The sequence below is a fragment of the Mesorhizobium sp. YM1C-6-2 genome, assembly GCF_003666685.1.
Lineage (GTDB): Bacteria > Pseudomonadota > Alphaproteobacteria > Rhizobiales > Rhizobiaceae > Mesorhizobium_K.
Genome location: NZ_RCIZ01000004.1, coordinates 394,994 through 449,872, shown reverse-complemented (window position 1 = coordinate 449,872; position 54,879 = coordinate 394,994). Strand labels below are relative to the sequence as shown.

The following is a 54,879-nucleotide window of genomic DNA, read 5'->3' as shown; positions in this document are numbered from 1 at the left end:
GCCAGTCCTACCATCTGGCCGGGGAAAACTCCTTCGCCGCCCCGGATCTGGTCAATGCGGGCGCCTATTCGGGCCTGGAGACCGACACGTCCGACTTCGTCGGCCTGATCGGCTTCGCCGCGCCCTTCGGCCTCTCGGCCTCGGCCAGCGCCCGCCTCGACGAACAGACGCTCGAAATGCGACGCGGCGAGCTCAAGGCCGGCTACACCGGCGACATCTTCGCCGTCTCGGCGAAATACGCCTTCATCCAGGAACAGCCGCTCTACGGTTTCGACGAGGATCGCCGCGAGGTTTCGCTCGGCGGCTCCATGCGTTTCCACGAGAACTGGCGGCTGTTCGGATCGGGCACCTACGATTTCGAGAAAAGCGTGATGGTGAAGGATGCGCTCGGCCTCGCCTATGACGACGAGTGCTTCACCTATCTGATGACCTTCGCCGAGGAGCGCGACCGCGATACGAGGGAAGTGACCCAGACCTTCGGGTTCAACGTGTCGTTCCGCACGCTCGGCGATTTCGGCTCCGGCACGAAGTCCTTCACCGATCTGTAATTGACGGGTAGGATCGTTCCGGAAGCCGGTTGTTGCTTTTCGCTTGGGCAACCCAGTGGTTCGGGATCGTGCCCGAAGGCCGGCCGGCGACATTCTTTCGCCGTATAGCGAAGGCATGGGACAACAAACGCCCGGAAGAAGAAAGCCGAGGACAGGAAGCCAACGAGATGTTTTTGATGAGGAAAGGCCTCACGTCAGCGGGCCTTGCGCTCATGATCGCAGCAGCAGCGCCGGCCGGCCTGGCGTTCATGCCCACGCCGGCAGCCGCCAGCGAGATCAAGGTCATCGTCAACAGGACCCCGATCACCACCTACGACATCCAGCGCCGCGCCGCCTTCATGAAGCTGCAGCGCCGCAAGGGGAACCTGAACGAGCAGGCCGAGCAGGAGATGATCGACCAGGCGCTGCGGCTGGCCGAGGCGCAGAGGCTCGGCATACGTATTACCGACGACCAGGTCGACGCCGCCTATAACAATTTTGCGAAGTCCAACAAGATGACCGTCAAGCAGCTCGACGGCATCATGTCCCAGACCGGCGTGACCAAGCCGCACTTCAAGGAATTCATCCGCGCTCAGATGAGCTGGAGCCAGGCGCTCGGCGCACGCGGGCGCGGCGGCAACCGCATGAGCGAGCAGGATGTGGTTCGACGCATGCTGCAGCAGGGCGGCGCCAAGCCGACAGCGACGGAGTACATGCTCCAGCAGGTGATCTTCGTCGTGCCGGCCAGCGAGCGCGGCAAGATGGCCCAGCGCAAACGCGAGGCGGAAGCCATGCGCGCGCGTTTCAACGGCTGCAACAGCACCCGCGAGTTCGCCAAGGGCCTGCTCGACGTGACGGTGAAGGATCTCGGGCGCAAGCTTGCTCCCGAGCTGCCGCCGGACTGGGCCGAGCAGATCAAGAACACCAAGGTCGGCGGCGCCACGAGCGTGCGCGAAACCCCCAATGGCGTCGAGTTCATCGGCATCTGCTCCAGTCGCGAGGTCTCCGACGACCGCGTCGCGAGGCTGACATTCCAGATGGAGGGCACCGGCGCCGCGGAGAACGAGGGGGGTGAGGAACTGAGCAAGAAATACACCGCCGAGTTGCGCGAGAAAGCCAAGATCGTCAAGCGCTGACGTCCATGCAGGGGGACGCCGGCGTTCGCGCAAGTCTGGATGGGCTGCCGCCGCTTCGCGACGTGATCGAGCGGCATGGGCTGCAGGCGAAGAAATCGCTCGGCCAGAATTTCCTGCTCGACCTCAATCTCACGAGCAAGGTGGCGCGCACCGCCGGCGACCTTTCGCAGACGACCGTCATCGAAGTAGGCCCCGGGCCGGGCGGGCTGACCCGCGCGCTTCTGATGAACGGCGCGCGGCGCGTTGTCGCCATCGAGCGGGACGAACGCTGCCTCGCGGCGCTCGCCGAAGTCTCCGCACACTATCCCGGCAGGCTCGAAGTCATCCCGGGCGATGCCCTCAAGACCGATTTCGCCGCGCTGGCCGATGGCGGGCCGGTGCGCATCGTCGCCAACCTGCCCTACAATATCGGCACGGAACTCCTCATCCGCTGGCTGACCGTGCCATCGTGGCCGCCCTTCTATGCGTCGATGACGCTCATGTTCCAGCGCGAGGTCGCCGAGCGGGTCGTGGCCGCGCCGGCGACGGCAAACTATGGCCGGCTCGGCGTGCTGGCCGGCTGGCGCACGCAGGCGAAGATCGCCTTCGACGTGCCGCCGCAGGCCTTCACGCCGCCGCCTAAAGTGACCTCGTCGGTGGTGCACCTCGTGCCGCGGGAAAGCCCCCTGCCCGCCGACGTGAAGAAGCTCGGCCGGGTCACGGAGGCGGCGTTCGGCCAGCGCCGCAAGATGCTCAGGCAGAGCCTCAAGAGCCTCGGCGGCGAACGGCTGCTGGAGGCGACTGATATAGACGGGACACGGCGCGCCGAGACGCTTTCCGTCGAGGAGTTCGTCCGGCTGGCGAACGCGATCTGAGGCGATCAGGCGGAAGCGCTCAGTTGAGCGTCTGGAAGCGGACCTCGCCGTCGTTCAGGAAACACGCCTTGTCGAACAGGCCGAGGTCCAGCGGGTTCGGCAGCCGGATGTCGTCCATGTCGGGGACGGGCTTTCTCGACGGATCGTAGGAGCGGTCGATCTGCGAGATGAAGACGAGGATCAGACCTCTCTCGCGGGCGAACGACTTCAGCTTGCGGACCTGACTGTCGAGCTCCGGGTTCTGGCGCTTCTGGTCGAGGAGCTGCAGATAATCCACGACTGCCACTGTGCCCTCGGACGCGCTTTCCAGCGAGGCGACGATGTAGTCGGCGCATATCGCATCGGAATTCTCGAAGACAAACAGCCGGTCGAACCGGGCCGGCTCCGCGCCGATCGCCCGAAAGCGGTCGAGGACGTTCTCCTGCGTGTATTCGAGAGTGAAGAAAGCGCCCTGGCGGCCAGCCTTCATGGCTTCCACCGCAAGCTCCAGACCGAACAGCGTCTTGCCGTGCCCCGGCCGCGCACCGACGAGCAGCAGATCGCCGGGCCGCAGATGCCGGAGCAGCGTGCGGGCCGGGCTTGCCGCCGCCATCCTGGCGGCGAGCAGGCTCCAATTGCCGAACCCTTCGCCAACTGCGATCCGGTCGAGTGCCGCGTGGTGGGAGATGCTCTCCTGGCGGGAGAGAAGCCTGGCCCGGCGCTTCAGGCGATAGACGGGAGCGGACAGTTTCATCAAAACCTCCTATGCGAGCCCAGTTCGCAATCCCTCCTCATGCGACGCTCGAACAGTCGGTTGAGACCGTGAAACCGGCCCTGCACGGATCATGCTTCCCCGGATGGAGGGAGGAGGCGCGGGCCGGCGCCTGATTCGCATTCTAGCCCGGCGCGGCGATGCCGCGAAAGATCACACCTTCTCGTCGAGCAGGCCGGAGACGAAGTCGAAGAGACCCGGGCGGCGGTCACGCCGCAGCCGCTCGCCGGTGACGATCGCCACCACTTCGGTGAAGGCGCGGTCGAGATCGTCGTTGATGACCACGAAGTCGTATTCGCCCCAATGCTCGATCTCCTCGCGCGCATTGAGCAGCCGCGTTTCGATCACCGATTCCTGGTCCTCGGCACGGCGCTTGAGGCGCGCTTTCAGCTCGGCCATGGAGGGCGGCAGGATGAAGATGGAGACGATGTCGCCGCGCATCTTCTCGCGCAGCTGCTTGGCGCCCTGCCAGTCGATGTCGAACAGCATGTCGCGGCCTTCGGCCATCGCCTTTTCGGCCGCAGCGCGCGGAGTGGCGTAGAAATTGCCGTGAACCTCGGCCCATTCGAGAAGCTCGTCATTGTCGCGCAGGCTCTCGAACTCCCGCTTGCTGCGGAAGTGATAGTGTCGGCCGTCTATCTCGCTGCCGCGCCGGGGCCTCGTCGTGACGCTGACCGACAGTTCAAAATCCTTGTCGCTCTCCAGGAGATTGCGCGCGATTGTCGACTTGCCGGCGCCCGAGGGCGACGACAGAACGAGCATCAGCCCCCGACGGCGAATGCGGGAACCGATATCGTTGACGGCCATCTGCTACTCCAGATTCTGGACCTGCTCGCGGAACTGATCGACGACCGCCTTCAGCTCCAGCCCGATGGCGGTCACTGTGGCGGCGTTCGACTTCGAGCAGAGAGTATTCGATTCGCGGTTAAATTCCTGTGCCAGGAAGTCGAGCTTGCGGCCGACGGCGCCGGCCGATCCAAGCAGGCTGCGCGCCGAGGCGACATGCGTCTTCAGCCGGTCGATCTCCTCGCGGATGTCGGCCTTGGTGGCGAGGAAGGCGGCCTCCATGTGCAGCCGGCTCTCGTCCAGATTCGCCGAGGCGTCCATCAGCAGGCGGACCTGCTCGGCGAGCTTCTGGCGGATCAGAGCGGGATCGCGCGACGGATCGGCCTCGGCTCTCAGCGTCAGCCCCTCGATAACGTCGACATGGCCGAGAAGCAGCGCCTTCAGCGCCTCGCCCTCGGCCCGGCGGGCGGTCTCCAGCCCGGCCAGCGCATCGTTGAACGCCGCAAGCAATGCGGCGTCGAACGCCGCGCGGAACTCCTCGTTCTCGATCGGCTCCGGCAGGTCGAGCACGCCGCGCAGGGACAACAGGCCGTCGGCACTGGCCGGCGCAACGCCGAACTGCTCCTGCAGGCGCTGCGCCAGACCCGCGACATCCTTCAGGAAGGCCTCGTTGACCACGGGCTGCGCCTGCTGCAGGCCGGCCTTGCCGAGGGTCAGCGTCGCTTGGAAATTGCCGCGGGCGAAACGCTTCTGCACGGCCTGGCGCACCGCCGGCTCCAGACGCTCGAAGCCCGGCGGCAGGCGGAGCCTGAGCTCGACGCTCTTGCCGTTGACCGACTTGACCTCCCAGGCGATGGAAACGCCGTCGTGATCGGCTGCGGCGCGTGAAAAACCGGTCATGCTTTGCAAAGTCATGATCTTTGCACGTCCCCCTGTCGCCTTTTCGCAATCCCCGGGAAACCGGTTGCCACTTTCCCGGAATTGCTCTTTCAGCCACTTCTCACGGCGGCCTTGTTTTGTCGAGCGTCCTGCGCCTCGGCGCAGGGCGAAGAGGACAGCCTACTGCGCGGTCGATGCGGGTGTGGCTTCGTTCTGGGCGGCCTTCGCCGCCTCCTCGCGCTGCTTCCTCTGGATGGCGCGCCAGCGGGCGACGTTCTCGTTGTGCTCCTCGAGCGTCGTGGCGAAGACATGGCCGCCGGTGCCGTCGGCGACGAAATAGAGATCCTTGGTCTTCGACGGATTGGCGACGGCTTCCAGCGACTCGCGGCCGGGATTGGCGATCGGCCCCGGCGGCAGCCCGTTGATGGTATAGGTGTTGTAGGGCGTCGGCTTGTCGATGTCGGACTGATAGATCGGGCGGTCGGCCGGCCTGCCCTTACCGCCGAAGAGGCCATAGAGAATGGTCGGGTCCGACTGCAGCCGCATGCCCTTGTTCAGCCGGTTGATGAAGACGGCCGCGACGCGCGAGCGCTCGTCGGAGACGGCGGTTTCCTTCTCGACGATCGAGGCCAGCGTCACGAACTCGTTGATGTCGGCAAGCGGCAGGCCGGAGACGCGGCGGTTCCAGATGGTCTCGACGAGGCGCTTCTGGTCGGCCAGCATCTTGTCGATGATCTGCTGGCGGGTGGCGCCGCGGGTGAAGCGCTGCGTGTCGGCGATGAGGCTGCCTTCCGGCGGCATCTCGGCCGGCATGTCGCCGGTCAGCGCCTCGTGCTCGGCGATGCGCTGGAACGCCTGCTCGACGGTCAGCCCTTCCGGGATGGTCAGCGACGCCAGCACCGACTTGCCGCTTTCCAGGAGCTCCATGATGTCGCGCATCGAAGCGCCGGCCTTGATCTCGTACTCGCCGGCCTTCAGCCCGGAATCACGATCATAGGCGCGCACGCCGAGCCGGAAGATGCGCGAGTCGCTGATCAGGCCTCGCCTTTCGAGTTGCTCGGCGATCTCGGCTACGCCCGTGTTCGGCCGAACCATGAAATTGGTCGTGGTCGTCGAGGGGCCAGGGCCGTCGAACTCGCGCTTGCCGATATAAAGCGCCAGTCCCACCACGATGACCGCCAGCATGGCGCCGGTGACGATGAAGTTCATGAAGACGACGATCTGGCTGCGCGAGGCACGCGAACGCTTCGGCGGCGGGGTGCCGAGTTCGGGCCGCAGAGCCTCGCTGGCCGTCTTCGGGACGATCGGCTGCGGCGGAAGGCTCCGTCGGCCGAATTCCCCATTGCTTGCCGGTTCGCTGCTCATGTCGCCTCAACTCTGTCTGTCGGATCGACTCTCCCCCGAGAGCGCAGGCCGAAGCCTAAGTCCGAATATGGCAAAAATCGCGGCGGCCGAGCGTACTCAGCCGTTATAACGCTGGAATACGAGCGAGGCGTTGGTGCCCCCGAAGCCGAAGGAGTTCGAAAGCGCGACGTCGATCTGGCGCTTGCGCGGCTTGTTGGGCACGAGGTCGATCGGCGTTTCGCGTTCGGGATTGTCGAGATTGATGGTCGGCGGCGCGATATTGTCGCGGATGGCCAGCAGCGAGAAGATCGCCTCGGCAGCACCTGCGGCGCCGAGCAGATGGCCGATCGACGACTTGGTCGAGGACATCGAGATCTTCGAGGCGGCATTGCCGGCGAGACGCTCGACGGCGCCGAGCTCGATCGTGTCGGCCATGGTCGAGGTGCCGTGCGCATTGATGTAGTCGATGTCGGCCGGCGTCAGCTTGGCGCGGTTGAGCGCCGCGGTCATGCAGCGGAACGCGCCGTCGCCGTCCTCGGAAGGGGCGGTGATGTGGTAGGCGTCGCCGGTCAGGCCGTAGCCCACCACCTCGGCATAAATCTTGGCGCCGCGCGCCTTGGCATGTTCCAGCTCTTCCAGAACGACGGCGCCGGCGCCCTCGCCCAGGACGAAGCCGTCGCGGTCGCGGTCATAGGGGCGCGACGCCTTCTCGGGCGTCTCGTTGCGTTCTGTGGACAGCGCGCGGCAGGCGGCAAAGCCGGCAACGCCGAGCGGCGTGATCGGCGCTTCGGCGCCGCCGGCGACCATCACATCGGCGTCGCCGAAGATGATCAGCCGCGCCGCGTCGCCGATCGCATGGGCGCCCGTCGAGCAGGCGGTGACGACCGCGTGGTTCGGGCCCTTGAGCCCATGGCGGATCGACACCTGGCCGGAGATCAGGTTGATGATGTTGGCCGGTACGAAGAACGGGCTGATGCGACGCGGCCCGCGTTCCTGCAGGATGATCGCGTTTTCGGCGATGCCTTCAAGCCCGCCGATGCCGGAGCCCATCAGGACGCCGGTGGCGCAGCGTTCCTGCTCGGTCTGCGGCTCCCAGCCGGAATCCTTCAGCGCCTCATCGGCCGCCGCGATTCCGTAGGTGATGAAGTCGGTGACCTTGCGCAGTTCCTTGGGCTCCAGCACGCTCTCGGGATTGAACGTGCCGTTGGAGCCGTCGCCGCGCGGAATCGAATGCGCGATCTTGGCGGCGTAGTCCGTGACGTCGAACTTGCTGATGCGGGTACAGGCGCTGCGCCCGCTCAGCAGCTCCTTCCAGCTGTGGTCGACGCCCGCCCCGAAGGGCGAGACGAGGCCCATGCCTGTGACGACGACACGCCGCATCGCTGGTGTCCCTGGACTGCCGGAAACGCAGGAATGCTCAGGCCGAAGCCTTGTCGATGTACTTCACGGCGTCGCCGACCGTCAGGATGGTCTCGGCGGCGTCGTCGGGAATCTCGACCCCGAATTCCTCTTCGAACGCCATGACGAGTTCGACCGTGTCGAGGCTGTCGGCGCCGAGGTCATCGATGAAGCTCGCCTGCTCGGTAACCTTCTCGGCATCGACGCCGAGATGTTCGACAACGATCTTCTTGACGCGCTCTGCGGTGTCACTCATTTGGGCATCCTCGCCTTATTGATGTCTGCCTTCGTTAGCCGCCGGAATGGCGCTAATCAAGCTCTAAAGATTGGCGCTCCCGGAACTCGGCGGGAGGCGCCGGGTCCCCGGAAAAACGCCGGGTCGGTGGCGCATTACACGAAAAAGCCCCGAGGTCCAAGGCGAAAAGCCGCCTGTGGACGAGCTTTCAGACCCTGGTTTTCGGGCCCCGGCCTCAGATCATCGCCATGCCGCCGTTGACGTGGATGGTCTGCCCCGTCACGTAGCCTGCCTCGTTGGAGGCGAGATAGGCGACGGCGGACGCCACCTCGGCGCTGGTGCCCATGCGCCTGGTGGGGATCGCCGCCATGATCGTCTCTTTCTGCTTGTCGTTCAGCTTGTCGGTCATCGCCGATTCGATGAAGCCGGGCGCCACGCAGTTGACGGTGATCGAGCGCGTGGCGATCTCCTGCGCCAGCGATTTCGAGAAGCCGATCATGCCGGCCTTGGAGGCGCAGTAATTGGTCTGGCCGGGATTGCCGGTAACGCCGACGACGGAGGTGATGTTGATGATGCGGCCGAAGCGGCGGCGCATCATCGGATGCGTCAGCTCGCGGGTCAGGCGGAAGACGGCCGTGAGATTGACCTCCAGGACCGAATCCCAGTCGTCGTCCGACATGCGCACGAAGAGACCGTCCCTGGTGATGCCGGCATTGTTGACCAGGATGTCGACGCCTTCGAGCTCAGCCTCGGCCTTCTGGCCCAGCGCCTTGACCTCGTCGCGATTCGTGAGGTTGGCGGGGAATATCTTCACCCTGTCGCCGAGCTTCGCGGCAAGGCCCTCGAGCTTCTCCACCTTGGTGCCGTGCAGGCCGACGATCGCGCCCTGGGCATGCAGCACCTCGGCGATCGCCTCGCCGATGCCGCCGGAAGCGCCTGTCACAAGTGCCTTGCGGCCGGTCAGTTCGAACATCTTTTTCTCCGATCCACGGTAGAGCACCCCCTTGGTAAGGGAGTGCTCCAGGAAATCCTAGCCCAGCGCCGCCAGCGCTGCCTCGACGTCTGCCGGCGCGCCGATCGCGGCGGTGGCGATGTCGCGGTTGATGCGGCGGGCAAGGCCCGAAAGCACCTTGCCGGCGCCCACTTCATAAAGCGCGGTGGCGCCATTGGCGCCGAACCATTCCACCGTCTCGCGCCAGCGGACGCGGCCGGTGACCTGCTCGACCAGCCGCCTGGCGATCTCGTCGGGATCGCTGAGCGGCGCGACCGCAACGTTCGACACGACGGGAACCGACGGCGCATTCCTGGCGACCTTCGACAGCGCCTCGCGCATGACGTCGGCCGCCGGGGCCATAAGCGCGGAATGGAACGGCGCGGAGACCTGCAGCATCAGCGCGCGCTTGGCGCCCTTGTCGGTGCAGAGTTTTGCGGCGCGCTCGACGGCCGCCTTTTCACCTGAAATCACAAGCTGGCCGCCGCCATTGTCGTTGGCGATCTGGCAGACCGAATCCTGGGCTGCCTCGGCGCAGGCCGCCGCCACGTCCGGCTCCTCGAGCCCGAGAATCGCAGCCATCGCGCCGACGCCCGCCGGCACGGCCGCCTGCATGGCGTTGCCGCGGATGCGCAGCAGCCGCGCCGCGTCGCCGACCGAGAACATGCCGGCCGCCGCGAGAGCCGAATATTCGCCGAGCGAATGGCCGGCGACCCAGGCGACCCTGTCCTTCAGGACAAAACCGCGCGATTCCAGCGCGCGGATCGCAGCCATCGACACCGCCATCAGCGCCGGCTGGGCGTTGGCGGTCAGCGTCAGCGTCTCCTCCGGGCCTTCCCAGATCAGTTTGGACAGTTTTTCCCCAAGCGCGTCGTCGACTTCCTCGAACACCTTCCGTGCCTCGGGAAACGTCTCGGCAAGGTCCTTGCCCATGCCGACGGCCTGGCTGCCCTGCCCCGGAAAGGTAAACGCGATCGCCATTCTGTAGGGTCCTTCTATCGTGACGACTGCCTGTGAAGCAGGCAGCTTGACCAAGTCAAGGGCAGTCGCAAGCCGTCCGGCAACCATCTGGCTGGAATAACGTCTGAAAAAATCGACGCCGGCTTCTCAATTCCGACACAGGGACTGGCTTTTTGTGAAGGAACCATGACAGGTGAATGACGTTCTATCGCGCATTGAGGATTTGAGTTGGCAAAGCAGAACGCAGTCATAACGCCTGCGGCGGAGGAAACCGGCGCTGGGCGATGGAAGCGCTGGCGCGAGCGGCGGACGCTCGAATGCGCCGGCTCGCTCCTTGTTTCGGTGGTCCTCTCCGCGGTCCTGGTCTTTCTGATCGAGCTGATCGCGCGCGGTTCGCTGCAGCAGACGCTCGATTTCTTCCAGCAGCCGTTCCGGCCGGGCTGGACGACCATCGTGCTGTTCACGCTTTTGCTCATCGGTTTCGACGCGCTGTTCGGCCGACGCCATAACGGCATATTGTTCATCGCGCCGCTTGCCCTGCTGCTTGCCGCAATCGGACACCAGAAATCGCTCTATCTCGGCGACCCGCTCTATCCCACCGACTTCCTCTATTCCCGCCAGATCATCGAACTGGCGCCGCTTCTGGTGCGCGAGCGGCCGATGACCGCCGCCTTCATCGTGGCGGGCGGCCTGGCGGCGATCATCCTGCATGTCGGGCTTTGGCGCTTCTGGCGCCGGCGCTTCCCGGCGATCCGCTGGAGGATGCGCGTGGCGAGGCTCGCCGTGGTGCTGCCGGCGCTCGCCTTCTTCGTCTCCATCATGGATTTCGCCACCTTCTCGTGGACCCGCGACCGGCTGCAGATCATCCCGATCATGTGGGACCAGAAGGAGAACTACGCGTCGAACGGCTTCGCCATCGCCTTTGCGCTCAACGTGCCGATGGCCAAGGTGAAGGCGCCGCCGAGCTACGAGGACGACGTGCTCGACGCCATCCTGCCGGGGCCGATCGGCATCTCGATGCCGGCGGACAAGCCCGACATCATCGTGGTGATGAGCGAATCCTTCTGGGATCCGACGCTGCTTCCCGACACCACCATCACACCGGACCCGATGCCGAACGTGCGCGCCATGCGCTCCGGCTCGATGTTCTCGCCGGAATTCGGCGGCATGACCGCCAATGTCGAGTTCGAGGCACTGACCGGCTTCTCCAACGCCTTCCTGCCCTATGGCAGCATCCCCTATCAGCAATATGTGCGCGGGCCGGTGCCCTCGCTGGCGAATTTCTTCCGGGCCGAAGGTTACGAGACGACCGCCATCCATCCCTTCGAGGGCTGGTTCTGGAACCGCGAGCACGTCTACAACTCGTTCGGCTTCGACCGCTTCCTCTCGGTCGAGAAGCTGCCGCCGATGGCGTGGCGCGGGCCACTGGTCTCGGACGAGGCGCTGACCGACGAGATCATCGAGCGCGCCGATGCGACCGAGCGGCCGTTCTTCACCTTCGCCGTCAGCCTGCAGGGGCACGGCCCCTATGAGCCGAACCGCTATTCGGACGCGAAGGTGACGGTGAATTCCGCCGCAACCTACCGGACGAACCAGTCGATCCGCTCCTACGCCGAGGGAATCGCCGACGCCGACCGCAATCTGAAACGGCTGATGGACTGGGCCGAGAAGCGCGACCGCCACACGGTCATCGTGTTCTTCGGCGACCACCTGCCGCCGCTGAACCAGGGCTATACGGAGACCGGCTTCCTCAAGGAGCCGGTGCCGGAGCGGCGGGAGCCGCCCGAGGCCCTCGCCCAGCACCGGGAGACGCCGCTCGTCGTCTGGTCGAACCGGACCGGGCCGATGAAGGATGTCGGCTCCATCAGCCCGGCGCTGATCCCGCTGAAGCTCTTCAAGGCCGCCGGCATCGAACATCCCTATTACACCGGCTTCCTCGGCCGCGTGGACGCGAGCTACGACGTCATCGAACGGCACGTGCTGATCTCGCCGAGGGGCGCGACGCCGGACTGGTCGCAGGAGAAGCGAATAGACCCGCTGATCAACGATTTCCGCCTGCTGCAATACGACGCGCTGTTCGGCAAGCAGCGGACGGTGAAGCGCTTCTTCCCGAACCTGCCCAAGCCGGCCGGGGTCTAGCGGCCAGCGGTCGCACAGACCGCCTACGGCTCATGTCGACCTGCTTCGGTCGTGCGGCAGGGGCGAGCCGCCCTGCCCCGTCGCTGGAGATATCCCCGCCCGACTTTCCGCGTCAGCCCACGCTCGGCATCGCCGATCCAGCCCCCGGCAGCCTGCCTCCCAGGGTCGCTCTTCTATCCGGAGTAATCCGGGCGGCGCTCGTGGGAGCTTACAGTAACCTCTACTCCGGCCGATTGACTCAAGGCCTGAAAGGATGTGGCTGATGACGTCCTGGCTGCGTGAAATGCAGCGGGCGAAGACAGACGTCGGGGGAGTTTCTTGATGAATTTCCTTCAGCGAATTCTGCTTACGACGGCCATGGCGGCAAGCGCGCTGGGTCTGTGGGCCGTCACCGCCAACGCGACGGAACGCGCGACGGTGACCGCCAGCGTCAACCTTCGCGCCGGTCCCGGGTCCAAATTCCAGTCCCTCGGCGTCGTGCCCTCCGGCGCCACGGTCACCGTATATTCCTGCCAGAGCGGATTCGCCTGGTGCAATGTCGCCCATGGCGGCAAGCGAGGGTATCTCGCCGGGCGGTACCTCACCTATGCCGTCCAAGGCGAATATTACCGGGACTCGCTCTACAGCGTAGGCATTTATCTCGGCCTGCCGATCTTCTGGGACGACTACCCGGTCTACAGGCCGCCGGGAAACAGGCCGCCCGACTACAGACCTCCGGGAACCCGTCCGCCCGGAAACAGGCCGCCGGGCTGGCGCCCACCCGGTCAACCGCCGCCCGGCGTTCGGCCACCGCGGCCCAGCCATCCGATCTATCACCCGCCGTCTTTCTCGCGCCCGTCGGTCGGCGGCGGCTTTGGTGGCGGAAGGGGCGGTTTTGGTGGCGGCGGCGGTCGAGGCGGCGGCCGCCGGTAAGTCTACCTAGGACAAGGAGCATGTCATGTTGATGCGAATGCTCGCTCGCTATGCGATCCTTCTGGCCTTGCTGCCGTCGCTCCTGTTCGCGGCGTCAACCGTGCAGGCCGACACGATGGACGCCGTCATCGACAGGGGAACGTTGCGGATTGGCATCGCGGAGGAGGATTTCCTGCCGTGGATCGGCCGCGACAAGGCGGGAAAGCTGCTTGGCTTCGAGGTCGACGTCGCCCACGATCTGGCTCGGGTATTGGGAGTGCGGCCCGAATTCGTCGAAACCCCGTTCGGCGATCTTCTCAACGGTCTGGTCGCCGGCCGCTTCGACGTCGTGATCTCGGCCTATAGCGTCACCGCCGAGCGGGCTCGCCTCGCGCTGTTTTCGGTACCCTACGGGCAGACCGACTACTATCTGCTTCTGGACAACAACAAGCTTCCCAAGAGTGCGTCCGAAGGCGACTACGATGTGGAAGGCTTCAAGATCGGCGTGATCGCGGACACGATCGGCGAGGCCATCTCGGCCCGTTCGTTCACCAAGGCCGAGATCGTTCCCTTTCCCGATGACGAGGCGTCGCGAGATGCGCTCTCCAAAGGCGAAGTCGGGGCTATCATCGCAGCGACCCCGATACCCAATTTCATGATGCTGGCCGAGCCGGACCGGTACGCGATCGGCAGCGAAGCGCTCTTCAGCAGTTCCGAGGCGGTCGCGGTACGTCCGGACTCGCTCCGTTTCGTCAACTTCATCGACGCATGGATCGAGGAGAACCAGGCCAACGGCCGCCTGCAAGCCGCGAGAGAATACTGGTTCGACACCCTCGAGTGGGAACAACGGCTTTCGAAAGGCGATGAACCGGCAGACCAGCCGGCTGAATAGAGTGCAGCAATCTAGAAGTCGTGCAGGCGTCCGTGCCGGTGGCCGCTGTCGGCCAAGGTCTCGATGACGCGGCATTCGGCGACCCTGCCACAGGCGCATTCCTCCACCATGCGCTGCAGTTCCGAGCGCAACGCGGTGAGGCTCGCTATGCGCTTCTCGACCTCGACGAGATGTGTCTTGGCGATCTGGTCGGCGGTCGCGCAGGACTGGTCGGGATCGTCCTGAAGCGAAACCAGCGTCCGGATCGCCTCGACCTCGAAGCCGAGCTCGCGCGAATGCCGGATGAAGGAAAGCCGCGCCACCGCAGCCTTGCCGTAGCGGCGCTGCTGCCCCTCGGTGCGGGGCGGCGCAGGCAGGAGGCCGATCTGCTCGTAATAGCGGATCGTCGGCACCTTCACCCCGGTGCGCCGCGCAAGTTCGCCGATCGACAAATCCATCGAAAAATCCTCTTGAAGCTCTAGTCACTATAGAGATTACGGTGACGACGTAAAAGGAGTCGTAATGTCCGATCATTGCTGCAACCACGGAACCGAAACCCGCTGCGAGCCCCCGCCGCTCGCGCTGTCCGCCTCGAAATCGCCACCTGCCGCCGCAACGGCTGACGCCTGCTGCGCCGGCGGCGTTCCGGTCTTCGACGGCATGGACCCGCGCTACAAGCGCGTGCTGTGGACGGTCATCGCCATCAACGGCGCGATGTTCCTGACCGAGATGATCGCGGGCGAACTCGCCGGATCGCAGGCGCTGAAGGCCGACGCGCTCGACTTCCTCGCCGACACCGTGACCTACGGGCTCAGCCTTGCGGTGATCGGTGCGAGCCTTTCCACGCGGGCGATGGCGGCGCTGTTCAAGGGGTTCTCGCTGTTCGTCATGGCGCTGTGGGTGTTGGGCTCGACCGTCTACCACACGCTCATCCTCGGCGTGCCGAGCGCCGGGATGATGGGGGCGATCGGTTTCCTCGCGCTTGCCGCCAACGTCGCCTCCGTCGGCCTGCTGATGCCCTACAAGGACGGCGACGCCAATGTGCGCTCGGTCTGGCTATGCTCGCGCAACGACGCTATCGGCAATATAGTGGTGATGGCCGCCGCGCTCGGCGTCTGGGGCACGTCGACGGCCTGGCCCGATCTCGCGGTCGCGGCGCTAATGGCCGGCATATTCCTCACCTCGTCGGTACAGATCCTCCGGCAGGCGTGGGCCGAATATCGCCACGGCAGGCGGCTTCATCCTGTCGCAGCCGAATGAGCGCAGGCCTCCAGCCCTTGCCAATTCCGCCCTTCCCTTGTATGGACCGCCGCAATCTGCCGGTCCTGCTGGGGGCTGAACGGAGGGTTGGAGGTTTTCCTCCTCAAGAAGCCAGAAGGTTTCGGCCTCCCGTGTCTCCGCTCTCGACCGTCTCGTAGATGCGCCTTTCTCTCCCGCCAAGCCGGGTTGGACAAGTCGCAGAGGCTTAGCCGCGGGAACCGGACAGGGACGTGAAACGAAAGGCAAAAAGCACAATGGCACTTTACGAGCATGTGTTCCTTGCCCGGCAGGATTTGTCGCAGCAGCAGGTCGATGCACTTGTCGAGCAGTACAAGGGCGTCATCAGCGAAAACGGCGGCAGCGTTGGCCGGGTCGAGAACTGGGGACTGAAGTCCCTCACCTACCGGGTCAACAAGAACCGGAAGGCTTACTACACCCTCATGGACCTCACCTGCCCGCCGGCGGCGCTGAAGGAGATGGAGCGCCAGATGGGCCTCTCCGAGGACGTGCTGCGCTTCATGACCATCAAGGTCGAGGCGCACGAGGAAGGCGTATCCGCCATGATGCAGAAGCGCGAGGAGCGTTCCGAGCGCGGCGATCGCGGTGGCTTCGGCGATCGCGGCCCGCGTTCGTTCGGCGACCGCGACCGTGGCGATCGCGGCCCGCGTTCGTTCGGCGACCGCGATGGCGGCGACCGTGGTCCGCGCCGTCCGCGCGAAGCTGCTGAAGGAGCTGCAGAATAATGGTCGACATCAACCAGATCCCGACCCGGCGTCCGTTCCACCGCCGCCGCAAGACCTGCCCGTTCTCCGGCGCCAACGCCCCGAAGATCGACTACAAGGACGTGCGTCTCCTGCAGCGCTACATCTCCGAGCGCGGCAAGATCGTGCCCTCCCGCATCACGGCGGTCAGCCAGAAGAAGCAGCGCGAGCTCGCCAAGGCGATCAAGCGCGCCCGTTTCCTGGCGCTCCTGCCCTACGTGGTGAAGTGAGACGAATTCCGGCGCGGGCCCAGGTCCGCGCCGGTCTCCTTCCGCGAACGGGCGCGGATGGATGAACATGAAATCCCGAGTTGGGCACTGCCCATGATCCTTGTCCGAAAGGTCCACGACTTTTCGGGGTCATGAGAGGCCCTAACTGCCGACCGGCAGGACAGCGAAAACGGACGCCATTCGTCCCGATTGCTCCCTGCCTTTCAGATCGCGCATGACCCCGGACAGCGACAGGCTTTCCGGACAGGCCTCATGCGAAGAAACAGATTCAACCGCTTGCGGTTCTGAAAGGACAAAACCATGGACGTCATTCTTCTCGAACGCATTTCCCGCCTCGGCCAGATGGGCGAGACCGTCAAGGTCAAGGACGGCTACGCCCGCAACTTCCTGCTGCCGCAGGGCAAGGCGCTGCGCGCCAACGAAGCCAACAAGAAGAAGTTCGAGGGCCAGCGCGCCCAGCTCGAGGCGAGGAACCTCGAGCGCAAGTCCGAAGCAGCCAAGATCGCCGAGACGCTCGACGGCAAGAGCTTCGTCGCCGTCCGCTCGGCCGGCGAAACCGGCCAGCTCTACGGCTCGGTCTCGACGCGCGACATCGCCGACCTGATCACCGCGGAAGGCTTCTCCGTCAACCGCAACCAGATCGAGCTCAACCAGCCGATCAAGACGATCGGCCTCACCAATGTGGCGATCGTGCTGCATCCTGAGGTCGAGGTGACCGTGACGCTCAACGTCGCCCGCTCGACGGAAGAAGCCGAGCGCCAGGCGCAAGGCGAGACGCTGACGACCGCCGAGGCGATCTACGGCGAGGACATCAACGAGAACGCCCGCCCCGATGCCTTCTTCGATCCGAACGCGGAAGAGGCGGCGGGCGAGGAAGCCTGATCGCCGAAAGCCTCTATCTTCTCAACGAAAGCCCGGGTTCGCCCGGGCTTTTTGTTATCCGGTTCAGACAGTTGGCCCGATGTCTGATGCGGCTTTTGTGCCAGAGGGAACTTTTCAAACCGCGACAAATTAGGCACAGTATCCATCCGTTCCTATTGGAGTGGGGTTTATTGCCGTGAATAGAATGTTGAACCGCGTCGTTTCGGGTCTGGTCCTTACCGGGAATCTCAGCATCACCGGTCCGGACGGCAAGAAGCATAGATTTGGCGACGGCACCGGCGACCCGGTGCATATCCACATCAAGACGACGCGGGCGGTGCGCGCGATCGCGCTCGACCCGATGCTTGCGGCTCCCGAATCCTATATGGACGGCGATGTCGACTTCCTCGAGGGCGACACGCTCGACCTGTTGCGCGTGGCCTTCCAGAACATGTCGCCGACGGGCATCGACGCCTTCTGGTCGAAGGCGATCGAAAGCACCCGCAATCTTTTCCGCCGCTTCCAGCAGGTCAACACGACCACCCGCTCCAAGCGCAACGTGCAGCGCCACTACGACCTGTCCGGCGACCTCTACAAGCTCTTCCTCGACAACGACATGCAGTATTCCTGCGCCTATTTCGAGCACCCCGACGTGTCGCTGGAAGAGGCGCAGGCGGCCAAGAAGCGCCACCTGGCAGCCAAGCTGCAGCCGAAGTCCGGCCAGACAGTGCTCGACATCGGCTCGGGCTGGGGCGGCCTCGGCCTCTATCTGGCCAAGACCTTCGACGTCGACGTTCTGGGCGTGACGCTGTCGACCGAGCAGCACGGCGTGTCGACCGAGCGCGCGCAGGCCGAAGGCCTCGAGAATCACGTGCATTTCGAGATCAAGGACTACCGCAACATCTCCGAACGCTTCGACCGCATCGTCTCGGTCGGCATGTTCGAGCATGTCGGCGTCAACCACTATCGCACCTTCTTCGACAAATGCGCGCAGTTGCTGAAGCCAGACGGCGTGATGGTGCTGCATTCGATCGGCCGCAGCGGACCGCCCTACGCGACCAGCGCCTTCATCCGCAAATACATCTTCCCGGGCGGCTACATCCCAGCTTTGTCGGAGGTGCTGCCGTCGATCGAGAAATCGGGGCTGGTGGTCAACGACATCGAGATCCTGCGCCTGCACTACGCCGACACGCTGAAGAACTGGCGCGCCCGCTTCCTCGCCAACCGCGACAAGGCCAAGGCGCTCTACGACGAGCGCTTCTGCCGCATGTGGGATTTCTATCTCGCCGGCTCCGAGGCCGCCTTCCGCTGGCAGGACCTGATGGTGTTCCAGATCCAGCTCACCCGCAAGAACGACACGCTGCCGGTGACGCGCGGCTACATCGAGAAGACCGAGAAAGCGCTGGCGCTGCACGGCACCGCGCATGAGTCGGAACTCACCGCCGACGCGGAGAAGGCCGACGCTTCGAAGCCGAAGAAGGCGCCGGCCAAGCGCAGCAAGGTCGACAAGAAGGCCTGAACACTATGCGCGGGCCGGCCGCTCGGCCCCATATGCTCCAACGCCGTCATCCTCGGGCTTGTCCCGAGGATCTGCGATACGGCGATCGGCCGCGATGACATCGAGACTGCAGTAGCCTACACCCTCAACCCGCAGCAGATTCTCGGGACAAGCCCGAGGATGACGGCAGAGTAACCGGGGACCTGCCATGACCATACCCGTCTTCATCGCGGCCGCCCTTGCCGAAATCGCCGGCTGCTTCGCCTTCTGGGCGTGGTGGCGGCTCGACAAGTCGGCGCTCTGGCTGGTGCCGGGCGTCGCCTCGCTCATCCTGTTCGCCTGGCTGCTGACATTTGCCGACACCAGCGCCGCCGGCCGCGCCTACGCCGCCTATGGCGGCATCTACATAACCGCCTCGCTCGCCTGGCTGTGGCTCGCCGAAGGCGTGCGGCCCGACCGCTGGGACCTGACCGGCGCCGCGATCTGCATCCTCGGCGCCTCGCTCATCCTGTTCGCGCCGCGCGCCGCCTGAGATGGAGCTGCCCTCCCCGCTCCGGCAGGCGGTCGACCGCTTCCTCGAAGGCATACCACTCGACGAGCTGCGCAGCGCGTCCGAGCGGCTCACCCGGCGCTACCGCAGCGAGACGCGCGACGGCCGACAGCATCTCGACGATGTCGCGGCGGTCCGGGCATATCTCGCGGCGCGGCTGCCCGCGACCTATGCGGCGGTGCGCGCCTGCATGGACCATGTCGCCGAAGCCGCGCCGGATTTCGAACCGAAGAGCCTGCTCGACATCGGCGCCGGCCCCGGCACAGTGCTCTGGGCGGCCGCCGACTGCTGGGACGGCATCGAGACGGCGACGATGATCGAGGCGAGTGCGGCCGTGCGCGGCGCCGGCCAGGCGCTTGCCGCGGAGACTGCGCTGCCGGCGTCCGCATGGCTCGCCGGCGACGCGACCGGACCGCTGCCGCCCGTCGAGGCGACCGATCTGGTTACGCTCTCCTACGTGCTCGACGAGCTTCAGCCCGCCGCGATCGGCCCGCTGGTCGAACGGCTGTGGGCGCTGACGTCAGGCCTGTTGCTGATCGTGGAACCCGGCACGCCGGCCGGGTGGTCGCGCATCCTCGCCGCGCGCGACCGGGTGATCGCGGCGGGCGCCCACATCCTCGCCCCCTGCCCGCACGAAAAACCGTGTCCGCTCGCCGCGCCGGACTGGTGCCATTTCTCGCGGCGGGTGGCGCGCACGCGGCTGCATCGCCTCACCAAGAGCGCCGACGTGCCGTGGGAGGACGAAAAGTTCATCTACCTGGCGGCGTCGCGCCTGCCCGCGACCGCCCGCGCACCCCGCATCTTGGCGCCGCCGCGCGCCGGAAAGGGCCGGATCGGGCTGAAACTCTGCCTGCCCAGTGGCGCAGCCAGCGAGGAGACCTTCAGCAAGCGCGACGGCGAACTTTTCCGGCGCATCCGCCGGCTCGACTGGGGCGACAGGCTGCCTGCCGAAGACTGAGCCGGTTGCCCGGGTCGCCGCGCAACCGGCTACCACTGGACCTGGAGCCCGACATTGCCTTCGAATTCGCGACGGCGGTCGCCGTCGACGTCGAAGCTGTAGTCGGCGGTGACGAAGCCGGAGAACTTGTCGGTGAATTTATGGGCGATGCCGCCGCCGAGCTCCAGCATGGTTCCTTCCGACTCGATGTCGATCGGATCGGCGTCGAACCACGTGGTGTCTTCCGTATCGAAGGAGTGCCAGAGATTGGCCTTCAGGTACGGCTTGAACTCGCCGGACGCCGTCTGGAAAGTACCCTGCAGGCGCGCGCCGATGCGGCCGGACAGGCCGTCGTCGGTGTCGAAGCGAACGGCCGACAGCGTGTCGTCCTGATCGTCGAAGGAGATGTCCTGCCAGACGAGCTGCGCCTGCGGCTCCAACGTCCATCCCTGGGAGATGGCGATCGGGACGCCACCCTCCAGCGACAGCGTCAGGGCGTCGCCGTCAGGATCGATGCCGATGCCGCGGTCGGTGCTGGCGTCGCCGCCGAACCATGTGCCCATGACGACCGCGTCGACATACCAGCCGCCGGCGCCGACATGGGTGAGATAGCCGCCGAAGCTGTAGCCGTCGAGGTTGAGGCTGCCGACCTCGATATCGGACTCGCCGAGCACGTTGCCCGCGACATCGCCGTCCAGCCCGGTATAGCCGGCCATCAGGCCGGCGACCGTGCTGCCGCCCGATGCGTTCTCCCAGCGCAGCATGTCGAGACCGGCCTGGATGCCACCGAGCGCGCCGTCCAGCGACGGCGACACCGTGCCCGCCCAGCTCTGGTCGAGGCTCTTGCCGAACACCCTGCCCCAGGCGGCGGAAAAATTCTCGCCGCCATGCAGGAAGGCCTGTTCGCCGCGCCGTTCATGGAAAGTGCCGAGCGTGGCGAGCGCCATGTCTCGGGCGACCGGCGGCAATGCCGAATAGACGGCGGTCTCCGGCCTGATCAACGGTATGCCGGGTTCGTCGGGATTCTGGAGGTCGATCAGCGTCGAGCGGAGATACCAGTTCTCCTCGCTGCCGTCGCTCACGCCACCCCTGAAGAGCAGATATTCGTAGGCGCCGAATGCCACCGGCGCGGCGAGGTCGAACGCGCCGGCAGCGGTCGTCGCGTTGACCGCCTCGACGACGAGGATGCCGTCGGCGCTGGTCTGGGCTCCGCCGCCGCCGAAATTCACGATCTCGAGACCGGTGTTGCCGGTCGCGCTGCCGTCCTGAATGATGAATTTGTCCGACGGCGCGCCGTCGCTTTCGAGCACCGTGTCGAGGCGGATGATGCCGCCGCTGCCGACATAATCGCCGACGACAGTGAACGTATCCGCAGCGCTCGCCGCGCCGTTCGTCAGATCGATGATGCCGGCATTGCCGAGCCTCGCGAGCTGACCATCTGTGAAAGCCCGCACCGCGGCGTTGACGCCATCGCCGGCAAGAAGCGTGCTCGATGCGTCGATCGACAGCTCGCCGGTCCCGGAGGAGGCGTCGCCGAGCACGAGATCGCCGTCGAGCGTGAGCTCCGAAGAAGCGGTGAGCTCGACCGCTTCCCAGTTGAGGTAACGCGACACGGTCGAGGCCTGCGTTCCCTCGAAGATCAGCCTGTCTTCGTTGGGAACGCCATCGACGAGGGTTCCACCGTCGATCACCTGGCCGCCGGTGAAACTGTCCTCGGTCAGGTCGGTGAGCCTCGCGGTGTCGCTGCCGAAGCCCATAAGAATGTTGCCGCCGATCGTCCCTCCACCCTGCCAGACGAAATTGTCCGCGCCCTGGCCGAAGCGGATGCCGCCGCCGATCGTGCCGCCGCTTACCTCGACGCGGTCATTGCCGTCGATGGCGTGATTGGCGGCGGTTTCGTTGAAGGTGACGATCTCGCCGCCGACCTCGCCGCCCATGATACGGATAATGTCGCCACCGCCGCCGCTGTTGCTGCCGGTGTTGATGAAGGTGCCGACCACGGCGGTACCGGATATTTCGATGAGATCGTTGTTCTGGCCGGCGATGATCGACTCTTCGATCTCGCCGCCGGACATGCGCATCTCGTTGTTACCTATCAGGAGGTCGACCGAGCCGATGCGGCCGCCGGTCATCGTCACGATATCGCCATCGGAGAATACGCCGATTATGTGCCCGCCGCTGATATTGGCGATATCCCGCTCGCCGCTCTGGTACAGCGCGCCGATCGTGCCGCCGGTCATGGTGAAATTGTCTTCACCGCCGCCCTGGCTGACAGCCCCGCTGATCGTTCCGCCGCTTATGAAAAAGGCGTCCCGGCCTCCTGCCTGGACGACACTGTTGTCGCTCGCGTCAACGCCATTGATCGCGCCACCGGTCATGATGAACTCGTCATCGCCCTCTCCCTGATCGACCAGGCCCTCGATGGTGCCGGCGTGCATGGTCACCGTGTCGGCGCCGCTGCCGAAGATGACGCTGCCGGTGATGGTTCCACCCGGGGCGTCCATGGTGAGGGAGTTGTCGCCGGCGGTATCCGTAATACCGGCGGCATTGCCGCTATCGCAGACATAGGCGCTGTTGCCAGGCGTAGGCGAGAGGTCGCAAGCTGCCTGAGCAGGCGCGGCTACCAACAGGGACGATACGGGATAAAGACAGCCAGCCGAGCCGGCGAGCAGCAACGCGCGAAAACGCATGGGGCCTCCTGCAATGCGCATGCAGCCTCGACGGCGCCCCAGTGAACCGCCCAGACCTATGTCCCCGCCCCTCACGCCGCATCTGGCCCTTAAGCAGGCGGGTGAAACTTTTCACAACCCAGCGTGGTGATCAACCCAGTCGATTGCAGCAAAGTTAAAGGACAGCGGAATGGCGGGGACGTGGAAAGCAAATGTCTTCTGGACACCGTACGGCGAGGCCACGCATAGTGCCCGCGTCATGTTTGGCGGCGCCAGGCGACATGCGAGGAGGTGAACATGCCCTTGGAGAATGAAAAGTCCAGTTTTCTGCTCAGCAAGCTCAGCGGCCTGGTTCTGATCGTCGTCGGCTTCCTGGTAGCGGCTTCCGGCTACCGGGCCGAATCGACCGGATATATCGTCGGCGGAATCGTCTTGCTGGCGATCGGGATCGCCATCCTTGCCCGCAAGGTGATCAACCGCAATCCTGCCGCCTGACGAGGCTCTGCCGAGCCTACCGGCTCCGCGCAGTTCGGCGGGTGGTGCCGCCTGCCCTGCTGTACACCGGCAGTGTCCGCTGGCTCCCCGCCAGCGAGGCCGTATCGCTGATATGGCAGATATTCTTGTTTTGTTCTCATAATCGCGCTAAAGTTCGAGCTTCGATTCGAGTCAATCCGGATTCGTCACCAGACCACCGATAGGCCGGCATGGCTGTGGACAGCGTGGAGAGTGGGATACGCCAGATCTAATTGAGGGCGGACAGGTTCTTCCACCGCCGACTCCTGATACGGCGAGGATCGGACAGGGATCGGGAAGACAATGGCAGAAGCAGCGCGAAAATTCGAAGTCGCGGAGACACCGCTCTATCGCGAGGCGCCCAACAACATCGAGGCCGAGCAGGCGCTGCTGGGCGCGATCCTGGTCAACAACGACGCCTTCTACCGCGTCTCGGACTTCCTGAAGTCGGGGCATTTCTACGAACCGCTGCACCGGAAGATCTTCGAGGTCTCGGCCGAGCTCATCCGCATGGGCAAGATGGCCAATCCGGTGACGATAAAGACCTTCCTGCCGGCCGACGAGAAGGTCGGCGACATGACCGTCGCGCACTATCTCGCGCGACTGGCGGCGGAAGCGGTCACCGTCATCAACGCCGCCGACTACGGCCGCGCCATCTACGACCTCGCGACGCGCCGCGCGCTGATCACTGTCGGCGAGGACATGGTCAACATCGCCTATGACGCGCCGGTCGACATGAGCCCGTCCGACCAGATCGAGGACGCCGAGCGCAGGCTCTTCGAGCTCGCCGAGACCGGCCGCTACGACGGCGGCTTCGAGAGCTTCACCGACGCCGTGAAGACCGCCGTCGACATGGCGAACGCCGCCTTCATGCGCGACGGGCACCTGTCGGGCATCGCGACGGGCTTGCGCGACCTCGACCGCCGCATGGGCGGCCTGCAGCCCTCCGACCTGATCGTGCTCGCCGGACGCCCCGGCATGGGCAAGACCTCGCTCGTCACCAACATCGCCTACAACATCGCGTCGGTCTACGAACCCGAGCAGCAGGCCGACGGCTCGTTCAAGGCCAAGAACGGCGGCGTCATCGGCTTCTTCTCGCTCGAAATGTCGTCGGAGCAGCTTGCCACCCGCATCATCTCGGAGCAGACCGAAATTCCCTCCTCCAAGATCAGGCGCGGCGAGATCACCGAGACGGATTTCGAAAAACTCGTCGCCTGCTCGCAGATGATGCAGAAGATACCGCTCTTTATCGACCAGACCGGCGGCATCTCGATCGCGCAGCTCGCGGCGCGTGCGCGACGGCTGAAGCGCCAGCGCGGCCTCGACGTCATCGTGATCGACTATATCCAGCTCATGCAGGGCAGCTCCGCGCGCGCCTCGCAGAACCGCGTGCAGGAAATCACCGAGATCACCACCGGGCTGAAGGCGCTCGGCAAGGAGCTCGGCGTGCCGATCATCGCGCTCTCCCAGCTCTCGCGTCAGGTCGAAAGCCGCGACGACAAGCGTCCGCAGCTCTCCGACCTGCGCGAATCCGGCTCGATCGAGCAGGACGCCGACGTGGTGATCTTCGTCTACCGCGAGGAGTACTATCTCAAGAACAAGGAGCCGAAGCCCGGCACCGACGAATACATCAAGTGGGAAGGCGAGATGAACGAGGCGCGCGGCAAGGCCGAGGTCATCATCGCCAAGCAGCGTCACGGACCGACCGGCACCGTCTCGCTTGCCTTTACCGGCGAATTCACCCGCTTCTCCGACCTCGCGGAGGAACACCATTTGCCGGAACGGTATGAGTAGGGCTTTCAAATCTTACGTAATTTACGTATGTTGCGGAATATACGTAAATTACGGAGGCTTGACATGAAATCCCCCGTGAAGGTGAGTTCGGCCGACTTCCAGCGACACTTCGGCCACTACCAAGACATGGCGATGACGCAGCCAGTTGTCGTGATGCGCAACGGACGGGAACGGACGGTGACGGTGTCGATCGAAGAATACCGGCGACTGAAGCGGCGTGATCGGGAAGTGCTGGGACTGGATGACTTCACGGAAGAAGACATTGCAGCCATCGAAGCCTCCGAACCGCCAGAAAGCGCGAAGGCCTTCGATCACGAGTTCGATAACTGACGCGTGGCAAGCCTTCCCAAGCCCACTGCCGGTCTGGTGATCCGTTACAGCTATTTGTGGCGGTCGGACTACCTGCGCGGGCTGGAAGAAGGCCAAAAAGACCGCCCTTGCGCGATTGTCCTTGTGGTGAAGGACGAATTGGCTGGTTCGAGGGTTACGGTTCTTCCTATTACGCATCTGCCTCCTTCCAGACCGGATGAGGCCGTCGAGATTCCAGCCGATACCAAGCATCGTCTTGGCCTGGACGAGGAAAGATCATGGGTAGTTTTGACTGAGGCAAATCGATTCTTGTGGCCGGGACCTGATATCCGGCGCGCTATTCCGGGCAAGCAGGACAGTTTCGCTTTTGGCGAGCTTCCCTATGGTTTGTTTGTGAAAATTAGAGCGGGATTTCTCCTAGCCGCCAGCGCCAAGAAGGCCGCTATGATTACCCGATCCGAGTAGCCCATGGCTAAGTCCCGTACCCAGTTCATCTGCCAGTCCTGCGGCAATGTCAGCTCGCGCTGGGCGGGCAAGTGCGATGCCTGCGGCGAGTGGAACACTATCGTCGAGGAGAACAATGCCGGCGGCATCGGCGGCGGGCCTCAGAGCCTGCGGTCGCCGCGCAAGGGCCGCGCCGTCGCGCTGACCTCGCTGGCGGGCGAGATCGAGGATGCGCCGCGCATCGCCTCGGGCATCGCCGAGCTCGACCGGGCAACCGGCGGCGGCTTCGTGCGGGGATCGGCGATCCTCGTCGGCGGCGACCCCGGCATCGGCAAGTCGACGCTCCTGATGCAGGCGGCGGCGGCTCTCGCCGGCAAGGGCCACCGTATCGTCTATGTCTCCGGCGAGGAGGCCGTCGCGCAGGTCAGGCTGCGCGCGCAGCGGCTGGGCGTCGCCGGCGCGCCGGTGGAACTCGCCGCCGAAACCAATGTCGAGGACATCCTGGCGACGCTCGCGGAAGGCAAGCGGCCCGACCTCGTCATCCTCGATTCCATCCAGACGCTGTGGACCGACCTCGCCGAATCGGCGCCCGGCACCGTCACCCAGGTGCGCGCGGCGGCGCAGACCGTCATCCGCTACGCCAAGTCGACGGGCGCGGCGGTGGTTCTCGTCGGCCATGTCACCAAGGAAGGCCAGATCGCCGGCCCGCGCGTCGTCGAGCACATGGTCGACGCCGTGCTCTATTTCGAGGGCGAAGGCGGCCACCATTTCCGCATCCTGCGGGCGGTGAAGAACCGTTTCGGGCCCACCGACGAGATCGGCGTCTTCGAGATGTCCGACAAGGGCCTGCGCGAGGTCTCCAATCCGTCGGAGCTCTTCCTCGGCGAGCGCCACGCCAAGGCGCCGGGAGCCGCCGTCTTCGCCGGCATGGAAGGCACGAGGCCGGTTCTTGTGGAAATCCAGGCGCTGGTCGCCCCTTCCCCGCTCGGCACGCCGCGCCGCGCCGTGGTCGGCTGGGACCAGCCGCGGCTCGCCATGGTGCTGGCCGTGCTGGAAGCCCATTGCGGCGTGCGTTTCGCCACCCACGACGTCTATCTGAACGTCGCCGGCGGCTACCGCATCTCCGAGCCGGCGGCCGATCTGGCGGTGGCCGCCGCGCTGGTGTCGTCGCTTACCGGTCTTGCCCTTCCCGCCGATTGCGTCTATTTCGGCGAAATCAGCCTTTCGGGCGCCATACGGCCGGTTGCACATGCACAACAACGGCTAAAGGAGGCCGAAAAGCTGGGGTTCGGGCAAGCGGTTCTACCGCAGGGGAGCGAGGAACCGTCAGGCTCGATGGCTGGCAAGTCCTTCCAGCCGGGGATGCTGACCGACCTCGTGATTCGTATAGCAGGGTCCAAGCGCGGCCGCGCCGACGATCCGGACTGATGCCAGTCATCCAAGGAGTGGGGCCGCACCATGCCGATTACGCTGCTTGACGGAATTCTCGTCGGCTTCACCCTCGTCTCGGCGATGCTCGCCATGGTTCGCGGCCTGTCGCGGGAAATCCTGTCGATCGCGTCCTGGATCGCGGCGGCGGCTGCCGCCTTCTTCCTCTATCCGCTCGTGCTGCCCTATGTGCAGCCCTATATCGACAACAAGCAGGTCGCGATGGTGGCGGCGGCCGGCGTCGTGTTCGTGGTCGCGCTGATCATCGTCACGCTGATCACGATGAAGATCGCCGACTGGATCATCGATTCGCGCATCGGCGCGCTCGACCGCACGCTCGGCTTCCTCTACGGCGCGGCGCGCGGCATCCTGGTCGTCGCTGTCGGCCTGCTGTTCTTCAACTGGCTGGTCGGGGTCAACACGCCCGCCTGGATCGCCAACGCCAAGTCGCGGCCGCTGCTGGAATCGATCGGCGCCACGCTGGAAGGCCTGCTTCCCGACGACCCCGAGAACTCGATCCTGAAGCGCCTGTCGCCCGGCGAACCCGAGGCCGAGCAGGGGGCACCGGCTGCGGACGCGCCCGCCACGCAGCAGGCTCCAGCCGAGACCGCGCCCAGCGAGATCGCGCCCGACGAGATCGTCCCCGACGAAGCGCCCATGGATGCGCCGGAGGAAGGCCCCGCCGACGTGCTGCCCGACGAGGCCCCGGACGAATCGGCGCCGCCAGCCGAATAAGGCCGGCAACCACGCCAGGCAGGCGGGTAATAAGGCTGTGATGACTGGTGGCGCGCGAGGCCGCGCTGCCTTATATGTCCGTTTTCTGACGAGAGAGCGCCCCATGGCAGATGCTTCCTTGCTGGCCGAGGCCGACGATCATTTTCATGACGAATGCGGCGTGTTCGGCATATTCGGACGGCAGGACGCCGCGGCGATCGTCACGCTCGGCCTGCATGCGCTGCAGCACCGCGGCCAGGAGGCGGCAGGCATCGTCTCCTATGACGGCTCGCAGTTTCACGTCGAACGCCATGTCGGCCTGATCGGCGACACCTTCACCAAGCCGGCGGTCATCGAAAGGCTGAAGGGCAGCCGCGCCATCGGCCACACCCGCTACGCCACCACCGGCGGCACCGGCCTGCGCAACGTGCAGCCGCTGTTCGCCGAACTCGCCGAGGGCGGCCTCGCCATCGCCCACAACGGCAATCTGACCAACGCCATGACGGTGCAGCGCTCGCTGCAGAAGCAGGGCGCGATCTTCTCCTCGACCTCCGACACCGAGACGCTCCTGCATCTCGTCGCCTTCAGCAAGGAGCGCGACATCAATTCGCGCTTCATCGACGCGGTGCGCCAGGTCGAGGGCGCCTTCTCACTGGTCGCGCTGACCTCCAAGAAGATGATCGGCTGCCGCGACCCGCTCGGCATCCGCCCGCTGGTGCTCGGCGACCTCGACGGCGCCTGGATCCTGGCCTCCGAGACCTGCGCGCTCGATATCATCGGGGCGCGCTTCGTGCGCGACCTGAAGCCCGGCGAGATGGTGATCATCACGCCCAAGGGCATCGAGAGCATCTTTCCGTTCGAGCCGCAGAAGCCGCGCTTCTGCATCTTCGAATATGTCTATTTCGCGAGGCCCGATTCCTCGGTCGAGGGCCGCAACGTCTATGACGTCAGGAAACGCATCGGCGCGGAACTGGCTATCGAGAACCCGGTCGAGGCGGACATCGTGGTGCCGGTTCCGGACTCCGGCACGCCGGCGGCCATCGGCTTCTCGCAGCAGGCCGACATCCCCTTCGAGCTCGGCATCATCCGCAACCACTATGTCGGCCGTACCTTCATCCAGCCGACCGATTCCATCCGCCACATGGGCGTCAAGCTGAAGCACAACGCCAACCGCCGCATGATCGAAGGCAAGCGCGTCGTGCTGGTCGACGATTCGATCGTGCGCGGCACCACCTCGCAGAAGATCGTGCAGATGGTGCGCGACGCCGGCGCCAAGGAGGTGCATATGCGCATCGCCTCGCCGCCGACCCGCTCCTCCTGCTTCTACGGCGTCGACACGCCGGAAACGTCCAAGCTCCTGGCATCGCGCATGTCGATCGAGGAGATGGCCGAGTTCATCCGCGTCGATTCGCTGGGCTTCCTGTCGATCGACGGGCTCTACCGCGCCGTCGGCGAGGCCCAGCGCAACGAGGAGCAGCCGCAGTTCTGCGACGCCTGCTTCACCACGCAGTATCCGACGAGGCTGCTCGATCACGAGGGTTCGGACAATGTCCGCACGCTCTCCGTCCTCGCGGCGGGCAGCCAGTAACGCTACGCAGCGACTTCTTCCCGCCAGATCAGGCCTTTGCGGACAGCCAGGACGCTGCCCGGACCGTGGACGGCTGCGTAGAGCAGCCCGGCCAGGAAGGTGAAGTGATCGACGAAGAAGCCGAACTCGGCCTGGTTTCCTTCCCAGTGCGAAGGGCCGTGGAAGGAAAAGGCGAGGAAGATCACGTAGATGCCGGCGAGCAGCGCCGCCTCCGAGAAGAAGGCGCCGGTCAGGAAGGCGAGCACCAGCGCCACCTCGAATATCGCCGCGAGCCAGGCAAGCAGCAGCGGAAAAGGAAAGCCGGCGGCGGCGATGTAGCCGGCCGTGTCAGGCATTCCGGCGAACTTGAACGCTGCCGCCATGGCGAAGGCGCCGGCAAAGATCAGCCTGGCGATCAGGATTGCCGCGGTTCTCATCGTCTGTCCTCCATCAAGGTGATTTGTTTGATGACGAATGGCGGACCGTCGTTTCGACATCGTCCTGCCGAAAATTCCGACCGCCGGAAAGAAAGGCCCGCGCCGGCGTCGGCAGGGTTTCGCCGGATGCAAATTCGTCCTATCTGGTGCGGCTTCAGGCACCGCCAGAACTGGATGAACGAATGACCACTGCCCCAGACCTCAGAATTCCTGACCTGACGGGCCGCATCGCGCTCGTTACGGGGGCGTCGCGCGGCATCGGCTATTTCATGGCCAGGCATCTGGCGGCGGCCGGCGCGCATGTCGTGGCGGTGGCGCGGACGGTCGGCGGGCTGGAGGAACTCGACGACGAGATCAAGGCCGAGCGCGCCAGATCAGGCAAGGGCGAGGTGACGCTGGTTCCGCTCGACATCACCGACATGCCCGGCATCGACCGGCTGGGCGGCGCCATCCACGATCGCTGGAAGAAGCTCGACATACTGGTCGCCAATGCCGGCATGCTCGGCGTCGTCTCGCCGATCGGCCATGTCGAGGCCAAGACCTTCGACAAGGTGATGACCGTCAACGTCACCAGCACGTGGCGGCTGATCCGCTCGGTCGACCCGCTGCTGCGTTTCTCCGATGCCGGTAGGGCCGTCGTCGTGACGTCCAGCATCGCCCATTCGGCGCGCGCCTTCTTCGCCCCCTACGCGGCATCCAAGGCCGCCGTCGAGGCGCTGGCGCGCTCCTGGGCGCAGGAGACGGAGAACCTGGCGCTCAGGGTCAACGCCTTCGATCCCGGCGGCACCCGCACCGCCATGCGCGCCCAGGCGTTTCCCGGCGAGAACCCCGAGGCGGTGCCGCATCCGTCCGAGGTCGCAGCCCACATCATGCGCCTGGTCGGCCCCGAAGTGACGGAAACCGGCAAGGTCTACCAGGTCAAGACCGGGCGCTTCCGCTCATACCGCCTGCCGGACTAGCGGCGCGCTTCATCCGGCTGCGGTGTTGCGCGTGCGCCTTCCTGCATAGGCCATCCCGACAACGAGCAGGATGAGGCTGGCGGCGCTGATCGCGTAGCCGAGCCGCTCGATGGGCAGCGCCGTCTTCGTTATCTCGACTTTGGCGCCGGCGGGAATATCGGCAGCGATCAGGCCCGTCGCCGGATCGCAGGCAATCGCGACGGGCGCGCCATCCGCCGTCACCGACAGGAACGGATAGTAGAACACCGGCAGCACGCCCGGCCCGCGCTCCGCAAGCGCGCGCTCGACTATGCGCGTCCACTTGCCCGTGGCGAGCTCGACGGGATCGGCGGGCGGTCCGCATGCCGGCAGATATTCGGGTGCATCGGCGGCAATCGCGATCATGGCGTTCTCGACGTCGATCGGCTTGACCAGCGAAGCCTCCGTTCCGAGAACGCCCCTGCCAAAGAGAAACGCGAAGAACGTGACGATCACGCACACGCCCACCATCGGCACGACGATGCGGGTTCCCTGCGGCCGGGCGTCGAGCACGAAGGCCAGCAGCATGCAGGCGCAAAGCTCGAACAGGACAAGGGCGCGCCAGGGAAACTGAATACGCTCCAGCATCGGCAACGACTGCCACAGCCGGCCGGACAAGGGCGTCATCAGGAAGACCAGGACGACCGCGGCGACGACCCACGGCGCGACGGCGCGGCCGCGCTGCGCGGCAATCATCGACACGGCGGCGGACATGACCACCCCGCACACAACGCCGAAAGCCAATGCCAGGAACGTCGCGAAACTTCCCGCGACGGTAAAAAGCAGGTTCCTTTCAGGCTGATGCACGCCCCAGTTGTCGGCCTGCACCATGTCCTGCAGGAACATCGCCGGCAGGACGTAGGCGGCGGCAAGCCCGCCCGCCAGCACGGCCGCCAAAGCCGACCGAAGGAGGACGGCAAAGGCCCTGCCCTGCCAGGCCGTCCACAGGCAGAAGCCGGTGAGGAACGGCGCGAAGATCAGCGCCGAGGGCAGATGCGAGACGAGAAGCCCGGCAAAGCCGGCGGCGAGGCCGAAGGTGTAGCGGGCGTCATCGCCAAGCCGATAGGCGCACAACAGGCAGAACGGAACCAGGAAGAATGCCGCCTGTTCCCCGATAGCCGCCCTTATCCATATGTCGGCGAAGAGGTGATAAGGCATCATCATGTAGACGATCGCCGCGGCAAGGGCCGCCCCCCGGCCGACAAACGCCCCGGCCAGAGCGAAAAAGGACAGGCCGGACAGCGCCAGCATCAGCCAACTGCCCAGCACGACGGCCAGCCGGGGGTCGACCAGAAGGTGAAACGGCGCGGTCAGGTAGAACGGCAACGGGCCGTAGAAATAGAACACCACGCTGCCGGCTCCCCGGCTGACGTCCGGCAGCCAGCGCGGATAGGGATCGCCGGCGAAGAGCTGCCCGGAGAAGCCTTGCGACCACACCACGTTGAGAATGCTGCTGTGGCCGACGATGTGCCCAGCCAGGAAGGCCGGCATCATCAAAAGGGTCGCCGCGACAACCACGACCGACACTGCGGAAAAGCGGCTCGCCGCCGCGCGCTGCAGCAGCCCATCAAAACCCGCGGTCGGGGGAATTGCGCTTTCGCTCATCCGCGCTCGATCTCTTCGATCAGCCCGGCGATCTCGCCGAGATGCGCTGCCTGCCGGAAGCGGGCTTCGCCTTGCGGCGCCTCGGCATGCTCGTAGGCCCAGGTCAGGTCGTGCGGGACGAAGATCCCCCAGCTTCCGGCGGCGATCGCCGGCAAGATGTCCGACTTCAGCGAATTGCCGACCATCAAGCTCCTGTGCGGTCCGTCGCCATGCCTGTCGAAGACGCGCTGATAGGTCGACCTGTTCTTGTCGCTGACGATCTCGACCGCCTCGAAGAGTTCGCCCAGGCCCGATTCCGCGATCTTGCGCTCCTGGTCGAAGAGGTCGCCCTTGGTGATCAGGACCAGCCGGTATCGTCCGGCAAGCGCCTCGAGCGTCTCGCGGGCGAAGGGCAGCGTCTCGACGGGATGTCTGGCCATCTCGCGTCCGGCCGCGAGGATCTCCTGGATCACCTGCGCAGGCGCCCTGCCTTCGGTCACCTCGATCGCCGTCTCGACCATGGAGAGCGTGAAGCTCTTGATGCCGAACCCATAGGCGCCGATGTTGCGCAGCATAACCTTGAGCAGCCGGTCGGGCAGTTGCTCCGGGTCGGCGTAATCCTTCAGCAATTCTATGAAATGCGCCTGCGTCGTCTGGTAGAACTGCTCGTTCTGCCACAGCGTGTCGTCGGCATCGAAGCCGATCGTCGTGAGGCGCGGCGCAGCCGGCATGGCGATTCCTCCTGGCTGACTTTTCTGCCCCCGCCAGCGCCCCATTTCAATGGCCGGACGCCCGGCCGCGATCCACCGCGGTTGACCCGGGTTGGACGGTTCGGGATAGAAGGTGAAAGTCTGCCGCGCTTTTGCCATCAGATGGGCGTGACATCACGAAACCTTCAGGCAACTTCAAGAGGAAGCTCATGTCCGCCATAGTCGCACTCGTCTGGTATCTCGTGGTCGCGGGTCCGCAGGGCGGGCTGACCACGATGCCCGGATATTTCGACACGCGCGAGGAATGCACCTCGGCGATAACCGAATACCAGAAGCAGCCCGCCCCGGCAGGCTGGTCGGCAAGCTGCGTGCCGAGCACGTCGCCCTATGGCGACGAAGGCGACGACGCCGGCGCGGACGAAGCGTCGCCGGAATGATCGCGAGGCGGTCGAGGTCCGGCTAGAGGGCGGTCACGCGCATCTTCTGGCCGCCGCGCCGGCGCATCGATGCGCCCCAGTCGAAGGCGAGCGGCAGCGGCTCGTCCAGTTCCAGCCGGCAGCGGCGGAGAATCTGCGCCAGCGCGATCTCCATTTCGATCCGGGCGAAACGCGCCCCGCCGCAGATCCTCGGCCCGGCCGAAAACGCCATGAAATGCGATCGCCGCCCGGCCCGGCCGGGCGCATCGGGATCGTGCCGCGCAAGCTGGAATTCGCGCGGCGCCTCCCAGCTCGCCGGGTTCTGGTGGAGGCCGATCACCGAGACCAGCACCCGGTCGCCGGCGGCGACGGCATGGCCGCCGACCGCGTCGGGACCTTCGGCAAAGCGCGACAGTATGGCCACCGGCGGAAACATCCTCAGCGTCTCGTCGATGAAGGGCCGCAGGCTCGGCACCCGTTCGAGGCCGTCCAGCCCCGGTTCGCCGTCGCCCAACGCGGAGTGGATCTCCTCGCGCAACGCGTCCTGGAAGGACGGAAGCGAGGCGAGAATCGACAGCGCCCAGCCGAGGGCGGCCGAGGTGGTGTCGGAGCCGGCGATCACCAGCGTCAGCAGTTCGCCGGCGAGATCGATCCGCTCCTCCTCCGGTTCGCCTGCGGTGCGGTCGGCGGCGGCGATCAGCGCCGACAAGGCGTCGTTCGCGGGTCCGGCAGCGCGCCGCCGCTCGACCATCGCTGCGATCGCCTGGCGGACCCGGCCTGACGCCGCCTGCGCCCCGGCCAGCATCCCGCCGTCGACGGCGGTCGGCACGCCGGGCAGGTCCCACGCCCGCGCGGCGGCATAACCGATGATCGGGCGGAGGTCGGCGGCAAAACCGTCGCCGAGCGCTGCGAGCGGCGTGGAGAACACGATCTCGGTCAACGCCGCCACAGCGGCCCGGTCGATGGCGCCGTCTACGGGGCCGGCAGCGGAACCGGTCGCGGCGAGTTCTTGGGCAAGGCCGGCGTAGAGGCGGGACACGATGCCAGCGGCGCGGGCCGCGTCGTGCGGGGCGATGAAGCTCTGGCTGACGCGCTGCGAACGGCGCCAGGCCTCGCCGTCGAGGGTCAGGCGGCTGCGGCCGAAGAATGGCGTGAAGGACGAGAAATTCTTCCGGTAGTTGGCGAGATTGCCGACGAGCACATGGGCGGCGACATCGGGGTCCTGGACGACGAGCACGCTTTCGTCGCCGACCGCGATGCGCTCGGTGGCGCCGGGCGCGCGCTGGGCAAGCGCATAGAGGAACGCGCAAGGGTCGTCGGCGATCGGAGGACGCGCGGCCGGCCGGAGGGGTGCGCCGGCAGGGATGGCAGCGCTTTTTGCGGCGGGACGTTCGGCCAAGGCGCCCTCGCCGGCACCCGTCACGTTCAGCACCTGGGATTTGCGGGCCGCGCGGGAGGCGTCCGCGTAGGAGCGCTTGAAGTACACCCTGAGCCCGGGATTGATCTCGCGGGCCGCCCGCATAAGCCCGAGCGTCAGCCCGGGATCGTCGACGGCGACGATGGTGAGGGCGACGGCGTCGGCGTCGCGGTCGGCCGGACGAAGCTCGCCGCCATCCTCGAGCCAGGCTTCAGCGACCGCCCTGGTGGTCGGCAGCCAGCCGGCATAGCCGACAAGCATTTCGCCATCAAAAGCCGCCACGTGCTCCCCCTTCAGTATCTGGCGGCGAATGGCGCGGATAAAGGGCCCCACCCGGTTCGTCGTGAACGGGGCGCGCCGGGAGAGGAAGTCAACCACCGCCCCGAACGACTCGAAATTGGCCGGCATGGCTCGAAACTTCGATTGGTCGTTCACGTGGCGCGGCCCGGATCCTGGAAGATGTCCGTTACTACAGCATCCATGAAGGGCCGCAAACCGCCCGAGCAAGTTCGGCGCGGCCCAGGGTCGCGTTGCTTGGCGAGAACTATGGTTCACCGCGGAAGTATGGCTGTTCGGCAACAATAGATGAAGAAATGTCCGGCATGCTTGCGCGGGGTCGAAAAACCAAGCACATTGCACCCCATTTCTGCGGTGGGTTCGATACTGATACTGCGGGGTCTATCGGATGTCCTTGAAATCCAAGTCATTGTTCGTGCTGCCGCTGATAGGGGCGGCACCGGCAGCCAATGCAGCCGACATGCCGGTCATGCCTCCGCCGGAGGTGAGCCCGCTCAACTATCTGTCGATCGAGGGCGGGCCGATCTGGATGGAGGGCGACCTCAGCGAAACGGGCGCGGACAAGTTCGGCGATTTCGACAATCAGGACGGGTTCTACGCGGCGATCACCTATCGGCGGTTCCTCAATCCCACCTGGGACTGGCAGATCACGGCAACCGGCACCTGGCTGGACGAGATCAGCGGCAGGGGCTTCGACGAAGAAGCCGGCGACGTCCGGTTCACATCGGACCTGGATTTCCAGACAATCGATCTCGATGCCGGCTACCATTTCAACGGCAACCCGCTGACGCGCTTCCTGTTCGGCATTCGCGCCCTCCATTCGAGGGACGAACTCAGTTATGAGGATTTCTTTGGCCCCATCACCTACAAGGCCGAGGGCTGGGCGTTCGGTCCGCGCGTCGGCTTCCAGTCGGAGACGATGCTCGGAAGCTCCCAGTTCGGTTTTGTCGCCGAAGCATCCGGCTCCATCCTGTTCGGCAGCTTCGACATCGAGACCCAAGCCAACGACGTAAGGACGGACAGTTCCCGTACGATCTACAACCTGGAAGGCCTCGCCGGCCTGTCTTGGCATGCCAACGACACCTGGACCTTCACGGCTGGCTACAGGCTCCAGCAGTGGTGGAACCTGAGGGAGGGAACGGCGGTTTCGGACCAGGGGTATACGCTCAGCGCCGACGAGGACCCGTTGCTGCACGGGCCCTTCCTGCGGGTGGCTACGACGTTCTGACGACTCCGGAAGCTCAAAAGAAAAGGCGCCCCGGTGGCGCCTTTCTTTTGAGCTGCGATGCCGCCGAGATCTGAAGGATGCCGCTTCAGAGCTTGGCCACCGGCCGCTCGGCATCGACGGCCACCGACAGTTCGGGCCGCGTGTTGAGGGTCTGGAAGACGACGCAGTAGCGCTCGGTGAGCTTGATCAGCGAATCGATGCGGTCCTGCGGCTCGTCCGTATCGAGATCGAAGTTGAGCCGGATGGCGCGAAAACCGACCGGCGCTTCCTTCGAGACGCCGAGCGTGCCGCGGAAATCGAGGTCGCCCTCGGCTTCGACCCTGGCGCCGTCCAGCCGGAACTCCAGCGCGGTCGCCACCGCCTTCAAGGTCACGCCCGCACAGGCGACCAGCGCCTCGAGCAGCATGTCGCCGGAGCAGAGCTCCATGCCGCTGCCGCCGGTCGCCGGATGCAGCCCCGCTTCGGCGATGGCGCGGCCGGTCTCGACCTTGCAGGCGATCTTCTGGTCGTCGATCGAACCCCTGGCGCGCAGCGTGATCAGCGCCTGTCCGGCGTCGTTGCGGTAGGCGTCCTTCAGCGGCGCCTGCATGGCCTTCAGCGTGGCGGAATCCATGAAAATCTCTCCCTGTCCGATACGGCCACACATATAGGCACTAACCGGCTGCGCGGAAACATGGGCCATATCGCGCCGTGAAATCACGCAATTGACGTGCGTTCTCGTTCCGCTACGTTCAGGCCGACGCGGCCGCCAAGAGCCGCGCGAGGATAGGGAGACGCGGCATGATCCTGTCCGGAGCGATCCTGCTCGGCCTGCTCGCCACCTGGCTGGCGCTCGCCGCGATCGAGGCATTCCGGCTCGGCGTCGGCTTCCGGCAGGCGTTCCTCTACGTGCCGTTCAAGCTCATCCACCGCATCGGCGATTCGCGAATCAAGACGGCCGGCAAGGCCGACGCGCCGGTCATCTACGCCGTCTGGCACCAGTCCAAGCTCGACCCGGCGCTGATGCTGTCGCTGCTGCCGGAACAGACGCTGCACATACTCGACGAGACGTCGTCGAAGTCGATGTGGCTGGAGCCGTGGCGCGAGCTTGCGCGCACCATCACCTTCAACGCCAAGCATGTCTTCGTCAGCCGGCGGCTGGTGCGGGTGCTCAAGGGCAAGGGGCGGCTCGCCGTCTACCTGCCCGACGATGTCGAGCCGGACACCAAATCCTTCCGGCTGTTCCGGGCGCTTGCCCGCATCGCCGTGCAGGCCGATGCGAAGGTCGTGCCGGTCTTCGTCGCCGGCGGGCGCTTCCTGCCCTCCTCGCTGACGCCGAAGCAGCGCGCGCCGCGCCGCTGGTTCAGGAAGCTGTCGATCGTCGCGCTGCCCCCGATGACGATCGCCGAACTGATCGAGCGCGCCGGCGGCCCGTCGAAGACCACCGCGTCGAACGCGCTGTTCGACCGCATGGCCGAAGCGCGGCTGGCGGGCGCCGATGTCGACCGCAGCCTGTTCCAGGCCGTGCGCGACGCCGCCGGCCAGTTCGGCGCGTCGATACCGATCGTCGAGGACGTGGTAACCGGCGCGCTGAGCTACCGGAAGCTGCTCACCGGCGCGCGCGTGCTCGGCCGCCGCTTCGCGGCGACAAGCAGGCCCGGCGAGGCGGTCGGAGTGCTGTTGCCCAACGCCAACGGCGTGGTGCTGGCGCTGCTCGGGCTCTCTTCGGGGGGCCGCATCGCTGCGATGATGAACTACACCGCCGGCCCGGCAAGCGTGACGGCTGCCGCGAAGGCCGCGGCGATCCGGACCGTCGTCTCCTCGAAAGCCTTCGTCGAGAAGGCAGGAATCGGCGATGTTGTCGAAGCGCTCGAAAGGGACGGCGCGAAACTCGTCTGGCTGGAGGACATACGCTCCAGCGTCGGCGCATTGGAGAAGCTTTCGGCAGCGCTTCTCTGGCGCATCCCGCTGGCCAGGCAGAATGCGGAGAAGCCTGCGGTCATCCTGTTCACCTCGGGCTCGGAGGGCCAGCCCAAGGCGGTCGTGCTGTCGAGCAGGAGCCTGCTCGCCAATGTCGCGCAGGCCGGGGCGCGCATCACCTTCTCGCCAACCGACAGGCTGCTCAACGTGCTGCCGGTCTTCCATTCCTTCGGGCTCACCGGTGGCACGGTGCTGCCGCTCGTCAACGGCGTGCCGCTGTTCCTCTACCCCTCCCCGCTGCACTACAAGATCATCCCGGAGATCGCGCGCAAGTTCCGGCCGACCGTCATGTTCGGCACCGACACTTTCCTGGCGGCCTATGCGCGCACGGCCAAGGACGGCGACTTCTCGAGCCTGCGCTTCGTCGTCGCCGGCGCTGAGGCGGTACGGCCGGACACCCGCAGGACCTGGCGCGAACGTTTCGGCGCGGAGATCGTCGAGGGCTACGGCCTGACCGAGGCCGCGCCCGTCGTGGCGGTCAACACCGCCTCGCACAACCGAGACGGCACGGTGGGCCGCATGCTGCCGGGCATGCGCATGCGCATCGAGTCGGTCGAAGGCATTTCCGAAGGCGGCAGGCTGTTTCTGTCGGGGCCGAACCTGATGCGCGGCTACATGACGGCGGACCGGCCGGGCGAGCTGCAGCCGCTCGACGGCGAATGGCTCGACACCGGCGACATCATCTCGGTCGACCGCGAAGGCTTCGTCACGATATCGGGGCGGGCCAAACGTTTCGCCAAGATCGCCGGCGAGATGATCTCGCTCGGCGCGGTCGAGATGCTGGTGAAGGCACTGTGGCCGGAGGGCAATCACGCCGCCGTGTCAGTGCCCGACAAGCGGCGCGGCGAGCGCATCGTGCTGGTCACCACCGCCGACGACGCCGACGCCGAGGCGCTGCGCCGCCACGGCAAGCAGGCCGGCGCCGCCGAGATCATGGTGCCGGACGGCATCGTCAAGGTTAAGGAGATCCCGATGCTGGGGTCAGGCAAGACTGACTATGTGTCGGCGCGCCGGATGGCGATGGAGAGTCTCGGGCTCGGGCTGGCGGCCTAGAGCAATTCCAGCAAAAGTGCGCAGCGGTTTTGCGTCCGGAATTGCGTAAAAACAAATAGAGCGGTTCCGCGCTTTTCGGAGAAAGTCGGAAACGCTCTAGGCTTTCGGCTCCGCGCTTTCGTCGGTCTCGATGTCGACGCCCGCTTCCGCGTCAGCGGCCTTTTCTTCCGCCGGCTTCGCTTCCTCGACCTGGGCGCGCTTGGCATAGGCGCGTGCCGACAGCGGCAGGAAGAGCAGGTAGGCGATGATGCCGGCCGACAGCGTGTGCCAGGGATAGCTGAACAGCAGAAGGAGCAGCAGAGCGACGGCGAGGATGAGCGGCATGACGCGATCGCGCCGCACCCTCAGCTTCTTGCCCGAATAGACCGGCAGCCGGCTGACCAGCAGGAAGGCCGCGAGCACGGTGAAGGCGCTGGCGGCGAAGGCGGTGATGCGGTCCGGCTGGTAGACGCCTATGAAGGCGAGATAGACCGGCAGCAGCACCAGCACGGCGCCGGCCGGCGCCGGCACGCCGACGAAATATTCCTCCTGCCAGGCGGGCCGCTCGAGATCCTCGTCGAGCACGTTGAAGCGCGCCAGCCTCAGGCCGCAGGCGATGGCGAAGAGCAGCGCCGCGATCCAGCCCGGCGAACCGGCTCGGTCGAGCAGGAAGGCATAGAGCACCAGCGCCGGCGCGACGCCGAAGTTCACGATGTCGGCCAGCGAATCCATCTGCGCGCCGAATTTCGACGTCGCCTTCATCATGCGCGCCAGCCGCCCGTCTATGCCGTCGAGGAAGGCGGCGAAGAGCACCATGGCGACCGCCGTCTCGAAGCGCCCCTCGAAGGCGAAACGGATGCCGGACAGGCCAGCGCAGATCGCCAGCACGGTGATCAGGTTGGGCAGCACCATGCGCAGCGGGATCTCGCGGATGCGCGGTCCACCCCGGCCGTGCGGAGGAAACGGTCGGAACACCATCAGTCGATGCGCACCAGCGGCGTCGCGGCGGGGCCGCCGAATTCGGCGATCACCGTCTCGCCGGCGACGGCCGTCTGGCCGACGGCAACGCGCGGCGTGGCGGTGGCCGGCAGGAAGACGTCGACGCGCGAGCCGAAACGGATGAGACCGAAACGCTCGCCAACGGCGATGTTGCCGCCGGCCTCCGCCCAGCAGACGATGCGGCGCGCCACCAGCCCGGCCACCTGCACCGCGGCGACGGTGCCGTTGGGGCTGTCGATGACGACGCCGTTGCGCTCGTTCTCCTCGCTCGCCTTGTCGAGCTCGGCGTTGAGGAATTTGCCGGGGCGATGCTCGATCTTGGTGATCCGCCCACGCACCGGCGCGCGGTTCACATGGCAGGAGAAGACGTTCATGAAAACCGATATGCGGGTCATTTCACCGGCGCCGAGGCCGAGTTCGCGCGGCGGGATGCCGGGGCCGACGGACGAGACGACGCCGTCGGCGGGGCTGATGACCAGCCGGTCGTCGGTCGGCGTGACGCGCACCGGATCGCGGAAGAAATAGGCGCACCACCCGGTCAGGATGAGGCAGATCCAGAACAGGTTGGTCGAAAACAGGCCGGCAAGCAGCGTCACCACGGCGAAGGCGCCGATGAAGGGATAGCCCTCCTTGTGAACCGGAACGAAGGCGTTCCTGACGGTGTCGACGAGGCTCATCGCTGGGGTGCATCGCGCCCGCCGGCGCGCTCCGTTTCGGCTTGCGCGCCTGATTAGCGGAAACCACTACCCCCCGCAACGCGACATTGGTCCCGGAAACGCTATTCGCCAGGCGCGACTTCCGGGGTCCGGCGGCGCACGATGACGCCGTCGGCGTCCTCCTCGCGGGCGATGCGCAGCCGCTCCTCGGCCTCGGAAGCCTCGCGCTGGCGGTCCCACATGGAGGCGTAGAGGCCGCGCTCCGCAAGCAGTTGGGCGTGTTTGCCGCGCTCGACGATGCGCCCGTCCTTGAGCACGATGATCTCGTCCGCCGACACGATCGTCGAGAGCCGGTGGGCGATCACGATGGTGGTTCGGCCCTTGCTCACAAGATCGAGAGCAGCCTTGATCTCCTGCTCGGTGTGCGAATCCAGCGCCGACGTCGCCTCGTCGAGGATGAGGATCGGCGGCGCCTTGAGGATGGTGCGGGCGATCGCCACGCGCTGCTTCTCGCCGCCCGACAATTTCAGGCCGCGCTCGCCGACCATCGTCTCATAGCCGTCAGGCAGGCGCGCGATGAAGCCGCCGATCTGGGCGAGGTCGGCCGCCCGCTTCACCTCGTCGGGCGCGGCGCTCGTGCGGCCGTAGCGTATGTTGTAGGCGATGGTGTCGTTGAAGAGCACGGTGTCCTGCGGCACCATGCCGATCGCGGCGCGCAGGCTCTCCTGCGTCACGTCGCGTATGTCCTGGCCGTCGATCAATATGTTGCCCGACACCACGTCGTAGAAGCGGAAGAGCAGCCGCGACACCGTCGACTTGCCGGCCCCCGAGGGGCCCACGATGGCGACCGTCTTGCCGGCAGGCACCTCGAAGCTGATGCCCTTCAGGATCTGGCGCTCCGGGTCGTAGGAGAAGTGCACGTCGCGGAACTCGACCCTACCGTCCGTCACGGCGATCGGCTCTGCATCCGGCCGGTCGACCACCTCGCGCCTGATGGCGAGCAGGTCGAACATGTTCTCGATGTCGGTCAGGCCCTGGCGGATCTCGCGGTAGATCATGCCGATGAAGTTGAGCGGCTGGGCAAGCTGCATCAGCATGGCGTTGACGAAGACGAAATCGCCGACGGTCTGCGTGCCCGCCATCACCTCGCGGGCGGACAGCCACATGATGGCGGTCATGCCGACGCCGAAGATCAGGCCCTGGCCGAAGTTCAGCCAGCCGATCGACACCCAGGTCATGGTCGCCGCCTTCTCGTAGCGCGCCATGGAGCGGTCGAAGCGCTCGGCCTCCATCTTCTCGTTGTTGAAATATTTGACCGTCTCGAAGTTGAGCAGCGAGTCGATCGCCTTGGTGTTGGCGTCGGTGTCGCTGTCGTTCATCTCGCGACGGATGCCGATGCGCCAGTCGCTGACCTTCACCGTGAACCAGACATAGAGCCAGACGGTGACGGCGATGACGGCGACATAGGTCCAGCCATAGGCGACCGCGAAGATGACGGCGGTCAGCGCAAATTCGAGCACGGTCGGCGCCATTGCGAGCATGGTGTAGCGCACGATCGTCTCGATGCCCTTGGTGCCGCGCTCGATGATGCGCGACAGGCCGCCGGTGCGACGCTCGAGATGGAAGCGCAGCGACAGCTCGTGCATGTGGACGAAGGTGCGGTAGGCAAGCTGGCGCACCGCATGCTGCCCTACCCGCGCGAACAGCGCGTCGCGCAACTGGTTGAAGCCGAGTTGCGTGATCCGCAGCACATTGTAGGCGATGACCAGCATCACCGGCGCGAGCAGGAAATCGGGCAGCGGCGGTGCGGACGTGGCATCGCCGGCCAGCGCATCGGTCGCCCATTTGAAGAAATAGGGCACGAGCACCAGCACGCCCTTGGCGATGAAGAGCAGCACGGTCGCATAGACCAGGCGCAGCTTCAGGTCGCGGCGGTCCGGCGGCCACATATAGGGCCAGAGGCTCGTCAGCGCGCTGAAGGTCGATCCGGAATCGCCGGAAACAGTTTGGGTGGCCAATGTGGCGTGCCTTTAATTCGTGCGGGTCAGCAGCAGGATTTGACGAGGCTTGCGACCGAGTCCGAGAGCGCCGCGAGCGCTTCCCGGTTGACGCTGTAACGGGAACGCGGTCGATCGGGCCGGTAACTAACCAGGCCCGCCTCCACGAGCACCTTCAGATGCTGCGAAATAGTGGATTGCGCAAGATCGAGCCTTTGCACGACGTCGCCGCAGCAGCAGGCATCATGGAGGGCAAGGTGTTGCAGGATTTCGATGCGGACGGGATGCGACAGCGCCGCGAAGCGCAAGGCAAGCTGCCGTCGCGCCGCATCCATGGTCGTGTCAGGCGAGAGCATGTTCATCGTTTATCGGCGATAAACGATGAAGCTCCTCAAAGCAAGCGCTTCTCTCAGTCGCCGGGGCGATCAGGCGGCCAGCGAGCCGCCTGCGACTGCGGACGCTGGCCGGCTCCGCCTTTCCTCGACGAGAACACCGCGACGCCGGGCCAGGGCACACAGCACATCGCGCGCTTCCGCTACGGAGGCATTGCCCTCCAGCGCGTCACGGCACGCGCCATAGGTCGCGTGAAACGCCTCGTCCCGGGACTGGGCCGGCTGTCCGTCCATGTAGCGGACAGCGTCCATGACGCCCTTGATTTCCAGCGGAAATCCCATTCCGACAAGGACGACAATCGGGGAAGCGAAGGCAGTGTCGAGCATGACCCGTTCCTTATGTGACTTCTTTTCGCGGATATACGGATGCCGAATGAACGGCGCTCCTGAACGCGGACGGCGGCCAAGCGTTCCCTCGAAACGGATCAAAAATTGCACCTGAAGCGGTGACGCAAAGGAAGGGTCCGGTTGCGCGCGGCGGGGACGATGCACGGAGCTTCTTGCGGCGGACGACAGAGCGGATTCGGCAGTGCGTTCGGACCGCGCAAATGCCTCGTCTTCGCCTCCCATTGCGGAAGCGACCGGCCGCCTACCGGATCGATTTTCAGCCGTTGAACTGCGCGCAGGCTTCTACTGCTGCGCCTCGGGCGGAGCCGCGTCCGGCTCGCCTTCCTTCGGCACCGTGGTCAGGCGGTCGCCGAGCGTCGTGTAGTCGGCGTCGGCCTTGCCGTCGTTGGATTTCTCCGGGACCTTGAAGACCTGGCCGGGCCAGATGCGATCCGGGTCCTCGATCTGCTTCTCGTTGGCCAGATAGATGGTCGAATAGCGGATGCCGCGGCCATAGACGCGCCGCGAGATGCGCCACAGCGTGTCGCCGCGCCTGATGATGACGGCGCTGTCGACCGACTGCAGCTTCGGGGCGAGCACTTCATCCACGCCCGCCGGCGGCGGCGCCGGCAATTCGCTCTCCGGCGCGGGTGCCGCGGCGACGTTCTTTTCGGCCTCGCCGGCCTCAGGCAGCGCGGGCTCGACAGCCGCCGGCGCATCGGAAGCGGACGCTGCGGGAGCCGCCGGCTTCGCGGCGGCAGGAGCCTCGGCAACGGCTGGCGGCGATGCGGGGGGCTCGGCTGCCGGCGGCGTGGTCGCCTCTGCGGTGGGAGCGGCAGGCTCCGGCTGTGCGGGAGCCGGCGTTGCAGGGCTCGAAGCAGCGGGCTGGTCGGCAGCCGGCGTCCCCGACGCAGGCGCTTCGGCCACGGCCGCAGGCGGTTCCGCGGCGGCGGGCGCACCTGGCTGGGCAGCCGGCGCTTCCGCCGAAGGCAGCGCCGCGCCATCTGCCGGCGGCGTCTCGGCGGCGGTCGCAGGAGCTTGGGCCGCAGCGGAATCAGGTGATGCCGTTGCTGGCGCGTCCGCGGCCGGCTGCTGTCCGGGCTCAGCCTCCGCGGCTGCGGGCGGCTGGGCGGCGGCCGGCGCAGGCGCTGCGGGCTGAGACTGCTGTGCGGCGGGCGTTTCCGCCTGTGGCTGGGCGGGCGGCGCGGCGGCGAGAGGCTGCCCGGCGGCGGGTGCGACCGCCGCGAGGGTCTCGCCGGGCTCGCGCTCGAACGGCACCGCCGCGCGGGCGGCCACCTTTACCCCGTCCGGCTCAAGCGCATCGACGCGGATGATGTAGTCGCCGACCGGCAGGTCGCGGTCAGCCTCGATCAGATAGCGGCCGTCAGGCGAGGCCTTGGCGTCGCCGAGCAGGATCTCGTTGGCGTAGCCGCGCACGGTGCGTCCGGGGTCGGCCGAGCCGGCGACGAATATCTTGCGGCCGTCGATCTCGACCGCCTCGACCCGGACGGTCGGGCCGGCAACCGGCGGCGCCGGCTTCGCGGCCGGCTCGGCCTGTGGCGGCAGCGCCGCCTGCATCTCGGTTTCCGGTTTCGGCTGGGCTGCGGGGACCTCAGCGGCGGGCGGCGTTTCCGCTGCGGGAGGCGCTTCGGCTGCCGGCGCAGTGGCGGCCGGCGGCGCGGCGGCTTCCGGCGTCTTCACTTCGGCAGCGGGAGCCTGCGGCTTCGGCAGCGTGATCATCTGCGAGGGTTTCCCCGGCTCCTCCACGAGGGCCAGCACCTGCCCTTCCGGCGTCTCGGGGATCGACACGACGGCCGTCTCGACCGACATGGCGACGACGTTATCGGGCGCTGTGGCGCGCAGCACGATCTGATAGTTGCCGGGCTTCAGCGGATCCTCGAGCACGACCGCGAAATCGCCGTCGGGACCGGCCTTCGTGCTGCCGATCACGTTGGAGCCGACCAGGAGATCGACATTCGCATCGGGGGCGGCCTTGCCGGCGATGACGAGCGAGCCGTTGCCCTCGACGCGCACGACGTCGAAGCTCGGCGGCACGACAGGCGGCTTGCCCGCGGGCTCGGGCGCGGCGGCGGTCGCCGGGGGCTCGGCCGGCGTGGCGGCTTCGGGTTCCGAGGGCGTCTCGGGAGAAGCCGCGGCCGGCGGCTCGGCGGCAGGCGTCTTGCCCGGCTCGGCCTGGCCGGTTTCCTGTCCCGCATCCGGCAGGGCGGCGATGGTCTCCTGCCGCTTCAGCAGCGGGTCGAAGGCGCCGGCGGCATAGGCGACAATGGCGGCAGCGGCGACGCCGCCCGCGAGGAAAAGCAATGCCTTATTCGTCGTTACCGCCATTACGTCCTGCCCCGAGGACCACCCGGCCTCTGTGTGCGGGTCTAACCTGTTTCGCCGGGAGCGACAAGAAAAGACCGGCAAGGGGTCTTGACCTGTCCCCCCGGGAAATCACCAATCAGCCGCATGAACACGATTCGATCCGTCTGCGTCTATTGCGGTTCTTCGCCGGGTAACGACGAACTCTACCTGAAGGCCGGCCATGTGCTCGGGCGCGCCATCGCGAATGCCGGCCTCGAACTGGTCTATGGCGGCGGCGGCAAGGGGATCATGGGGGCGGTCGCCGATGGCGCACTGCGCGCCGGCGGCAAGGTCACCGGCATCATCCCGCGTTTCCTGATGACCAAGGAAGCGACCCAGGCCGCGCTCCAGCGCCTCAATGAACTCGTCGTCACCGAGAACATGCATGAGCGCAAGCACATAATGTTCGAGAAATCGGACTCCTTTGTGGCGTTGCCGGGCGGCATCGGGACGGTCGAGGAGATCATCGAGATCATGACCTGGGCGCAGCTCGGCCATCACCGCAAGCCCATGGTCTTCGGCAATGTTGGGGGCTTCTGGAACCCGATGCTGGCGCTGCTCGACCACATGCGCGCCGAAGGCTTCATCCATACCGGCCATCTGGTCAATCCGCTGGTCGTCGACACGGCGGAGGCGATCGTGCCCGCCATCCTGACCGCCGGCGCGCGCGACGGCGTGCCGACCGAAGGCGTGCAGTCGGTCATCGACAAGATGTAGGCGCTAAGCGCCGCTTTCCCCGGCGCCGCGGCTTGACGCAGCGGCATCGGCGGACAATCCTGCCGGTCCAGGCTGATAGCCAAGGGAGCCGGCATGCTGACTTTCCTGAAGTGGCTTTTCTACCTCATCGCGGCGGTCGCCCTCATCATCGTGGGCGGATCGTTCCTGCTGCCGCCGCAGGCCGTGGTGACCCGCTCGATCGAGATCGCCGCACCGCCCGACAAGGTCTTCGCCGTCGTAGGCGACCTCAGGCGGTTCAACGAGTTCTCGCCCTGGGCCGACCTCGATCCCAACATCACATACACGTTCGAGGGACCGGAGAGCGGGCTCGGCCAGCAGATGAACTGGTCGTCGGAGCACGCCGACGTCGGCAAAGGCTCGCAAACGATCATCCGATACGAACCGCCGACCTTCGTCGAGACACAGCTCGACTTCGGCGTCCGCGGCAAGCCGGTCTCCAGTTTCGAACTGGTGCCGACAACCAGCGGCACCAGGGTCACCTGGGTCTTCAAGGCTGGACTCGAAGGCATCCCGGCAAAATGGTTCGGCCTGATGTTCGACCGCTGGATCGGCAACGACTACGAGAAGGGCCTCGCCAAGCTGAAGGCGGTCGCCGAAAGGCCCGCGCCCGAGCCACCGGCTGCCGAACAGCCGGTGCCCGAGCAGCCGGCGCCGACTGCACCGGAGGCCACCATGCCCGCGCCGGTCGAACCGGCGCCCGCGGCGCCGGAACAGCCTGCGCCGCAGGAGGCTCAGCCCGAACCGCCGCCGGCAACGCCCGAGCCTGCAACGCCGGAACCAGCTGCGCCGGAGCAGCCGGCGCAGTAGGGCCTGCTACCGGCCCACCGCCTCGGGGGCGAACTGCGCCAGGAACTCCTCGCTCGGCGGGATCGGCTTGATCACGTCGATCAGCACGCCGTTGGGATCCCTGGTGATGAAATGCCGCTGGCCGAACGGCTCGTCGCGCAGCGTCCGCAGGATCGGCAGGCCGGCTGCCTGCACCCGCGCATAAAGCGCATCCGGGTCCTCGACCTCGAAATTGATCAGGACCCCGCTGGCGCGGCCCCTGCCCTCCGGCGGGATCGTCTCGTGGTCGCCCTGCAGGATGGCGAGGTTGACGCTCTCGTCGTCGCCGGACTGCAGGTGCACGTACCAGTCGCTCTCGAAAAGCGGCTTGAAGCCGAAATGCTCGACATAGAAGGCGGCCGCCGGAGCAACGTCGTCGACCATCAGCACCGGGTAATAGCTCGTCGTTTTCATGGCTTTCCTTCCTCCTTCATTTAACATACAATCTGTATGTATCTTTTAATTAACATACAGGCTGCATGTATGCAAGAGACAAAAGAACGCCGCACCAACCGCGACCGGACGGAAGCCACGCGCCGCGATCTCATCGCGGCGGCACGAAAGCTGTTCACCGAAAAATCCTACGCCGAGACGAGCACACCGGAGATCGTGGCGGCCGCCGGCGTCACGCGCGGCGCGCTCTACCACCACTTCGCCGACAAGCAGGCGCTGTTCCAGGCGGTGGTCGAGCAGGAAGCCGCTGAGGTCGCGGCCGAGATCGAGAGCGCGTCACCGGCCTCCCTGCCCCCACGCGAAGCACTGCTCGCCGGCTCGGAGGCCTATCTCCAGGCCATGCGCACGCCAGGCCGCACCCGCCTGCTCCTGCTCGACGGGCCGGCGGTGCTCGGACGGGCCGGGATGGACGAGATCGACGCCAGGCACGGCAACAGGACGCTACGCGAAGGCCTTGTCGCGACGATGGATTCCGGTGCGATGAAGGCGCTCCCCGCCGACGCGCTGACGGGGCTGCTTGCCGCCATGTTCGATCGCGCAGCGCTTGCCATCGACGCCGGCGCTCCCGCCGGCGACTATCGGCTGACGCTGATCGCGCTTGTCGACGGGCTGATGACCGCCCGCTCCGGGTGACGCGGAACGACAGGCCCTACAACAGTTTGTGCCTCACGCCCGCTTTTGCAGCGCCTCCGGCAAGGTCGCGCAAACCTTCGGCAATTCCTGCTTGAAACGTTCGATCAGCCAGCTCGCCGCGGGCCCGGGCGGCGAGTCGGCGCGGTAGAAGGCGCGCAACTGGTAGGGCCGCTCCGGATAGGGCTCCAGGTCGAGCAAGGCGAGCCGCCCCGCCGCCACGTCGTCGAGGATCATCCAGGTCGGCAGACCGCCCCAGCCGAGCCCGGACAGGATCAGCTCGCGCTTGGTCGAGGTGTCGGTCATGCGCCACGTCCGGTAGGCGAAGACACCGAAATCCTTGCCTTTCGTCATCGTCGACACGTCGGAGATGACGAGCTGGATATGCTCGCGCACTTCCGAAAGCGGCACCCTGCCCTTGTAGGTCGCCAGCGGATGGCCGGGCGCGGCGACGGGCGTCATCGAGGCGGAGCCGATGCGCACCGCCACCAGTTCGTCGCCGACGGCGACCGGCTGGCCGCCAAAGCTCACATGAGCGCTGCGGCTCATCAACTGATCCCAGACGATGCCCAGCGTCCCGATGTTCAGCCTGAGGCCGACCGACGGAAATTCTGCTTCGAAGGCGGCGAGCACCTTGGTCAGCGCCGGCGCCGGCAAGGTGACGTCGACGGCGATGACCAGTTCCGCCTCGAGCCCCTGCTTCAACCCCTCCGTCCGGGCGCGGATGTCGTTCAGCACGCCGATCATGCGGTGCGCGTCGGCCAGTATCGCCTTGCCCTCGGTGGTCAGCGACGGCTCGCGCGTGCCTTCGCGCTCGAACAGCTTCAGCCCGAGCTGCGCTTCCAGATTGGCGATCGTGTAGCTGATCACCGATTGCGCCCGGTTGAGCTTGCGCCCGGCGGCCGAAAAGCTGCCGGTCTCGGCGACGGCAACCAGCACCTGCATCTGGTCGAGGGTGGGGTTGGGTTGCATGTCCTATCCACTCCATAGATGGATTGAATAGATAATATACCAGTTTTTCGAATGGATCGAAATGCCCACATTGGCTCCGACACATCAACCGCCCCACGGAGTTAAGCCAATGTCCTCCATCCTCCTCGTCACTTCCAGCCCACGCGGGGCTGCCTCCCACTCGACCCGCGTCGCCACCGAACTGGCCGCAAAACTGCGCGAAGCCAATCCCGGCTCCACGCTCGCGGTCAGGGACCTCGCCGCCAACCCGCTGCCGCATATAGACCCCGACTATTCGACCGGCATCTACACGCCCGCCGAGGCGCGGACCCAGCGCCAGGCCGAGGTCGTCGCAGTGTCCGACGCCGTCCTCGACGAACTGTTCGCGGCCGACACGGTCATCCTCGCCACCGGCTTCATCAACTTCAACATCTCCTCGACGCTGAAGTCCTGGATCGACCATATCGCCCGCTCGGGCCGGAGTTTCTCCTACGGCCAGAACGGCCCGAAGGGCCTGGTGACCGGCAAGAAGGTCTATATCGTGCTGGCGTCCGGCGGCGTCTATTCGGAGGGCGCGGCGGTGCAGATGGATCATGCCATTCCGTATCTTCGCTCCGTGCTGGCCTTCATGGGAATGACCGACGTCGAGGTCATCCGCGTGGAAGGCGTCGCCATGGGACCTGACGCCGTGGCTGCCGCGCTCGACAGGGCTACCGCCCGCATCGACACGCTGCTGTCCGTGAACGACATCGCAGCGGCCGCATACGCCGCTTGACGACACAAGGCAGGCGCCGACCGCGCCTGCCTTTACTCGTCCGCTAGCAGGCCATCGGCGGCAGCGCCACCATGCCGCGGAAGCTGTTCACCGCCTCGCGATCGCCGGAGATCGTCAGCACTCCCTCGCCTTCGGGATCGCCGGCCGAAAGTCCGTAGACGTAGCCGGCGATCTCGCCCGGTTCCCCTGTAAGCTCCGCGTCCACCGCCCCGCTCTCGCTGCGCTCGATCTCGATCCTGCCGTTCGACACGGCCAGCCTGAAACGGTCGCGCGGCGTCCTGAGGCCGAGCGTCAGATGTGCGCCGATCGCGCGCTCCGGCAGGAACATCGCCCGGAACGACAGCGCCATGCCGACCGCGCTCAAGGGCAAGGCCGGATCCTGCAGCGGCGAGCGCGCGCCCCAGCGGCCCAGCGCCAGGATCACCGGCTCGGCGTCCAGGCCCCATTGCGTGAGCTCGTAGACCTGCGCCGGCGCCGGCGGCGGCAGCTTGCGCCGTTGCAGGACGCCCGCCTCCTCCAGCCCTTCGAGCCGCTGGGTGAGCACATTGGCGCTTACCCCCGGCAGGCTCTCGCGCAGGTCGGAAAAGCGCCGCGGTCCCAGCATCAGCTCGCGCATGACGAGGAGCGCCCAGCGCTCGCCGATCAGGTCCAGCGCATGGGCCGTCCCGCAGGCGTCCTCATAGCTGCGCTTTCTGCTAGTTACTTTATCTAACTTCATGGTTGCAATTTATAACTCATCATGCCACGCTCCTCAAGACTTGGGGGCAAACCACGGAGGAGCACAACGATGAAAGTCCTGGCCAATATCGATTTCGGCGGCGACTGCCGCGAGGCCTTCACCGCCTATGCCCGCATTCTCGGCGGCGAAGTGCGCGCCATGGTCAGCCATCGCGACATGCCCGAAATGGCGGGCTCCGTCCCCGAAGATCACAAGGACCGCATCCTTCACGCCTGGATCGACATCGGCGACCAGGCGCTGATGGGACAGGACATGCAGGAATTCTCCGGCCGCACCGGCATGAGCGTCACCGTCACAGCCGACACGATCGAGGACGCGCGCCGCATCTTCGGCGATCTCGTCGACGGCGGGACTGCCGCCATCCCCTTCGGTCCCCAGCCCTGGTCCAAGGGTTTTGGGCTTCTCACCGACCGTTTCGGCGTGACCTGGGTGATCGACACGGCCGGCGAGCCCTGAGTGGCGCCGGGCCCTGTTACAAGGCCCCTCGATATCCACATGCCGGACCAGGCCCGACACCGGCAAAGCGTGTCAGGACTGGTTGAAAATGCGCTCGCCCTGCTCGTCGACGATCTGCTGGCCCTTGCGGATCGACACGTCGACGGCGTCGTCGAGCGCGGCGAAGCGGTCAGCGCGGACGAAACGGTGCTCCTTCATCACCCCGCCGATCTCCTTCGAGACCACGCCGCAGGTCTGGTACTGGCCGTCATTCTTGTAGGGCGTGGCGGCGATCGTGAAGCCCTTGTGCTCGATCTGTTTGGCAGGCGCGCCTTGGGCGGCTCCCTCATCCGAACCGCCGCCACCGAAAAGCCGTTTGAAAAATGACATCGAGCAACCCGCCTTCTGTTGTCTGTTCAAATTAGAGCGTTGCCGCTTCCGCGTCGAGATGCAGGCCGCGAGACTGCATTGGAAGCCGGGTCAATCGCTGAGGTGAAGAACGATCTCGCGGCGATGCGGCGCATCGCGGTGCTCGAAGAGGTAGATGCCCTGCCAGATACCGAGCGCCAGCCGGCCGGCCGTCACCGGGATCGAAATCGAGGTCGCCGTCAGCGCCGCCTTGATATGCGCCGGCATGTCGTCATTGCCTTCGATCCGGTGGACGAGATAGCGCATCGAAGGATCGTCGGCCGGCGGCGTCAGGCGACGGAAAAACGCATCGAGATCGCTCTTCACGTCGGGGTCGGCATTCTCCTGGATCAGCAGCGAGCAGGACGTGTGCTGCACGAAGACGGTGAGCAGCCCGATATCCACAGCGGCGCCGTTCACGAAGGCGTTCGCCTCGTTGGTGAATTCGTAGAGCCCCTGCCCTCTGGTCGAAACGACCAGTTTCTGCTGCTGCGCCATGCCTTGGATCAGCGCTCGGTCAGCGCCAGCCTTGCGCCCAGCATGACAAAGGCCGCCGCGAAGGTGCGCCGCATCCAGGCCATCACCGCAGGGCGGCTGACCACACGCTCGCGCATCGCCGCGGCGAACACGCCGTAGACAGCGAAGATGACGAAGGTCATCGCCATGAACACACCGGACAGCTCAAGCATGCTGGACAGCGGGCTCGGATCGCCGGGGGAGATGAACTGCGGCAGGAAGGCGACGAAGAAGATCGAGAGCTTCGGGTTGAGGATGTTCACCAGGACGCCGTCGACGACGATCTTGAGCGCCGAGCGCTGGTCGGTGCCCGGCTCGACCTTCAGCGCGCCGTTTTCGCGCAGCGACTGCCAGGCCATGTAGAGCAGATAGGCGACACCGAGATATTTCACGATCATGAAGGCGAGCGCGCTGGCGTGCAGCAGCGCGGCAAGCCCGGTGAGCGCCGCAATGAGGTGCGGCACGATTCCGAGCGTGCAGGCAAACGCCGCGAGCAGGCTCGCCCGCGCGCCGCGCGAAAGGCCCGCCGCCAGCGTGTAGACGACGCCGGTTCCCGGCGAGGCGACGATGATCAGCGTGGTGAGGAGGAACTCGATGCTCATCGGCCGAGCAAGCCACTGCTTCCGGCCCGCTGTCAAGCGAGCCGGAAGCATGCGGAATGCGTCTGCCGCCCTGCCGCCTCAGCGCGCGAACATGGTCTCCAGCGGCGTGCCGGCCTGGCCGGCAGGCCGCGAGACATGCAGTTCGGCGAGATACCAGCCGTCCTGCTCGGCCTCCACCGGCGACAGCCCGCGCTCCCGAAGATTGTCGAGCACCTGCGCATGCTCGGCCTCGGAGACGAAACGGCGCTGCGGAAACAGCGCGCCGTCGAGGCGTTCGGTGACGTAGCCGTGCCTCGCCATCATCTCCTCGACAGGCTCGTAGTCGAACATGCGCAGCACAAAATTCGCCATCCAGGGATCGCGCCCGGCCTCGACCAGCGGTTCCAGCGACGAGCTGGTGACATAGCCGACGCACCCAGTCGATATGATCAGGTCGGCGTTCTCGACGACGCGCAGGTCGGCGGCGGACGGCTCGCGGTTCTCCAGGTCGGCCGAGACGCCCGCATCCAGTATGCCGGCGTCGACGGCATAGGCGACTGCGTTCTGCGCGATGTCGAGGCCGACGATCGAGAGCTGGTCGTCGGCGCAATCGGCAAAGAGCGCGCGGTCGCGTTCGAGCATGACCGCCTGGTCGTCGGGAGCCTCTTGTGCGTAGAGCCGGTAGAGATCGTCGAGCGACATGTCGTGCTTGATGAGCGCGGCGTTGATGCCGTAGGAGCAGCCGACGTCGACGACCTTGGCCGCGGCCTCGCCATTCGCTTCCCGTTTCGCCTCCAGCAGGCGCTTGAAGAACGGCTTGGCGACCTCAGGCACGCAATAGCCGAGCTTCGACAAGGTGGAGAAATAGTCCCTCGGGTCCGGTCTGTTGTAGACGTGGTTCAGGTTCAACTTGCCGGTGTGGTCGTAGCTTGGCCCGGCGGCGGCCGAGGGTGACATAATCTCCATGGGCGGGATCCTCTGTCGGAAATGGGAAGGGATTTCGCGCGCCACGGCGCGAAAGGCGAAACTCCGTATTGGTTGGATGCGGCCCAGCATAAGTGGCCGGCCCACCGAAATAAACCCTTGATGTCGTTTTTATCGCAATCGGTCGTATTTAGGACAAGGCTGCGCTCCCGGAGGAAGGAGAAACATGCTTGCGAAGCCCGTACCTTTCGGCTTCTTTCCACGCTTGACGGCGGGCCTGCCGCAGACTCGCCTGAAGGGGGAAAATCAATGAGCAACAAGACGTTGAACAATCCGGCAGAAATTCCGGCCGAACTCGATCGATGGAACTGGGGAGCGTTTCTTCTCAACTGGATCTGGGGCATAGGCAACAGCACGTTCATCGCGCTGCTCACCCTCATCCCTGGGTTGAACATCATCATGATGATCGTGCTTGGGCTGAGGGGCAGCCGCTGGGCCTGGCGCAACCGCTACTGGAAGGACGCAGACCACTTCCGCAAGACCCAGCACAAATGGGCCATATACGGGATAATCATCTGGGTTGTCGTCATCATCGGCTCTGTGGGGACGTTTGCCAGCGTTCCCTACCTGCTGAAACGCAGCGAGGCTTACCAGATCAGCCTGCAGATGATCCGTGCCGATGACCGCGTCCGCGCCGCGCTCGGTGACCCCATCGAGACGGGCTTCTGGACTTTTGGAAAAGTCAACATAGAGGCAGGGGGCACGGGATCGGCCAACCTCGTCATCCCGGTCACCGGCAGCAAAGAATCCGGCAG

At 65.9% G+C, this 54,879-nt stretch carries 58 protein-coding genes (2 of these 58 only partly in view); 30 read left to right on the top strand and 28 right to left on the bottom strand.

The genetic code is table 11. The annotated features are described in order from the left end of the window. The 3 genes from D8676_RS14010 to rsmA all read left to right on the top strand — a co-directional run. On the top strand, positions 1-548 hold the 3' end of the coding sequence (locus tag D8676_RS14010; protein WP_245426797.1) for an LPS-assembly protein LptD. It extends 1,879 nt beyond the left edge of the window; the window shows 548 of its 2,427 coding nt (coding positions 1,880-2,427); its start codon lies off the left edge, out of view; it ends in the stop codon at positions 546-548. A gap of 167 nt (positions 549-715) precedes the next feature. Then, the gene (locus D8676_RS14005) at positions 716-1,663 is read left to right on the top strand and encodes a peptidylprolyl isomerase (protein WP_183097097.1); all 948 of its coding nucleotides are present in this window, start codon (positions 716-718) and stop codon (positions 1,661-1,663) included. Positions 1,664-1,668: 5 nt separating this feature from the next. After that, on the top strand, positions 1,669-2,517 hold the full coding sequence (rsmA, locus tag D8676_RS14000; protein WP_121581555.1) for a 16S rRNA (adenine(1518)-N(6)/adenine(1519)-N(6))-dimethyltransferase RsmA: 849 nt from the start codon (positions 1,669-1,671) through the stop codon (positions 2,515-2,517). 19 nt (positions 2,518-2,536) lie between these two features. Here rsmA and D8676_RS13995 read toward each other — a convergent pair whose 3' ends face one another. The 8 genes from D8676_RS13995 to fabD form a co-directional block, all read right to left on the bottom strand. Then, a complete protein-coding gene (locus D8676_RS13995; RefSeq protein WP_121581554.1) occupies positions 2,537-3,250 on the bottom strand; it encodes a DNA helicase in 714 nt (237 codons plus the stop codon). A gap of 171 nt (positions 3,251-3,421) precedes the next feature. Then, positions 3,422-4,075 (bottom strand): guanylate kinase, encoded by a 654-nt coding sequence (gmk, locus tag D8676_RS13990; protein WP_121581552.1) that lies wholly within the window; start codon positions 4,073-4,075, stop codon positions 3,422-3,424. 3 nt (positions 4,076-4,078) lie between these two features. Continuing rightward, positions 4,079-4,969, bottom strand: a complete 891-nt coding sequence (locus D8676_RS13985; RefSeq protein ID WP_121581550.1) for a YicC/YloC family endoribonuclease — start codon at positions 4,967-4,969, stop codon at positions 4,079-4,081. A 144-nt stretch (positions 4,970-5,113) separates the two neighbouring features. Then, the gene (mltG, locus tag D8676_RS13980) at positions 5,114-6,298 is read right to left on the bottom strand and encodes an endolytic transglycosylase MltG (protein ID WP_121581548.1); all 1,185 of its coding nucleotides are present in this window, start codon (positions 6,296-6,298) and stop codon (positions 5,114-5,116) included. 96 nt (positions 6,299-6,394) lie between these two features. Then, positions 6,395-7,657 (bottom strand): beta-ketoacyl-ACP synthase II, encoded by a 1,263-nt coding sequence (gene fabF / locus D8676_RS13975; protein ID WP_121581546.1) that lies wholly within the window; start codon positions 7,655-7,657, stop codon positions 6,395-6,397. A 37-nt stretch (positions 7,658-7,694) separates the two neighbouring features. Then, a complete protein-coding gene (locus tag D8676_RS13970) occupies positions 7,695-7,931 on the bottom strand; it encodes an acyl carrier protein (RefSeq protein ID WP_121581544.1) in 237 nt (78 codons plus the stop codon). Positions 7,932-8,145: 214 nt separating this feature from the next. Beyond that, complete coding sequence (fabG, locus tag D8676_RS13965) at positions 8,146-8,883, bottom strand: 3-oxoacyl-[acyl-carrier-protein] reductase (RefSeq protein WP_121581541.1); 738 nt, start codon at positions 8,881-8,883, stop codon at positions 8,146-8,148. A gap of 57 nt (positions 8,884-8,940) precedes the next feature. After that, positions 8,941-9,882 carry an ACP S-malonyltransferase gene (gene fabD / locus D8676_RS13960; RefSeq protein WP_121581539.1) on the bottom strand — a complete coding sequence of 314 codons (942 nt, stop codon included), beginning with the start codon at positions 9,880-9,882 and terminating at the stop codon, positions 8,941-8,943. A 321-nt stretch (positions 9,883-10,203) separates the two neighbouring features. On the opposite strand from fabD, the gene D8676_RS13955 reads away from it, so the two are divergent. The 3 genes from D8676_RS13955 (at position 10,204) to D8676_RS13945 (ending at position 13,783) form a co-directional block, all read left to right on the top strand. Beyond that, the gene (locus D8676_RS13955) at positions 10,204-12,000 is read left to right on the top strand and encodes an LTA synthase family protein (protein ID WP_245426813.1); all 1,797 of its coding nucleotides are present in this window, start codon (positions 10,204-10,206) and stop codon (positions 11,998-12,000) included. Between the two features lie 321 nt (positions 12,001-12,321). After that, complete coding sequence (locus D8676_RS13950) at positions 12,322-12,912, top strand: SH3 domain-containing protein (protein ID WP_121581535.1); 591 nt, start codon at positions 12,322-12,324, stop codon at positions 12,910-12,912. Between the two features lie 115 nt (positions 12,913-13,027). Further along, positions 13,028-13,783, top strand: a complete 756-nt coding sequence (locus D8676_RS13945; protein WP_183097096.1) for an ABC transporter substrate-binding protein — start codon at positions 13,028-13,030, stop codon at positions 13,781-13,783. Between the two features lie 11 nt (positions 13,784-13,794). Here D8676_RS13945 and D8676_RS13940 read toward each other — a convergent pair whose 3' ends face one another. Then, complete coding sequence (locus D8676_RS13940) at positions 13,795-14,220, bottom strand: helix-turn-helix domain-containing protein (RefSeq protein WP_121581531.1); 426 nt, start codon at positions 14,218-14,220, stop codon at positions 13,795-13,797. Between the two features lie 64 nt (positions 14,221-14,284). On the opposite strand from D8676_RS13940, the gene D8676_RS13935 reads away from it, so the two are divergent. The 7 genes from D8676_RS13935 (at position 14,285) to D8676_RS13905 (ending at position 19,880) form a co-directional block, all read left to right on the top strand. Then, a complete protein-coding gene (locus D8676_RS13935) occupies positions 14,285-15,022 on the top strand; it encodes a cation transporter (protein WP_121581529.1) in 738 nt (245 codons plus the stop codon). 254 nt (positions 15,023-15,276) lie between these two features. Continuing rightward, the gene (gene rpsF / locus D8676_RS13930) at positions 15,277-15,765 is read left to right on the top strand and encodes a 30S ribosomal protein S6 (protein WP_121581527.1); all 489 of its coding nucleotides are present in this window, start codon (positions 15,277-15,279) and stop codon (positions 15,763-15,765) included. Further along, on the top strand, positions 15,765-16,013 hold the full coding sequence (gene rpsR, locus D8676_RS13925) for a 30S ribosomal protein S18 (protein WP_121581525.1): 249 nt from the start codon (positions 15,765-15,767) through the stop codon (positions 16,011-16,013). Before rpsF ends, rpsR begins: the two co-directional genes overlap by 1 nt. Positions 16,014-16,313: 300 nt before the next feature. After that, complete coding sequence (rplI, locus tag D8676_RS13920; protein ID WP_121581523.1) at positions 16,314-16,895, top strand: 50S ribosomal protein L9; 582 nt, start codon at positions 16,314-16,316, stop codon at positions 16,893-16,895. A gap of 175 nt (positions 16,896-17,070) precedes the next feature. Beyond that, positions 17,071-18,393, top strand: a complete 1,323-nt coding sequence (locus D8676_RS13915; RefSeq protein ID WP_121581521.1) for a cyclopropane-fatty-acyl-phospholipid synthase family protein — start codon at positions 17,071-17,073, stop codon at positions 18,391-18,393. 187 nt (positions 18,394-18,580) lie between these two features. Next, positions 18,581-18,904: a YnfA family protein gene (locus D8676_RS13910; RefSeq protein WP_121581519.1), complete on the top strand. Its 324-nt coding sequence runs from the start codon at positions 18,581-18,583 to the stop codon at positions 18,902-18,904. A gap of 1 nt (position 18,905) precedes the next feature. Next, a complete protein-coding gene (locus D8676_RS13905) occupies positions 18,906-19,880 on the top strand; it encodes a small ribosomal subunit Rsm22 family protein (protein ID WP_121581517.1) in 975 nt (324 codons plus the stop codon). A 29-nt stretch (positions 19,881-19,909) separates the two neighbouring features. On the opposite strand, the gene D8676_RS13900 is transcribed toward D8676_RS13905, so the two are convergent. Continuing rightward, positions 19,910-22,549, bottom strand: a complete 2,640-nt coding sequence (locus tag D8676_RS13900) for an autotransporter outer membrane beta-barrel domain-containing protein (RefSeq protein ID WP_183097095.1) — start codon at positions 22,547-22,549, stop codon at positions 19,910-19,912. A 276-nt stretch (positions 22,550-22,825) separates the two neighbouring features. Here D8676_RS13900 and D8676_RS13895 point away from each other — a divergent pair, with 276 nt between their 5' ends. From D8676_RS13895 to purF, 7 genes are all read left to right on the top strand, one after another. Next, entirely contained in the window at positions 22,826-23,023 is a 198-nt protein-coding gene (locus tag D8676_RS13895) for a hypothetical protein (RefSeq protein WP_121581513.1), read from the top strand. 321 nt (positions 23,024-23,344) lie between these two features. Continuing rightward, positions 23,345-24,835, top strand: a complete 1,491-nt coding sequence (locus D8676_RS13890) for a replicative DNA helicase (protein ID WP_121581512.1) — start codon at positions 23,345-23,347, stop codon at positions 24,833-24,835. 63 nt (positions 24,836-24,898) lie between these two features. Beyond that, positions 24,899-25,165: a type II toxin-antitoxin system prevent-host-death family antitoxin gene (locus D8676_RS13885; RefSeq protein ID WP_121581510.1), complete on the top strand. Its 267-nt coding sequence runs from the start codon at positions 24,899-24,901 to the stop codon at positions 25,163-25,165. A 3-nt stretch (positions 25,166-25,168) separates the two neighbouring features. After that, positions 25,169-25,609 carry a hypothetical protein gene (locus tag D8676_RS13880; protein WP_121581508.1) on the top strand — a complete coding sequence of 147 codons (441 nt, stop codon included), beginning with the start codon at positions 25,169-25,171 and terminating at the stop codon, positions 25,607-25,609. Positions 25,610-25,612: 3 nt separating this feature from the next. Next, entirely contained in the window at positions 25,613-27,016 is a 1,404-nt protein-coding gene (gene radA, locus D8676_RS13875; RefSeq protein ID WP_121581506.1) for a DNA repair protein RadA, read from the top strand. 30 nt (positions 27,017-27,046) lie between these two features. After that, a complete protein-coding gene (locus D8676_RS13870; protein ID WP_121581504.1) occupies positions 27,047-27,751 on the top strand; it encodes a CvpA family protein in 705 nt (234 codons plus the stop codon). A 103-nt stretch (positions 27,752-27,854) separates the two neighbouring features. Further along, positions 27,855-29,318 (top strand): amidophosphoribosyltransferase, encoded by a 1,464-nt coding sequence (gene purF / locus D8676_RS13865; RefSeq protein WP_121581503.1) that lies wholly within the window; start codon positions 27,855-27,857, stop codon positions 29,316-29,318. 2 nt (positions 29,319-29,320) lie between these two features. On the opposite strand, the gene D8676_RS13860 is transcribed toward purF, so the two are convergent. Continuing rightward, positions 29,321-29,734: a DoxX family protein gene (locus tag D8676_RS13860; protein WP_121581501.1), complete on the bottom strand. Its 414-nt coding sequence runs from the start codon at positions 29,732-29,734 to the stop codon at positions 29,321-29,323. Between the two features lie 182 nt (positions 29,735-29,916). Between D8676_RS13860 and D8676_RS13855 the strand changes: the two genes are divergently transcribed. Continuing rightward, the gene (locus D8676_RS13855; RefSeq protein ID WP_121581499.1) at positions 29,917-30,693 is read left to right on the top strand and encodes an SDR family NAD(P)-dependent oxidoreductase; all 777 of its coding nucleotides are present in this window, start codon (positions 29,917-29,919) and stop codon (positions 30,691-30,693) included. Positions 30,694-30,702: 9 nt separating this feature from the next. Here the strand turns inward: D8676_RS13855 and D8676_RS13850 are convergent, their stop codons facing one another. Both D8676_RS13850 and D8676_RS13845 read right to left on the bottom strand, forming a co-directional pair. Beyond that, positions 30,703-32,316, bottom strand: a complete 1,614-nt coding sequence (locus tag D8676_RS13850) for a hypothetical protein (protein WP_121581497.1) — start codon at positions 32,314-32,316, stop codon at positions 30,703-30,705. Further along, positions 32,313-33,026 carry an HAD family hydrolase gene (locus D8676_RS13845; RefSeq protein WP_121581495.1) on the bottom strand — a complete coding sequence of 238 codons (714 nt, stop codon included), beginning with the start codon at positions 33,024-33,026 and terminating at the stop codon, positions 32,313-32,315. Before D8676_RS13845 ends, D8676_RS13850 begins: the two co-directional genes overlap by 4 nt. Positions 33,027-33,214: 188 nt before the next feature. Between D8676_RS13845 and D8676_RS13840 the strand changes: the two genes are divergently transcribed. Then, positions 33,215-33,442: a hypothetical protein gene (locus tag D8676_RS13840; RefSeq protein WP_121581493.1), complete on the top strand. Its 228-nt coding sequence runs from the start codon at positions 33,215-33,217 to the stop codon at positions 33,440-33,442. A 22-nt stretch (positions 33,443-33,464) separates the two neighbouring features. Here the strand turns inward: D8676_RS13840 and D8676_RS13835 are convergent, their stop codons facing one another. Beyond that, positions 33,465-35,246, bottom strand: coding sequence for a cytochrome P450 (locus D8676_RS13835; protein WP_121581491.1), 1,782 nt, complete (start codon positions 35,244-35,246; stop codon positions 33,465-33,467). A gap of 277 nt (positions 35,247-35,523) precedes the next feature. On the opposite strand from D8676_RS13835, the gene D8676_RS13830 reads away from it, so the two are divergent. Beyond that, on the top strand, positions 35,524-36,363 hold the full coding sequence (locus D8676_RS13830; RefSeq protein WP_147448195.1) for an Lpg1974 family pore-forming outer membrane protein: 840 nt from the start codon (positions 35,524-35,526) through the stop codon (positions 36,361-36,363). An 85-nt stretch (positions 36,364-36,448) separates the two neighbouring features. Here D8676_RS13830 and D8676_RS13825 read toward each other — a convergent pair whose 3' ends face one another. Beyond that, the gene (locus D8676_RS13825; RefSeq protein WP_121581487.1) at positions 36,449-36,976 is read right to left on the bottom strand and encodes an OsmC family protein; all 528 of its coding nucleotides are present in this window, start codon (positions 36,974-36,976) and stop codon (positions 36,449-36,451) included. Between the two features lie 167 nt (positions 36,977-37,143). Here D8676_RS13825 and D8676_RS13820 point away from each other — a divergent pair, with 167 nt between their 5' ends. Then, on the top strand, positions 37,144-39,375 hold the full coding sequence (locus D8676_RS13820) for an AMP-binding protein (RefSeq protein WP_121581485.1): 2,232 nt from the start codon (positions 37,144-37,146) through the stop codon (positions 39,373-39,375). 96 nt (positions 39,376-39,471) lie between these two features. Here D8676_RS13820 and D8676_RS13815 read toward each other — a convergent pair whose 3' ends face one another. The 6 genes from D8676_RS13815 to D8676_RS13790 all read right to left on the bottom strand — a co-directional run bounded on the left by D8676_RS13815 (position 39,472) and on the right by D8676_RS13790 (position 46,047). Then, on the bottom strand, positions 39,472-40,332 hold the full coding sequence (locus D8676_RS13815) for a phosphatidylcholine/phosphatidylserine synthase (protein WP_121581483.1): 861 nt from the start codon (positions 40,330-40,332) through the stop codon (positions 39,472-39,474). Next, positions 40,332-41,030 (bottom strand): phosphatidylserine decarboxylase, encoded by a 699-nt coding sequence (locus D8676_RS13810; RefSeq protein ID WP_121581481.1) that lies wholly within the window; start codon positions 41,028-41,030, stop codon positions 40,332-40,334. The genes D8676_RS13815 and D8676_RS13810 overlap by 1 nt, the downstream gene beginning before the upstream one ends. Before the next feature lie 101 nt (positions 41,031-41,131). Beyond that, positions 41,132-43,027 carry an ABC transporter ATP-binding protein/permease gene (locus D8676_RS13805; RefSeq protein WP_121581479.1) on the bottom strand — a complete coding sequence of 632 codons (1,896 nt, stop codon included), beginning with the start codon at positions 43,025-43,027 and terminating at the stop codon, positions 41,132-41,134. Between the two features lie 26 nt (positions 43,028-43,053). Beyond that, on the bottom strand, positions 43,054-43,368 hold the full coding sequence (locus tag D8676_RS13800) for a metalloregulator ArsR/SmtB family transcription factor (RefSeq protein WP_121581477.1): 315 nt from the start codon (positions 43,366-43,368) through the stop codon (positions 43,054-43,056). A 63-nt stretch (positions 43,369-43,431) separates the two neighbouring features. Beyond that, the gene (locus D8676_RS27335) at positions 43,432-43,725 is read right to left on the bottom strand and encodes a DUF982 domain-containing protein (RefSeq protein ID WP_183097093.1); all 294 of its coding nucleotides are present in this window, start codon (positions 43,723-43,725) and stop codon (positions 43,432-43,434) included. A 303-nt stretch (positions 43,726-44,028) separates the two neighbouring features. Continuing rightward, on the bottom strand, positions 44,029-46,047 hold the full coding sequence (locus tag D8676_RS13790; RefSeq protein WP_245426795.1) for a LysM peptidoglycan-binding domain-containing protein: 2,019 nt from the start codon (positions 46,045-46,047) through the stop codon (positions 44,029-44,031). Positions 46,048-46,194: 147 nt separating this feature from the next. Here D8676_RS13790 and D8676_RS13785 point away from each other — a divergent pair, with 147 nt between their 5' ends. Together D8676_RS13785 and D8676_RS27850 are read left to right on the top strand one after the other, a co-directional pair. Then, positions 46,195-46,806, top strand: a complete 612-nt coding sequence (locus D8676_RS13785; protein WP_121581473.1) for a TIGR00730 family Rossman fold protein — start codon at positions 46,195-46,197, stop codon at positions 46,804-46,806. A gap of 93 nt (positions 46,807-46,899) precedes the next feature. After that, positions 46,900-47,634 carry an SRPBCC family protein gene (locus D8676_RS27850; RefSeq protein WP_121581471.1) on the top strand — a complete coding sequence of 245 codons (735 nt, stop codon included), beginning with the start codon at positions 46,900-46,902 and terminating at the stop codon, positions 47,632-47,634. Between the two features lie 6 nt (positions 47,635-47,640). Here the strand turns inward: D8676_RS27850 and D8676_RS13775 are convergent, their stop codons facing one another. After that, positions 47,641-48,066, bottom strand: a complete 426-nt coding sequence (locus tag D8676_RS13775) for a VOC family protein (protein WP_121581470.1) — start codon at positions 48,064-48,066, stop codon at positions 47,641-47,643. Positions 48,067-48,135: 69 nt separating this feature from the next. Here D8676_RS13775 and D8676_RS13770 point away from each other — a divergent pair, with 69 nt between their 5' ends. Next, the gene (locus D8676_RS13770; RefSeq protein WP_121581468.1) at positions 48,136-48,738 is read left to right on the top strand and encodes a TetR/AcrR family transcriptional regulator; all 603 of its coding nucleotides are present in this window, start codon (positions 48,136-48,138) and stop codon (positions 48,736-48,738) included. A gap of 33 nt (positions 48,739-48,771) precedes the next feature. On the opposite strand, the gene D8676_RS13765 is transcribed toward D8676_RS13770, so the two are convergent. Then, positions 48,772-49,707, bottom strand: coding sequence for a LysR family transcriptional regulator (locus D8676_RS13765; RefSeq protein WP_121581466.1), 936 nt, complete (start codon positions 49,705-49,707; stop codon positions 48,772-48,774). Positions 49,708-49,816: 109 nt separating this feature from the next. Between D8676_RS13765 and D8676_RS13760 the strand changes: the two genes are divergently transcribed. Beyond that, positions 49,817-50,461: an FMN-dependent NADH-azoreductase gene (locus D8676_RS13760; RefSeq protein ID WP_121581464.1), complete on the top strand. Its 645-nt coding sequence runs from the start codon at positions 49,817-49,819 to the stop codon at positions 50,459-50,461. Positions 50,462-50,504: 43 nt separating this feature from the next. On the opposite strand, the gene D8676_RS13755 is transcribed toward D8676_RS13760, so the two are convergent. After that, entirely contained in the window at positions 50,505-51,179 is a 675-nt protein-coding gene (locus tag D8676_RS13755) for a helix-turn-helix domain-containing protein (protein WP_121581462.1), read from the bottom strand. A gap of 69 nt (positions 51,180-51,248) precedes the next feature. On the opposite strand from D8676_RS13755, the gene D8676_RS13750 reads away from it, so the two are divergent. Then, entirely contained in the window at positions 51,249-51,656 is a 408-nt protein-coding gene (locus D8676_RS13750; RefSeq protein WP_183097092.1) for a VOC family protein, read from the top strand. 72 nt (positions 51,657-51,728) lie between these two features. On the opposite strand, the gene D8676_RS13745 is transcribed toward D8676_RS13750, so the two are convergent. From D8676_RS13745 to D8676_RS13730, 4 genes are all read right to left on the bottom strand, one after another. Next, the gene (locus D8676_RS13745; RefSeq protein WP_121581458.1) at positions 51,729-52,025 is read right to left on the bottom strand and encodes an HlyU family transcriptional regulator; all 297 of its coding nucleotides are present in this window, start codon (positions 52,023-52,025) and stop codon (positions 51,729-51,731) included. Between the two features lie 90 nt (positions 52,026-52,115). Next, on the bottom strand, positions 52,116-52,541 hold the full coding sequence (locus D8676_RS13740; protein WP_121581456.1) for a secondary thiamine-phosphate synthase enzyme YjbQ: 426 nt from the start codon (positions 52,539-52,541) through the stop codon (positions 52,116-52,118). Between the two features lie 8 nt (positions 52,542-52,549). Continuing rightward, on the bottom strand, positions 52,550-53,161 hold the full coding sequence (locus D8676_RS13735) for a LysE family translocator (RefSeq protein WP_121581454.1): 612 nt from the start codon (positions 53,159-53,161) through the stop codon (positions 52,550-52,552). A gap of 78 nt (positions 53,162-53,239) precedes the next feature. Next, the gene (locus D8676_RS13730; RefSeq protein ID WP_210210724.1) at positions 53,240-54,106 is read right to left on the bottom strand and encodes a class I SAM-dependent methyltransferase; all 867 of its coding nucleotides are present in this window, start codon (positions 54,104-54,106) and stop codon (positions 53,240-53,242) included. Between the two features lie 267 nt (positions 54,107-54,373). Between D8676_RS13730 and D8676_RS13725 the strand changes: the two genes are divergently transcribed. Next, a protein-coding gene (locus tag D8676_RS13725; protein WP_121581452.1) for a cytochrome c oxidase assembly factor Coa1 family protein crosses the window boundary here: on the top strand, positions 54,374-54,879 show its 5' portion. 139 nt of this gene lie beyond the right edge of the window; the window shows 506 of its 645 coding nt (coding positions 1-506); its start codon is at positions 54,374-54,376; the stop codon falls past the right edge of the window.

Excerpts from the sequence above, each read along its gene's own strand:
- D8676_RS13770 (WP_121581468.1), top strand. The coding sequence starts at position 48,136 with ATGCAAGAGACAAAAGAACGCCGCACCAACCGCGACCGGACGGAAGCC.
- D8676_RS13970 (WP_121581544.1), bottom strand. The coding sequence starts at position 7,931 with ATGAGTGACACCGCAGAGCGCGTCAAGAAGATCGTTGTCGAACATCTC.
- D8676_RS13755 (WP_121581462.1), bottom strand. The coding sequence starts at position 51,179 with ATGAAGTTAGATAAAGTAACTAGCAGAAAGCGCAGCTATGAGGACGCC.
- D8676_RS13835 (WP_121581491.1), bottom strand. The coding sequence starts at position 35,246 with ATGCCGGCCAATTTCGAGTCGTTCGGGGCGGTGGTTGACTTCCTCTCC.
- gmk (WP_121581552.1), bottom strand. The coding sequence starts at position 4,075 with ATGGCCGTCAACGATATCGGTTCCCGCATTCGCCGTCGGGGGCTGATG.
- D8676_RS13870 (WP_121581504.1), top strand. The coding sequence starts at position 27,047 with ATGCCGATTACGCTGCTTGACGGAATTCTCGTCGGCTTCACCCTCGTC.
- D8676_RS13815 (WP_121581483.1), bottom strand. The coding sequence starts at position 40,332 with ATGGTGTTCCGACCGTTTCCTCCGCACGGCCGGGGTGGACCGCGCATC.
- mltG (WP_121581548.1), bottom strand. The coding sequence starts at position 6,298 with ATGAGCAGCGAACCGGCAAGCAATGGGGAATTCGGCCGACGGAGCCTT.
- D8676_RS13890 (WP_121581512.1), top strand. The coding sequence starts at position 23,345 with ATGGCAGAAGCAGCGCGAAAATTCGAAGTCGCGGAGACACCGCTCTAT.
- purF (WP_121581503.1), top strand. The coding sequence starts at position 27,855 with ATGGCAGATGCTTCCTTGCTGGCCGAGGCCGACGATCATTTTCATGAC.
- D8676_RS13985 (WP_121581550.1), bottom strand. The coding sequence starts at position 4,969 with ATGACTTTGCAAAGCATGACCGGTTTTTCACGCGCCGCAGCCGATCAC.
- rpsF (WP_121581527.1), top strand. The coding sequence starts at position 15,277 with ATGGCACTTTACGAGCATGTGTTCCTTGCCCGGCAGGATTTGTCGCAG.
- D8676_RS13935 (WP_121581529.1), top strand. The coding sequence starts at position 14,285 with ATGTCCGATCATTGCTGCAACCACGGAACCGAAACCCGCTGCGAGCCC.
- D8676_RS13750 (WP_183097092.1), top strand. The coding sequence starts at position 51,249 with ATGAAAGTCCTGGCCAATATCGATTTCGGCGGCGACTGCCGCGAGGCC.
- D8676_RS13735 (WP_121581454.1), bottom strand. The coding sequence starts at position 53,161 with ATGAGCATCGAGTTCCTCCTCACCACGCTGATCATCGTCGCCTCGCCG.
- D8676_RS13995 (WP_121581554.1), bottom strand. The coding sequence starts at position 3,250 with ATGAAACTGTCCGCTCCCGTCTATCGCCTGAAGCGCCGGGCCAGGCTT.
- fabD (WP_121581539.1), bottom strand. The coding sequence starts at position 9,882 with ATGGCGATCGCGTTTACCTTTCCGGGGCAGGGCAGCCAGGCCGTCGGC.
- D8676_RS13730 (WP_210210724.1), bottom strand. The coding sequence starts at position 54,106 with ATGGAGATTATGTCACCCTCGGCCGCCGCCGGGCCAAGCTACGACCAC.
- D8676_RS13810 (WP_121581481.1), bottom strand. The coding sequence starts at position 41,030 with ATGAGCCTCGTCGACACCGTCAGGAACGCCTTCGTTCCGGTTCACAAG.
- D8676_RS13820 (WP_121581485.1), top strand. The coding sequence starts at position 37,144 with ATGATCCTGTCCGGAGCGATCCTGCTCGGCCTGCTCGCCACCTGGCTG.
- rsmA (WP_121581555.1), top strand. The coding sequence starts at position 1,669 with ATGCAGGGGGACGCCGGCGTTCGCGCAAGTCTGGATGGGCTGCCGCCG.
- D8676_RS13845 (WP_121581495.1), bottom strand. The coding sequence starts at position 33,026 with ATGCCGGCTGCGCCGCGCCTCACGACGATCGGCTTCGATGCCGACGAC.
- D8676_RS13825 (WP_121581487.1), bottom strand. The coding sequence starts at position 36,976 with ATGGATTCCGCCACGCTGAAGGCCATGCAGGCGCCGCTGAAGGACGCC.
- D8676_RS27850 (WP_121581471.1), top strand. The coding sequence starts at position 46,900 with ATGCTGACTTTCCTGAAGTGGCTTTTCTACCTCATCGCGGCGGTCGCC.
- D8676_RS13850 (WP_121581497.1), bottom strand. The coding sequence starts at position 32,316 with ATGAGCGAAAGCGCAATTCCCCCGACCGCGGGTTTTGATGGGCTGCTG.
- D8676_RS13950 (WP_121581535.1), top strand. The coding sequence starts at position 12,322 with ATGAATTTCCTTCAGCGAATTCTGCTTACGACGGCCATGGCGGCAAGC.
- fabF (WP_121581546.1), bottom strand. The coding sequence starts at position 7,657 with ATGCGGCGTGTCGTCGTCACAGGCATGGGCCTCGTCTCGCCCTTCGGG.
- D8676_RS13740 (WP_121581456.1), bottom strand. The coding sequence starts at position 52,541 with ATGGCGCAGCAGCAGAAACTGGTCGTTTCGACCAGAGGGCAGGGGCTC.
- D8676_RS13940 (WP_121581531.1), bottom strand. The coding sequence starts at position 14,220 with ATGGATTTGTCGATCGGCGAACTTGCGCGGCGCACCGGGGTGAAGGTG.
- D8676_RS13800 (WP_121581477.1), bottom strand. The coding sequence starts at position 43,368 with ATGAACATGCTCTCGCCTGACACGACCATGGATGCGGCGCGACGGCAG.
- D8676_RS13895 (WP_121581513.1), top strand. The coding sequence starts at position 22,826 with ATGCCCTTGGAGAATGAAAAGTCCAGTTTTCTGCTCAGCAAGCTCAGC.
- D8676_RS13860 (WP_121581501.1), bottom strand. The coding sequence starts at position 29,734 with ATGAGAACCGCGGCAATCCTGATCGCCAGGCTGATCTTTGCCGGCGCC.
- D8676_RS13840 (WP_121581493.1), top strand. The coding sequence starts at position 33,215 with ATGTCCGCCATAGTCGCACTCGTCTGGTATCTCGTGGTCGCGGGTCCG.
- D8676_RS13745 (WP_121581458.1), bottom strand. The coding sequence starts at position 52,025 with ATGTCATTTTTCAAACGGCTTTTCGGTGGCGGCGGTTCGGATGAGGGA.
- D8676_RS13885 (WP_121581510.1), top strand. The coding sequence starts at position 24,899 with ATGAAATCCCCCGTGAAGGTGAGTTCGGCCGACTTCCAGCGACACTTC.
- D8676_RS13900 (WP_183097095.1), bottom strand. The coding sequence starts at position 22,549 with ATGCGTTTTCGCGCGTTGCTGCTCGCCGGCTCGGCTGGCTGTCTTTAT.
- rplI (WP_121581523.1), top strand. The coding sequence starts at position 16,314 with ATGGACGTCATTCTTCTCGAACGCATTTCCCGCCTCGGCCAGATGGGC.
- D8676_RS27335 (WP_183097093.1), bottom strand. The coding sequence starts at position 43,725 with ATGCTCGACACTGCCTTCGCTTCCCCGATTGTCGTCCTTGTCGGAATG.
- D8676_RS13775 (WP_121581470.1), bottom strand. The coding sequence starts at position 48,066 with ATGAAAACGACGAGCTATTACCCGGTGCTGATGGTCGACGACGTTGCT.
- D8676_RS13765 (WP_121581466.1), bottom strand. The coding sequence starts at position 49,707 with ATGCAACCCAACCCCACCCTCGACCAGATGCAGGTGCTGGTTGCCGTC.
- D8676_RS13785 (WP_121581473.1), top strand. The coding sequence starts at position 46,195 with ATGAACACGATTCGATCCGTCTGCGTCTATTGCGGTTCTTCGCCGGGT.
- D8676_RS14005 (WP_183097097.1), top strand. The coding sequence starts at position 716 with ATGTTTTTGATGAGGAAAGGCCTCACGTCAGCGGGCCTTGCGCTCATG.
- fabG (WP_121581541.1), bottom strand. The coding sequence starts at position 8,883 with ATGTTCGAACTGACCGGCCGCAAGGCACTTGTGACAGGCGCTTCCGGC.
- radA (WP_121581506.1), top strand. The coding sequence starts at position 25,613 with ATGGCTAAGTCCCGTACCCAGTTCATCTGCCAGTCCTGCGGCAATGTC.
- D8676_RS13855 (WP_121581499.1), top strand. The coding sequence starts at position 29,917 with ATGACCACTGCCCCAGACCTCAGAATTCCTGACCTGACGGGCCGCATC.
- D8676_RS13760 (WP_121581464.1), top strand. The coding sequence starts at position 49,817 with ATGTCCTCCATCCTCCTCGTCACTTCCAGCCCACGCGGGGCTGCCTCC.
- D8676_RS13945 (WP_183097096.1), top strand. The coding sequence starts at position 13,028 with ATGGACGCCGTCATCGACAGGGGAACGTTGCGGATTGGCATCGCGGAG.
- rpsR (WP_121581525.1), top strand. The coding sequence starts at position 15,765 with ATGGTCGACATCAACCAGATCCCGACCCGGCGTCCGTTCCACCGCCGC.
- D8676_RS13905 (WP_121581517.1), top strand. The coding sequence starts at position 18,906 with ATGGAGCTGCCCTCCCCGCTCCGGCAGGCGGTCGACCGCTTCCTCGAA.
- D8676_RS13830 (WP_147448195.1), top strand. The coding sequence starts at position 35,524 with ATGTCCTTGAAATCCAAGTCATTGTTCGTGCTGCCGCTGATAGGGGCG.
- D8676_RS13910 (WP_121581519.1), top strand. The coding sequence starts at position 18,581 with ATGACCATACCCGTCTTCATCGCGGCCGCCCTTGCCGAAATCGCCGGC.